General features: G+C 36.0%; 38 protein-coding genes and 6 pseudogenes (1 of these 44 cut by a window edge). 22 read left to right on the top strand and 22 right to left on the bottom strand.

The window, feature by feature from the left end:
* Positions 1 to 852, bottom strand: partial view of an RNA-guided endonuclease InsQ/TnpB family protein gene (locus tag F6K40_RS09085; protein WP_293134406.1) — the 5' portion only. It extends 219 nt beyond the left edge of the window; the window shows 852 of its 1,071 coding nt (coding positions 1–852); the start codon lies at positions 850 to 852; its stop codon lies beyond the left edge, outside the window.
* A gap of 144 nt (positions 853 to 996) precedes the next feature.
* Between F6K40_RS09085 and F6K40_RS09080 the strand changes: the two genes are divergently transcribed.
* The 3 genes from F6K40_RS09080 (at position 997) to F6K40_RS09070 (ending at position 4,040) form a co-directional block, all read left to right on the top strand.
* The gene (locus F6K40_RS09080; protein ID WP_365670769.1) at positions 997 to 1,443 is read left to right on the top strand and encodes a sensor histidine kinase; all 447 of its coding nucleotides are present in this window, start codon (positions 997 to 999) and stop codon (positions 1,441 to 1,443) included.
* Positions 1,444 to 2,493: 1,050 nt separating this feature from the next.
* The gene (locus F6K40_RS09075) at positions 2,494 to 2,703 is read left to right on the top strand and encodes a hypothetical protein (protein WP_293134403.1); all 210 of its coding nucleotides are present in this window, start codon (positions 2,494 to 2,496) and stop codon (positions 2,701 to 2,703) included.
* Positions 2,704 to 3,095: 392 nt separating this feature from the next.
* Entirely contained in the window at positions 3,096 to 4,040 is a 945-nt protein-coding gene (locus F6K40_RS09070) for a hypothetical protein (RefSeq protein WP_293134400.1), read from the top strand.
* A gap of 150 nt (positions 4,041 to 4,190) precedes the next feature.
* Here the strand turns inward: F6K40_RS09070 and F6K40_RS09065 are convergent, their stop codons facing one another.
* Positions 4,191 to 4,934: an isochorismatase family protein gene (locus tag F6K40_RS09065; protein WP_293134397.1), complete on the bottom strand. Its 744-nt coding sequence runs from the start codon at positions 4,932 to 4,934 to the stop codon at positions 4,191 to 4,193.
* A 455-nt stretch (positions 4,935 to 5,389) separates the two neighbouring features.
* Between F6K40_RS09065 and F6K40_RS09060 the strand changes: the two are divergent.
* Positions 5,390 to 6,025, top strand: a pseudogene (locus F6K40_RS09060) (IS1 family transposase).
* A 1,026-nt stretch (positions 6,026 to 7,051) separates the two neighbouring features.
* A complete protein-coding gene (locus F6K40_RS09055) occupies positions 7,052 to 13,093 on the top strand; it encodes a phytase (RefSeq protein ID WP_293134394.1) in 6,042 nt (2,013 codons plus the stop codon).
* A gap of 1,704 nt (positions 13,094 to 14,797) precedes the next feature.
* On the opposite strand, the gene F6K40_RS09050 is transcribed toward F6K40_RS09055, so the two are convergent.
* On the bottom strand, positions 14,798 to 15,586 hold the full coding sequence (locus F6K40_RS09050) for a DUF4058 family protein (protein ID WP_293134391.1): 789 nt from the start codon (positions 15,584 to 15,586) through the stop codon (positions 14,798 to 14,800).
* A 370-nt stretch (positions 15,587 to 15,956) separates the two neighbouring features.
* Here F6K40_RS09050 and F6K40_RS09045 point away from each other — a divergent pair, with 370 nt between their 5' ends.
* Positions 15,957 to 17,993, top strand: a complete 2,037-nt coding sequence (locus tag F6K40_RS09045; protein ID WP_293134388.1) for a pentapeptide repeat-containing protein — start codon at positions 15,957 to 15,959, stop codon at positions 17,991 to 17,993.
* Positions 17,994 to 18,086: 93 nt separating this feature from the next.
* On the opposite strand, the gene F6K40_RS09040 is transcribed toward F6K40_RS09045, so the two are convergent.
* From F6K40_RS09040 to ffh, 13 genes and pseudogenes are all read right to left on the bottom strand, one after another.
* Positions 18,087 to 18,422 carry a XisI protein gene (locus tag F6K40_RS09040; protein ID WP_293134385.1) on the bottom strand — a complete coding sequence of 112 codons (336 nt, stop codon included), beginning with the start codon at positions 18,420 to 18,422 and terminating at the stop codon, positions 18,087 to 18,089.
* Positions 18,410 to 18,826 (bottom strand): XisH family protein, encoded by a 417-nt coding sequence (locus F6K40_RS09035; protein WP_293134382.1) that lies wholly within the window; start codon positions 18,824 to 18,826, stop codon positions 18,410 to 18,412. Before F6K40_RS09035 ends, F6K40_RS09040 begins: the two co-directional genes overlap by 13 nt.
* Positions 18,827 to 18,882: 56 nt before the next feature.
* Complete coding sequence (locus F6K40_RS09030; protein ID WP_293134379.1) at positions 18,883 to 19,218, bottom strand: XisI protein; 336 nt, start codon at positions 19,216 to 19,218, stop codon at positions 18,883 to 18,885.
* A gap of 293 nt (positions 19,219 to 19,511) precedes the next feature.
* Positions 19,512 to 20,657, bottom strand: coding sequence for an RNA-guided endonuclease InsQ/TnpB family protein (locus F6K40_RS09020; RefSeq protein ID WP_293134376.1), 1,146 nt, complete (start codon positions 20,655 to 20,657; stop codon positions 19,512 to 19,514).
* 59 nt (positions 20,658 to 20,716) lie between these two features.
* Positions 20,717 to 20,935 (bottom strand): annotated as a pseudogene (locus F6K40_RS09015) (ChuX/HutX family heme-like substrate-binding protein); the annotation flags it as partial.
* Between the two features lie 117 nt (positions 20,936 to 21,052).
* Positions 21,053 to 22,006: a PhoH family protein gene (locus tag F6K40_RS09010; RefSeq protein WP_293134373.1), complete on the bottom strand. Its 954-nt coding sequence runs from the start codon at positions 22,004 to 22,006 to the stop codon at positions 21,053 to 21,055.
* A 230-nt stretch (positions 22,007 to 22,236) separates the two neighbouring features.
* The gene (locus tag F6K40_RS09005) at positions 22,237 to 22,722 is read right to left on the bottom strand and encodes a KH domain-containing protein (protein ID WP_375340556.1); all 486 of its coding nucleotides are present in this window, start codon (positions 22,720 to 22,722) and stop codon (positions 22,237 to 22,239) included.
* An 85-nt stretch (positions 22,723 to 22,807) separates the two neighbouring features.
* A pseudogene (rpsP, locus tag F6K40_RS09000) lies at positions 22,808 to 23,077 on the bottom strand (30S ribosomal protein S16); the annotation flags it as partial.
* A gap of 230 nt (positions 23,078 to 23,307) precedes the next feature.
* Positions 23,308 to 24,453 (bottom strand): RNA-guided endonuclease InsQ/TnpB family protein, encoded by a 1,146-nt coding sequence (locus F6K40_RS08995; protein WP_293134370.1) that lies wholly within the window; start codon positions 24,451 to 24,453, stop codon positions 23,308 to 23,310.
* Positions 24,454 to 24,577: 124 nt separating this feature from the next.
* Positions 24,578 to 24,721: a zinc ribbon domain-containing protein gene (locus F6K40_RS41560; RefSeq protein ID WP_483143765.1), complete on the bottom strand. Its 144-nt coding sequence runs from the start codon at positions 24,719 to 24,721 to the stop codon at positions 24,578 to 24,580.
* Positions 24,664 to 24,933, bottom strand: coding sequence for a transposase (locus F6K40_RS08990; RefSeq protein WP_293134367.1), 270 nt, complete (start codon positions 24,931 to 24,933; stop codon positions 24,664 to 24,666). Before F6K40_RS08990 ends, F6K40_RS41560 begins: the two co-directional genes overlap by 58 nt.
* A 42-nt stretch (positions 24,934 to 24,975) precedes the next feature.
* Positions 24,976 to 25,626 (bottom strand): RNA-guided endonuclease InsQ/TnpB family protein, encoded by a 651-nt coding sequence (locus F6K40_RS08985; RefSeq protein WP_293134364.1) that lies wholly within the window; start codon positions 25,624 to 25,626, stop codon positions 24,976 to 24,978.
* A 5-nt stretch (positions 25,627 to 25,631) separates the two neighbouring features.
* Positions 25,632 to 27,098 carry a signal recognition particle protein gene (gene ffh, locus F6K40_RS08980; protein ID WP_293134361.1) on the bottom strand — a complete coding sequence of 489 codons (1,467 nt, stop codon included), beginning with the start codon at positions 27,096 to 27,098 and terminating at the stop codon, positions 25,632 to 25,634.
* Positions 27,099 to 29,605: 2,507 nt separating this feature from the next.
* Between ffh and F6K40_RS08975 the strand changes: the two genes are divergently transcribed.
* The 12 genes and pseudogenes from F6K40_RS08975 to iscB all read left to right on the top strand — a co-directional run bounded on the left by F6K40_RS08975 (position 29,606) and on the right by iscB (position 45,604).
* Positions 29,606 to 30,718 carry an ATP-binding protein gene (locus F6K40_RS08975; protein ID WP_293134358.1) on the top strand — a complete coding sequence of 371 codons (1,113 nt, stop codon included), beginning with the start codon at positions 29,606 to 29,608 and terminating at the stop codon, positions 30,716 to 30,718.
* Positions 30,719 to 31,729: 1,011 nt separating this feature from the next.
* Positions 31,730 to 34,180: an ATP-dependent helicase gene (locus F6K40_RS08970; protein WP_293134355.1), complete on the top strand. Its 2,451-nt coding sequence runs from the start codon at positions 31,730 to 31,732 to the stop codon at positions 34,178 to 34,180.
* A complete protein-coding gene (locus F6K40_RS08965) occupies positions 34,158 to 34,295 on the top strand; it encodes a hypothetical protein (protein ID WP_293134352.1) in 138 nt (45 codons plus the stop codon). Before F6K40_RS08970 ends, F6K40_RS08965 begins: the two co-directional genes overlap by 23 nt.
* The gene (locus F6K40_RS08960; RefSeq protein WP_293134349.1) at positions 34,292 to 34,453 is read left to right on the top strand and encodes a hypothetical protein; all 162 of its coding nucleotides are present in this window, start codon (positions 34,292 to 34,294) and stop codon (positions 34,451 to 34,453) included. The genes F6K40_RS08965 and F6K40_RS08960 overlap by 4 nt, the downstream gene beginning before the upstream one ends.
* Before the next feature lie 1,492 nt (positions 34,454 to 35,945).
* A pseudogene (locus F6K40_RS08955) lies at positions 35,946 to 36,260 on the top strand (aspartyl protease); the annotation flags it as partial.
* Between the two features lie 415 nt (positions 36,261 to 36,675).
* Entirely contained in the window at positions 36,676 to 38,100 is a 1,425-nt protein-coding gene (locus F6K40_RS08950; protein WP_293134346.1) for a hypothetical protein, read from the top strand.
* A gap of 247 nt (positions 38,101 to 38,347) precedes the next feature.
* Positions 38,348 to 38,914: a Uma2 family endonuclease gene (locus tag F6K40_RS08945; protein WP_293134343.1), complete on the top strand. Its 567-nt coding sequence runs from the start codon at positions 38,348 to 38,350 to the stop codon at positions 38,912 to 38,914.
* 190 nt (positions 38,915 to 39,104) lie between these two features.
* A complete protein-coding gene (locus tag F6K40_RS08940) occupies positions 39,105 to 39,251 on the top strand; it encodes a hypothetical protein (RefSeq protein WP_293134340.1) in 147 nt (48 codons plus the stop codon).
* A 107-nt stretch (positions 39,252 to 39,358) separates the two neighbouring features.
* Positions 39,359 to 39,508 (top strand): hypothetical protein, encoded by a 150-nt coding sequence (locus F6K40_RS08935; RefSeq protein ID WP_293134337.1) that lies wholly within the window; start codon positions 39,359 to 39,361, stop codon positions 39,506 to 39,508.
* A gap of 173 nt (positions 39,509 to 39,681) precedes the next feature.
* Positions 39,682 to 41,361, top strand: a complete 1,680-nt coding sequence (locus F6K40_RS08930; RefSeq protein ID WP_293134334.1) for a hypothetical protein — start codon at positions 39,682 to 39,684, stop codon at positions 41,359 to 41,361.
* 27 nt (positions 41,362 to 41,388) lie between these two features.
* Positions 41,389 to 42,654, top strand: a complete 1,266-nt coding sequence (locus F6K40_RS40715) for an SUMF1/EgtB/PvdO family nonheme iron enzyme (RefSeq protein ID WP_365670753.1) — start codon at positions 41,389 to 41,391, stop codon at positions 42,652 to 42,654.
* Between the two features lie 1,645 nt (positions 42,655 to 44,299).
* Positions 44,300 to 45,604: an RNA-guided endonuclease IscB gene (gene iscB / locus F6K40_RS08915; RefSeq protein ID WP_293134331.1), complete on the top strand. Its 1,305-nt coding sequence runs from the start codon at positions 44,300 to 44,302 to the stop codon at positions 45,602 to 45,604.
* A 212-nt stretch (positions 45,605 to 45,816) separates the two neighbouring features.
* Here iscB and F6K40_RS08910 read toward each other — a convergent pair whose 3' ends face one another.
* Positions 45,817 to 46,992: an RRXRR domain-containing protein gene (locus tag F6K40_RS08910; protein WP_293134328.1), complete on the bottom strand. Its 1,176-nt coding sequence runs from the start codon at positions 46,990 to 46,992 to the stop codon at positions 45,817 to 45,819.
* Here F6K40_RS08910 and F6K40_RS08905 point away from each other — a divergent pair.
* Entirely contained in the window at positions 46,991 to 47,146 is a 156-nt protein-coding gene (locus F6K40_RS08905) for a hypothetical protein (protein WP_293134325.1), read from the top strand. The genes F6K40_RS08910 and F6K40_RS08905 overlap by 2 nt on opposite strands.
* Positions 47,147 to 47,783: 637 nt before the next feature.
* A complete protein-coding gene (locus F6K40_RS08900) occupies positions 47,784 to 48,218 on the top strand; it encodes a hypothetical protein (RefSeq protein ID WP_293134322.1) in 435 nt (144 codons plus the stop codon).
* Between the two features lie 740 nt (positions 48,219 to 48,958).
* Here the strand turns inward: F6K40_RS08900 and F6K40_RS08895 are convergent.
* Both F6K40_RS08895 and F6K40_RS08890 read right to left on the bottom strand, forming a co-directional pair.
* Entirely contained in the window at positions 48,959 to 50,536 is a 1,578-nt protein-coding gene (locus F6K40_RS08895; protein ID WP_293134409.1) for an NAD(P)H-quinone oxidoreductase subunit N, read from the bottom strand.
* A gap of 599 nt (positions 50,537 to 51,135) precedes the next feature.
* The gene (locus F6K40_RS08890; protein WP_293134320.1) at positions 51,136 to 51,279 is read right to left on the bottom strand and encodes a hypothetical protein; all 144 of its coding nucleotides are present in this window, start codon (positions 51,277 to 51,279) and stop codon (positions 51,136 to 51,138) included.
* Positions 51,280 to 51,674: 395 nt separating this feature from the next.
* On the opposite strand from F6K40_RS08890, the gene pirA reads away from it, so the two are divergent.
* Positions 51,675 to 51,839 (top strand): arginine synthesis PII-interacting regulator PirA, encoded by a 165-nt coding sequence (pirA, locus tag F6K40_RS08885; protein WP_293134418.1) that lies wholly within the window; start codon positions 51,675 to 51,677, stop codon positions 51,837 to 51,839.
* A gap of 312 nt (positions 51,840 to 52,151) precedes the next feature.
* Here pirA and F6K40_RS08880 read toward each other — a convergent pair.
* From F6K40_RS08880 to rpiA, 3 genes and pseudogenes are all read right to left on the bottom strand, one after another.
* A pseudogene (locus F6K40_RS08880) lies at positions 52,152 to 52,529 on the bottom strand (ribose-5-phosphate isomerase A); the annotation flags it as partial.
* 190 nt (positions 52,530 to 52,719) lie between these two features.
* A complete protein-coding gene (gene ltrA / locus F6K40_RS08875) occupies positions 52,720 to 54,459 on the bottom strand; it encodes a group II intron reverse transcriptase/maturase (RefSeq protein WP_365670747.1) in 1,740 nt (579 codons plus the stop codon).
* Positions 54,460 to 55,170: 711 nt separating this feature from the next.
* Positions 55,171 to 55,506, bottom strand: a pseudogene (gene rpiA / locus F6K40_RS08870) (ribose 5-phosphate isomerase A); the annotation flags it as partial.
* An 893-nt stretch (positions 55,507 to 56,399) separates the two neighbouring features.
* Here rpiA and F6K40_RS08865 point away from each other — a divergent pair.
* Positions 56,400 to 57,671 (top strand): tetratricopeptide repeat protein (locus F6K40_RS08865; protein ID WP_293134317.1); only part of this gene is annotated, 1,272 nt, incomplete at its 3' end.

The raw sequence follows: 57,671 nt of genomic DNA, 5'->3' as shown, positions 1-57,671 counted from the left end.
AAAGCCACAGTCTGCTATCGCGCTTGCTAGTTTATGATTTTTGAGCATTCCACTTACATTCAAATCTTCTATTACTATGGTGCTGTGGTTCTTAGCTAGCCATGTTGTTAGTTTATGAAGTGTGTCAGCCCTGATGTCAGCTACTTTTTTATGAGCTTTTGCTAGTTTTTTTACTGCTTTAGATCGATTTTTGGAACCAGGTTCTTTTTTCTTGACACGCCGTTGATAACAAGTTAATCGTTTTTTAGCTTGTTTGTATGGTTTGACGCTGGCAAATACCGTTCCATCACTACAAGTTGCTAGAGCACTTATGCCCACATCTACACCGATAACATCTCGTTGTTTTGGAGTTGAATTTTCTGGCTCCAAATCATATTTAAAGCTGATATACCAATCACCTGCTCTTTTAGATATTGTGACATTTTTTATTCGTACTGATGGTAATATTTCATAAGTTTTTACTATTCCTATTCTGGGTAGCTTTATATAATTTCCTTGAAGAATCTGAATACTGCCTTCCAAATAAAAACTGTCTTTTTTCCCTTTTTTCTTAAATTTGGGAAATCCACTTTGAGGAATGCTTAAAAAGTTTTTAAATGCCCTTTCTAAGTCTCTTAAGGCTTGTTGAGGGGCACACTTTGATACTTCATAATACCAAGGATTTTGGCTTTTCACTTGAGCAACTAAACGTTTATGCAAAGTGACAGCACTAGGACGTTTCTTGGTTGATTTGTACTCAGTTATACAAGTGGCTAACCCCCAGTTATAAGCATGACGAGCTACACCTGCGTGTTTGGCAAGTATTGTTTTTTGGTAATTGTTAACTTTTAACTTGGTTTTGATTGATTGCATTTGAACACGCACACCATGAAAAAAAGTATTTGTTTGATTGTGAGAATAATCTTAATGTATGATAGCAGCGAATCAGCAGATTTTCAATATTTCTTAATATTTGTTCAACTTTGTCCAATTATTTGGCTTCAGTAGTTAGCCCTATTGATTTTACAAAATCGTCTCCAACAAAATTTAGCTATTCAGGTGGTAAAAAATTACAGCGATCTACCTCTCATAGAATGTTATCCAGGACAACTAAATCAAGTATTTATGAATATTTTAGCCAATGCTATTGATGCTTTGGAAAGCAGTAAGCGTGAAAATCAACCAAGACAAATCACGATTCATACATCACGAGTCGATGATCAATGGGTAAAAATTGCGATCGCTGATAATGGTTGTGGAATTTCACCTTCAATTCAAAACCAAGTATTTAATCCCTTTTTTACGACAAAACCTGTTGGTAAAGGAACAGGTATGGGAATGGCAATTAGTTACCAAGTTATTACAGAAAAACATGGTGGTAAATTAACTTTTTCTTCAACAGTAGGAACAGGTACAGAATTTACAATACAAATTCCCATTCAACAACAAGCTTTCAGCAATTAATAATTAATAATTAATAATTAATAATTATTAAAAAAAGGAGATTGACTAAAAGGAAAATTTGTAATTTTATCCCCTATCCAAGGCCAGACTTCAAACCTAAATTGTCCAATTATTAATTATTCGGCGATCGCTATGAAATTTTCAGAATGTATCCTTCAACAATTAATAATTAATAATGAATAATTAATAATTACCTCTCCTTGAAAAGAAGAGGATTGACTAAAAGGAAAATTTTTATTTATTATCCCCTTAAAAGGGGAGGCTTTAAACCAAAATTTTTCGGTAAAAATGCTAAGAATAGACTGCTAAGAATAGACAAAGAAAGCAAAATTAGGCATTGGTGAATTAGGGTATGATTTTCCTGTTTAGGTAGTAAGGATTAGTTCCTTCGCAGCCATAATGTAAGCAAATAAAAAAAACTTAGTGCCAGATGGGACTATCAAAAAGGCATAAGCCTTCCAAAAACACGCAAAAACAGAGGCCATACGATGATAAAAGCAGGAACAAAACTAATCGAAGCGATGGACTTGGAGGATATATCAAGTTCGGAGGGAGTAGTAGAGACAAATTTTATGTTAAATCAAAAGGACATAATAAATTCGATAGCTCTATTACTAAAGGGAGACCATCCTCTAATACAAAAAAATACAGCAAGCTAAAAGTAAGCCATTAACTTATTACCCAACAAAAGTTTTCCTCTAAATCAAAAAGATACAGTAAATCTGGAGAAAATAGCAAACCTTTTTCCCAACCTAAACCTTCCCCTAATAATTCATTTTATCAAGGAGAAAAAAAAGTTACTCATATACCAATCCATTTAATTGAAATCTACAAAGCGGGTATAGCTTTTCTTGTTATATCATGTCCGGATAATTAGTGATAAAAAACTTTCTCTTCTTTATAGCTTAAAATTCCCTCCTCTTCCCTCCTGACTCCTGACTCCTGACTCCTGACTCCTCCATTTTTATTTATAACTATTCAACCGGACATGATATTAGTTGTTTGGTCGCTGCTTTTCTTTGGATTATCAATGCGGAAAAAGCATTGGTTGTGATGTTATTCATTGTAGCAGTTTTGTTGACAATGGCATTTTTATCTAAGTCAAATGAATCCTCCTATATCAAAAAAGCCGTACTATTTTTGGTTACAGCTACGGTCCTTATCAAAGTTTTAGCTTTCTCTCACGAAGATGTTATTAGGATAAATTCAAACCCAGTAATTAATCTTATTCGGGAAGTTACCAAGGTAGTTTTTGATTAACAAATTTCTAGCAGATAAATAACTCTCAACTATTCAAAAATACACATCTCCAAAAATGACAGCTAAACCCTTAAAAAAAAGGTAAAAAATGAATTTATGGGGAGATTTAATATCAATTAAGTACAATCTATTTCATTGGATAATTTTGTTAATATGTCATAGCACAATAATAGTAATCAGAATAAATATAAGCATTTGCTAGTATTTGATACGCCAGCGCTCCTGTCTGCAAAAAAAGACAATCCCGAACAAGACTGGATTCATAATCAAGAGCTGGGTGAATGCTATGTACCGGGTGGTACTTTTGAATAATTGTTTGAAAAATCAAGAAAGGGTGATGTTAAAGCCAAAAAATTTATCGAATTTAAAAAAAATGGCGTAGTTACCAGATTTTGCAATCGGAAGATAACAAGAATATCCCTATACCTGATGTAAATCAGAGAGACATAAAAATTCTTGCGAGTGCTTTTAATTTGGCAATTGAAAATAATAACTGTGTGGTTGTTCTCATTACTTATGATGAAATGAAAAAGGTACTTATAAACCAAAAGCAAGTTGAAAATTTGTTGCCCAATTTTTGCGCTATTCCTGCTGGCGCTCTTGCCTGGTGGTATCACAATGGACGCCCGAAAAACAGGTTGCCTGATGAAGTGTGGGATGCGCAACAAAGAATCAGATTTTCACAAAAAGCTTCTCCGCAAAGTATATCTCCTAGCACTACGAAATCCCCACCAAAATCTATAGGTGGCAAGAATAATTACCGAAAAATTGAACCACATAAAGGCGAGTATCATCCAGTACAGAGAACACCTATAAAGCCAAATGATAGAAACCAAAAGCATCTTCCATCGGGTAAAGGTAATTTCAAGGAAGTAGGTTATCGAAATACCCCAATCAATAAGTCTCTAGATCCTAATATTTTTATTTTTGGTATTGTCGGGGTTTTGATTACAGGGATACTTCTGCTCCTAGTTATTGGGAACTTTAGCCGGCAAAAATCTGTTCCCCAAACCCAAATTGGAAACCTTCGAGCTAATCAAACTCCACCCACCCTGATTGCAGAAGCTCGGGCTAGTATAATTCGCTTCCAAAACAGCAAGGATTCCTCAGATTTAACTAAACCTATGTACACACTTCAAGAATTGAAAGATAAACAAGGGGGTTATTTAGACGCAGATGGAGAACAAACCTTGAGCCGACTAAAACACAAGTATGCTATAGAAGTTTTGGCTTCATCAGGTCAATTAGTAGAAGCAGCTAAAATTTTAAGACAAATTCCCCCAACTTACGATCAATATCCAGAAGTTAGAAGTTGGCTGAACCAAAACAATCTTTAGGAGACAAGCGATACTTAATTTAGGGTTTACTGAAAACGCCAATAGGACTTACACAGAAACCGAGTTTTTCAACAAAGCTTGGTGCTTTGAGAGACAATAATCAAGCAAGAAACCTGGTTTCTTGCTTGGTTTGCGTAATTTATGACCAATTTAAAATCCAATGCTAGAAGCAATGATGGCACCGCGTTGACTCATTGTATATAATCCGGTGTGATGAGCTATTTTCTGTGGATGAATAGCAGTTTTTGGTAAACCATACTCGGCAACCATTTCTGCTGTTAGGTTATAGGTAGCACAACCTCGATCGTATACAACCACGTCTTTTAAACTTGGCACTAAATTATGATTGCGAACTGAGAGCATAGTCAGAACAAAATCCATTACACAGATATCAGTGCAAATTCCTACCACAATCAGAGTTTCAAGTTGACGATCGCTTACCCAGTCCAAGAATACATTATCTTGAGTCTGGATGTTAATAGAACCGATAAATCCATTGATGCAATCTTTGGGAACCAATGTTGCTAGGGGGTTATTGTATAACCATTGCAGTTCTGGCACGAGTTCTTCTTCTCCAGTTCCCTTTTCGCAATGAGCTGGATAAGGGGGTTCTGGTTTTCCTGGTTCGTGGGTATCAAGGAATGCTATTACTGGCAAACCTCGCTCTACAAAAGTTTGAGCTAGGCGATCGCTTTCGGAGACCATTGTTGAGATTTGTTCGTTTGGTTCTACTGGTGCAAGGGCACCAAAACCAAGGGTGCAAAAGCCATTTACTACATCCACAATGACTAATCCGGTGGGGCGATCGGCAATAATATAAGGTTGTGGAGCGATTGGTAAGGCAGTTTCAATTTCTGCTAAAGTTAAATCCAGTTTGGTTAAAGTTTTAGACATAAAAAAATTCTAGTTATCTAGTTACGAGTGAGTACAAATTTTCGTAGTCAGTAGTCGTAAAGGCGAATGGCCATTCGCCTCTACAATAGTCAGTAGTTAAAACACTTTTTTTCCTTACTATTTTATCAAAGAGGGAACACTTAACTGGGGGGAGTAATTGATAATTTATGGATAAGAATTGACTTGATTTTTCATTTTTGGAGAAGTCTATTCTAGTACATAAATCATTAATTATTTCCCCCTACTTTCTACTCCCTTTTTAGTAGTCAGTAGTCGTAGAGGCGAAGAGCGAATCGCCCGTACAGTAGTCAGTAGTTAAAACAGTTTTTTCCTTACTATCAAGTAAAAATTTTGGCGTTGCATCATTGCGGGATGATTTATAATGAAAGATAAAATTTTACCTGAGCGTTGGTGGAGCCTAGCGGCAGCTATATCGCTAAATAGAAAAGATGAAAATTAACTGTCCTAAATGTACATCAAATAATATTAGAAAAAATGGGCATAGGCGAGGCAAGCAAAATTATCAATTGTTTTGAGTGTGGTCGTCAATTCGTAGAATTTTATTCTCAAGTAGGTTATTCTCAAGAAGTCAAAGAAAATTGTTTAACTATGTATGTAAATGGCAATGGTTTTAGAGCAATTGAGAGAATAACCAAAGTTAATCATAATACAGTTATACGTTGGGTAAGGCAGACAGGAAAAAAGCTATTAGAAAAGAATAATGAATATGTAATACCATTAGTTGGGCAATTAGATGAGTTACAAACATTTATCGGAAGGAAAAAAGATAAAATCTGGGTATGGACAGCAGTAGATAAAGATTATTCGTCTATTTTAGAGTGGAATATAGGAGATAGAAGTGCAGAAACATTTGAAAAATTGTGGAAAAATATCAAACACTGGAACTGTTACTTTTGGATAACAGATGGATATAAAGTTTACCCAAAATTTATTCCAGATGGCGATCAAATTATCAGCAAAATATCCATGACTAGAGTAGAAGGTGAAAATAGTAGATTGAGACATCCTAAAAGCAAGATTACATCGAAAAACTTTTTGCTATTCTAAATAATCAAGAAATGTTGCTTTGATCAATAAAGTTATTGATTTATTACTTAAAAGGGAAAAGCTTTAAAAGTGCAAACTTGCGCGTGATATTTGGGTTTTAGGTATTCAGCGATCGCCTGTAATTTTAGAATATTTTAAACTTATGAAAAAATTGCGTATCATCCCGCAATGATGCAACGCCAAAATTTTAGTAGTCAGTAGTTAAAACAGTTTTTTCCTGACTGAATAATTATTAATTATTCAGCTTTATTAGCCTCCCCTTTTAAGGAAAAAAAAAGCGGTCGAGGGATGGCGAGGTCTCCTCGCCATATCCAATCGACCAAGAGAAGAAAGAATATTTCCTTATTTTCAATTCCCTCGCTGTTTTAACCAGAGGTAATTATCCATTATCAATTAATGAATATCAATCTTACTACAATCCGAATTTCCTACCTTATTTCTCCCTACTCTCTACTTCCTATTTTAGTTATAAACAAATAATTATATTATAAAGTGGAAATATAATTTTGTTAAAACTTAATAAAAATATAATCTTTAGACCTCTCCGGAAAAGAGGGAACAGGGAATATATAACAGGCAATATATAACAGGCAATAGTGAGAAGTAATTGATAATTTCTGGATAAGAATTGATTCTATTTTTAATTTTCGGAGAGGTCTTTTATTTGACTAGGAAGTTATAAAATCTCATTACTACTATCAATCTTGGTGGAGTTGCCTCTGGAGGAAGGATAAAATATACAGCGGTTTTCCTGAACAGTAGACCACAATAGGGACGTTCCATGGAACTGAGTTGTTGTTGTCTGTTGAAAACCCTCACTTTTTGCAGCTCACGAGAGCAAAAAACTGGTACTTTCTCTAATTAAAAATGCCTTAAATCCTTACTGTATAAGTTTTTTAGATTTAATCAGCAAACCCTAATTATCCATTATCCATTAATGAAATTGTACCAGTAAACAAAACTTAACCTAAACATAAGCAAAACTCAACCTAAAATCTTTAAAATACTATTACTGTTATAACTGCAACTAATTAAAGGATTTCTAATTTATGCCCAATCAAGTTCGCTTTGCCACTTTCAATGCATCTCTTAACCGTGACGAAGCAGGTCAATTAATTCAAGACCTTTCCACAACAGAAAACGAACAAGCGCAGACAGTTGCAGAAATTATTCAAAGAGTTAATCCTGATGTTTTATTAGTTAATGAATTTGACTTTGATGCACAAGGAATAGCTGCCGATCTATTCCGAGATAACTATTTAGAAATAAGTCAAAATGGAGTAGATCCTGTAGAATATCCCTTCGTATATTTTGCTCCTTCAAATACAGGAGTTGCTTCTGGTTTTGACCTAGATAATAATGGGGAAATAGTGACAACTCCAGGTGCAGATGGTTATGGAAATGATGCCCTTGGTTTTGGTAATTTTCCTGGTCAATTTGGAATGGTTTTATATTCAAAATATCCCATTGTGGAAGAGGGAATTAGAACTTTCCAAAATTTTCTGTGGCGAGATATGCCAGGAGCATTATTGCCAGATAATTTCGATACACCTGAACCTAATGATTTCTATTCTCAAGCAGAATTAGATTTATTTCGTCTTTCTTCTAAAAGTCATTGGGATGTTCCTATAGAAGTTAATGGGGAAATAATTCATGTTTTAGCTAGTCATCCTACTCCTCCAGTTTTTGATGGGGATGAAGATAGAAATGGTAGAAGAAATCACGATGAAATTAGATTTTGGGGAGATTATATTACTCCCGGAGCGGGAGATTATATTTATGATGATTCTGGAAATGTGGGAGGTTTAAATCCTGGTAATTCTTTTGTAATTATGGGAGACCAAAATGCCGATCCGGTTGATGGAGATAGTTTCAATAATGCGATTAATCAATTATTAGAAAATCCTCTGGTAAATACTTCAATAACTCCTGGTAGTGCAGGGGGGGTTGAGGCTACAAATCGTCAAGGTGGAGAAAGTGCAAATCAGTTAGGAAATCCTGCTTTTGATACAGCAGATTTTAATGATGCACCTGGTAGTTCTGGAAATTTACGAGTTGATTATGTTTTGCCTTCAATAGATCAAGAAATAGTTAATACTGCTGTTTTTTGGCCGACACAAAATGACCCTTTATTTCCATTAGTAGGAGACTTTCCTTTTCCTAGTTCAGACCATCGTTTAGTTTGGGCAGATATTACTGATGAAAGTCGTAAAACTGTAACTAATATTGAATTTATTGGTGATGTAGAATTTCCAACTGGATTTAATTTTGCAGGTACACAAGTAGGCGGTCTTTCTGGTATTAGTTATGATAAAGATTCAGGAATTTATTACTCTATTTCTGACGATCGGAGTGAAAATAATGCTGCCCGTTTTTATACTGTTGATATTGATTTGAGTGACGGTAATCTTGATGATGGAGATGTTGCATTTACAAATTTGACTTTCTTAAGTGAGAATGGAGTATTGTTTGGTCAAAATACTATCGATCCAGAAGGAATTGTTTTTAATGGTGAAAATTTATTTATCTCTTCAGAAGGCAATGTTAATGATGGTATTGCTCCATTTGTGAATGAGTTTTCTCTGGCAGGACAACAATTAAATCAGTTACCAATTCCAGATAAATTTTTACCAGATCAAAATATTCCTAAAGGTATCAGAAATAATCTGGCTTTTGAGAGTTTAACAATTAGTCCTAACGAACGTTTTCTCTACACGGCAACTGAAAATTCTTTAGTGCAAGATGGTGAAATTTCTACTCTGGAAAATGAGGGTACTTCTCGGATTATTAAATATGATTTAGCAACAGGGCAACCTGTCAAAGAATTTCTCTATTTTGTTGACTCTATTCCTGATGCTCCAGTACCAGCAGATGGTTTTGCTGATAATGGTTTAGTAGAATTACTTGCCTTAGATAATAGCGATACTTTACTAGCTTTAGAAAGGTCTTTTGCTTCAGGAGTTGGTAATAATATTCGTCTCTATGAAGTGCAATTACAAAATACAACAAATATTCAAGGAGTTAACAGTTTAATTAATCCTAACGATCCGAATCTAGAGTTATTTGATGTTGATGCTGTAGCCGAAAAACGACTATTACTAGATTTTGCCGAATTAGGCATTAGATTAGATAATGATGAAGGTATGACATTCGGACCGGTTTTACCAGATGGGTCTCAATCTTTAGTGGTAGTTAGTGATAATAATTTTAACGATTCTCAAACAACTCAATTTTTAGGTTTCTCCCTAGATATTGATAGTATTCCTGTTGTTAATCCTACTAATGAAACGCCAAATTTAATCAGGACTGAAACTGGTGCTGATGCAGACGATCCGGCAATTTATGTAGATCCAAATAACCCCGACCAAAGTTTAGTTATTAGCACATTAAAAGATGCTGGTTTAGCAGTTTACGATCTAAACGGTCAACTTTTACAAACAATTTCTCCGACAACTCCAGGAGATGTTCGCTACAACAATGTAGATATTGTTTATGACTTCCAAATCGGAAATCAAACAGTTGATTTAGCAGTAGCAACTGACCGAGCAAATGATACTTTAGCAATTTGGAATATTGACCCTCAAACTCGTCAACTTATTAATATTACTGATGGTAGTCTAAGCAACCCTGCAACCTCAATTTTTGGTATAGATGATGGGGAACAAACTGCTTATGGATTGGCAACTTATACTAATCCTAATACCGGACAAACTTATGCTTTTGTTAGTCAAGCAGATAGTAATCAAATTGCTCAGATAGAGTTACTACCCAATGCTAATGGAACAGTAACTGCATTTGGAATACGTCTTCTAACTGTACCAATTCCAGAAGGTCAAGAACTGGAAGATGCACAAGTAGAAGGAATGGTTGTAGACCAAGAATTAGGAGTTCTTTATGTTGGTCAAGAAAACTTCGGAATTTGGAAATTTGATGCAGCAGTTGATGGTAGTACCGAAGGAATTTTAGTTGATGAAGTTGGTGAAAATATACAGGCAGATGTAGAAGGTTTAACTATTTATTATGCTGATAATGGTAATGGTTATTTATTAGCTTCTAGTCAGGGAGATAATACTTTTGCTGTTTATGAACGGGAAGGAGATAATGAATTTATTGGTAACTTCTCTATAGGAGATTTTGCCAATATTGATGGTGCGGAAGAATCTGATGGTGCTGATGTAATTAATGTGCCTTTAGGTGAGAATTTTCCTAATGGTTTATTAGTAGTTCAAGACGGTTCAAATGAACCAGAAGTAATTCAACAAGATCCAGAAGATGGAGAAATTCAAAACTTCAATACCAACTTTAAATTTATACCTTGGGAAAATGTTGCTAATGCTTTTGAAGAACCTCTAGAAATTGACCGTTTTAGTTATAATCCTCGGCAAATTTCAAACAGTTTAATTAATGGCATTGCTAGTGGCGATACTACCCAAACTTCAACAGTGTTATGGGCAAATAGTAATTCCCCCGGACAAATAACATTTGAAATTGCTACAAATCCCGACTTTAGTAACATTATTCGCACAGTTACTGCCAACCAGACAAATGTTCCAACTAAAGTCGAAATCACAGACTTAAATCCTGGTACGGAATATTATTATCGAGTCAGCGATCCAGCAGGTTCCACAGAAATAGGAGAATTTGAAACAGCAGCACAATTAGGAACTCAAAATGGGTTAAAATTTGGAGTCTCCGGAGACTGGCGAGGCGAACTTGCTCCCTATCCTGCCATTGCCAATGCTGATGAAGCAGACTTAGACTTCTTCGTTCTACATGGGGATACAGTCTATGCCGATATTCCTTCGCCAGCAGTACCAAAACCACAAGCAGAAACTTTAGCAGAATTTCAAGCTAAACATCAGGAAGTATATGGCGATCGCTTCGGCGAAAATACTTGGGCAGACCTCCGAGCTAACACATCAATTTTGGCGACGATAGATGACCATGAAGTTACCAACGACTTCTCCGGTGGTGCCCCGGCAAGTTCCGATGCTCGCTTCCCTGAAACAACAGGGTTAATTAACGATACTCAACTCTATGAAAACGGTTTGCAGGCATTCCAAGAATTCAATCCTTTGCGAGATGAATTTTATGGAAATACAGGAGAAGAGCGCACCACAAACGAACGAAAATTATATCGTTTTAATACTTATGGCAATGATGCTGCCAACATAGTATTAGATGCTCGTTCCTTCCGAGACCAAGAATTACCAGCAGCAGGAGCAACCGCAGAAGAAATAGGAGCATTCCTGGCAGCTTCTTTCGATCCTAACCGCACAATGTTAGGAGAAGTGCAAGTAGAAGACCTGAAAAATGACCTACTTCAAGCACAGAATAATGCCATTACCTGGAAATTTGTCATGGTGCCCGAACCAATTCAAAATTTAGGAACCGCAGCAGCAAGCGATCGCTTTGAAGGTTACGCCGCTGAACGGACAGAAATCCTCAAATTTATCAATGATAATAATATTGATAACGTCGTATTCGTGGCAGCAGATATTCACGGTACCGTCGTTAACAACCTAACTTATCAAGAAGGTTTTGGTGGAGAACAAATTGCTACCAATGCTTTTGAAATAACTACTGGTTCCGTTGCATTTGACCCTCCATTCGGTCCTAGTGTGATTGAAACTGCTGCTGCATTAGACGCTTTAAGTCCTGAACAACTAGCTTTGTACAACAGTTTGCCAATTACAAGCGACGGTGACAGTGAAGTTGATGACAGAGATGATTTTCTCAAACAACTTATCAATTCACAAATATCCCCCCTTGGTTACGATCCTGTTGGTCTGAACGATAATTTAGCCATAGCAGACGGTCAAATTGATGCCACTCTAATTCAAGGTGACTACATTGCAACTCAGACCTTTGGTTGGACAGAATTTGAAATCGATCCTAATACCCAACAGTTGCGCGTTGTTACTTATGGTATACAACCCTACACAGAGGAAGAATTATTAACCAACCCAGAAGCAATTATTAACCGGGAACCACAGGTAGTCAGTGCATTTGTAGTTAATCCCATCATCAGTTTACCAACAGTCAGCATTGACATTGAACCCGAAATTGTTAGCGAGAACCAAGACCAATACACCTTAACTTTCAATCTCAATAAAATTGCTCCACCAGAAGGTTTACGGGTGGTTTGGTCAGAAACAGATTCTGATAATGCTTTTGGAGATATCGAATCTACTCCTCAATTAAGCAATGCTTCCAACCTAGAATCTCTCGATCCAGTTGGGGGTGAACTCGCCCGTTCTGCGATTACAATTAACCCTGGGGAAAGTACCGCGACTGTTACTTGGACGACTATTCCTGATGACGATCCTGAAGGTGATGAAATTACAACCTTTCAGTTGGTGGAAACAGAGAACTATATTGTTGATCCCCAGAACCAAATGGATGTCATCCTTATTGACGATATTGCTCTACCTATTGACGAAGATCGGTCTCTCGAAGGTGGTTCCGAAGCAGATAATATTATAGGTGGTACTGGTAACGATAATATTTTTGGCTTCGAGGGTGCCGATACCTTAGAAGGTAATAGTGGTAATGACAATATCGTTGGGGATGAAGGTAATGACCTGCTCTTTGGGGAAAATGGTGATGATACTTTAGATGGTGGTGGGGGTAATGACTTCCTCTTTGGTCAAAATGACGACGATGAACTAAATGGTGGTACGGGAAGCGATCGTCTGAATGGTGGTCCGGGAAGCGATCGTCTTAATGGCGGTCTCGGAAATGACATCCTCACTGGTGGAGCAGGTATCGATAATTTCATCTTTGCTACAAATCAAGAATTTGGTTTTAATGATGGCGTTGACGAAATTACTGATTTTGTTGTTGGTCAAGATCAAATTGTTTTGGATCGAACTACATTTACAGCGATTAACAATGTCATAGAATTTGCCACTGTCACCAGTAATATTGATGCTGCAATTTCTGACGCTCTAATTGTCTACAATACAGAAAGCGGTCAGTTATTCTACAATTCTAATGGTAGTGGTAATGGTTTTGGTGATGGTCGTCAGTTTGCAACTTTGAGTAATCAGGTATTGCTTGGAGTTGATGACTTTGTTATTACAGAGTAAAATATCCCCCCCTACCCCCCTTTGAAAGGGGGGAAGAATTTGGAAGTTTAGTAGGGTGCGTATTTACGGCTTAAATTCAGACTATGAAATGGATTCAGGAATCGTCACGCACCATTTGAGCTTTGTCGGTTGAGGTTTTAGAGGTCAGCACACACGGATTATGCCACGGATATACGGATAGATTTTGAAATAGATAGGCGGTGCGTTACATTTCATTTTTCCTGACGGAATGCTCCGCAAACATGTCACGCAGTGAAACGCACCCTACTTGACTTTATTGATTAATGGAATATTTAACTCAAACCTCTTAGTTTTTTTAGATAAATCACTTAGCGCTCGCCTGCCTGAATTTTGATGGATGGAATATTTAACTGAAACTCAAGCGTCTTAGTTATTAGATTTTAGATAACTTAGCGCTCGCCTGCCTGAATTTTGATGGATGGAATATTTAACTGAAACTCAAACGTCTTAGTTATTAGATTTTAGATAAAGTAGCGCTCGCCTGGCTAAATTTTGATGGATGAAATATTTAACTAAAACTCCAACGTCTTAGTTATTAGATTTTAGATAAAGTAGCGCTCGCCTGCTGAAATTTTGATGGATGAAATATTTAACTAAAACTCCAACGTCTTAGTTATTAGATTTTAGATAACTTAGCGCTCGCCTGCCTGAATTTTGATGGATGAAATATTTAACTAAAACTCCAACGTCTTAGTTATTAGATTTTAGATAACTTAGCGATCGCCTGGCTCAATTTTGATTGATGGAATATTTAACTAAAACTCAAACGTCTTAGTTATTAGATTTTAGATCGGGTAGGGAGCGCCTCTCTAAATTTTGAGCAATGGAATATTAAACTCAAACGTCTTAGTTTTTTGAGAAAGGTAGCGATCGCCTCTCTAAATTTTGAGCAATGGAATATTAAACTCAAACGTTTTAGTTTTTTGAGAAAGGTAGCGATCGCCTGGCTCAATTTTGATTGATGGAATATTTAACTAAAACTCCAACGTCTGAGTTATTAGATTTTAGATCCGGTAGGGAGCGCCTGCGGAAATTTTGATTGATGAAATATTTAACTAAAACTCCAACGTCTGAGTTATTAGATTTTAGATCCGGTAGGGAGCGCCTGCGGAAATTTTGATTGATGAAATATTTAACTGAAACTCCAACGTCTGAGTTATTAGATTTTAGATCGGGTAGGGAGCGCCTGCGGAAATTTTGATTGATGAAATATTTAACTGAAACTCCAACGTCTGAGTTATTAGATTTTAGATCGGGTAGGGAGCGCCTGCGGAAATTTTGATTGATGAAATATTTAACTGAAACTCAGACGTCTGAGTTATTAGATTTTAGATCGGGTAGGGAGCGCTTGCCTCAATTTTGATTAATGAAATATTGAACTGAAACTCAAACGTCTTAGTTATTAGATTTTAGATCGGGTAGGGAGCGCCTGCCTCAATTTTGATTAATGAAATATTGAACTGAAACTCAAACGTCTTAGTTATTAGATTTTAGATAAGGTTAGTTATTAGATTTTAGATAAGGTGGCGAGCGCTTGGTTCAATTTTGATCAATGGAATATTTAACTCAAACGTCTGAGTTTTTTTAGATAAATCACTTAGCAACTTAGTAGGGTGCGTTGATATCTGTTGTTGAAAATCACAATTTATCCCAGAAACCGGGTTTCTTTGTGTAAGTCCTAATCTATTTTAATCCTTGTTTTTTCAAGATATTTTCAGCCCAAATTGCATTATTTTTTGATAAAGCAGGAACAATTTTTTGTTGGTAATCAATTATTAAATCATACCGTCCTTGGTCATAAACTTGATGTAAAATACTTTGTAAATCTAGAGTAATATTTGCATCTTCTGGAAGTAGAGGTAAAGTAAAAACAGGAATCATATCTTTAAGTTTAAAAGCATAAAGTTCTGCTTGAGGACGTTGATCATTCGGACTAACTAAAATGCAATAGTCATAGTCTATCTTCTGATTTAAAGTAATCATTGAATTACCTTGACGTAGCAAATCTATTTCTACAAAATTTGTGTAGCTATTTAAAATATCCAGACGTTTTTTTTCATATTTTCTCCTACCCTGTCCTGGATTTTTATTGATAGGTGAAAGAATTTCAATGACCGTAATAACTTCTCCAGTGCCAACTTTCCTAACTTCTAAATATCCTTGTTTAATTGTTTCTGGCAGAGAAAGTTCGATGGTTAAAGGTTGAATAGAAGGGGTTGCAACAGCTACATTAGACTCAGGAGATTTGATAGTATTTTCAGAACTTTTGGCAATGATATTATCGGGAATACCAATAAGTGTAGATTTTTCTCCAGTGGTTTCATAGATTCGCACTTCTACCGCAACGACATATTTAGGCGCTAATTTTTGGTTTAATAAGCGAGCAATTTCAGTAATTAGCCAGTGATGTATACTTGACCAATAGGCGGAATTTTCTAAATAAGGATTTACTCCAGGCAAGGGTGATGGCATATTCAATAATTAACAATTAATAATTAATAATTACCTCTTATTTAATAGAGGGATTGGTTAAACGGAAATTTTTTTCTTTTTTGGTATCTTTTGAGGAAGTTAAGGTTTGGAACCTCTCAGTTGAGGTTTGAAACCTCTCGTTTGGCCTTTGAAACCTCTCAGTTGAGGTTAGAAACGTCTCGTTTGGCCTTTGAAACCTCTCGGTTGAGGTTAGAAACGTCTCATTTGGCCTTTGAAACCTCTCAGTTGAGGTTAGCAACCTCTAAAATCTTACTTTTGACTTTTAACTTTAATGTATAGGCTAGAATAGGAAAAAATTTTGGTGCATCGACATAAGTGGCCTTAAATTCTCCATTTTCCAGAAATACTAATGATGAGAGCGCGTGAGATATTGCAGGAATATGAAAAAGGTAGACGAGATTTCCGAGGGGTGAGTCTTCGGGGTCTATCTTTTAAGAGAAAAGATTTGTCTGGAGCAGATTTTAGTGGCGCGGATATTCGAGGTACTAATTTTCGTTGGACAAATCTAACGGGAGCTAAGTTTTGTGGAGCTAAGGCAGGGTTACAGAAGCGTTGGGTGGTGGTTTTACTGGTTGGTGCGTTTATTTTCCTGGTAATGTCATCTGTGTTGGTTTTACTAATTTCAACTGTTGTATTACTAATATTAGACCCAGATAGTCTAAGAGATCAAGTTATCGGTTGGTTATACTTCATTCCACTTGTTATATTTTGGATAATGATTATTCGTAATGGAATAATCAGCATCACCGTCACCTTTAACTTGGCTATAGCCTCCATAGCATTCTTCCCCTTGTCTGGAACAGTTGCCTTAGCCTTCGCCTCCACCTTCGCCACCGCCTTGGCCATGTCCGTAGGGTTTGCCGGAGCCTTTGCCCTGGTCGGATACTTTGGAGTTGCGGTCGCCTTCGCCCTAGTCGAATACTTCGCCTTTGCCCTATACCTTGGCTCTGCCGAAGCAAACCCAGAAGTTGGAGTTGTACCCCTCACCTTTGCCTTCGCCCTCGCTCAACTCCAAATACTGTTAACCGCTTACATTGCTTATCAAGCGATCAAAGGAAATGAAAAATATGCTCTAATTCATGCCGCAACTATTACCTTTGCTGCCATAGGTGGAACTTCTTTCAGAGATACAGATTTAACTGATACTGACTTCACTAATGCTACTCTCAAAAGTACGGATTTTAGAGCAGCTAACATAATCCATACTTGCTGGAAAAACACTATAAAACTAGACCGCATACGACCAGGGGAAACCTATTTAAAAGATGCAAGAGTCAGAGAGTTAGTTAGAGCAGGAAAAGGGCAAGATAAAAACTTTGATCGCCTCGACTTCAGAGGTATTAATTTAAAGGAAGCCAACCTACAAGATGCTAGCTTTATCGGCACAGACTTAAACCGCGCCAACCTACAAAATGCTAATTTCTCCAGAGCTAAATTAGTTCAAACTTTACTAGAAAGAGCAGATTTAACCAGAGCAACTTTAACAGGAGCTTGTGTAGAAGATTGGGGAATTAGTAATACTACTAAACTAATTGATATTAATTGCGATTATATTTTTCTGAAATATCCTGATCGTGAACGTCGCCCTGCCGATCCAGAAAAATATTTTGAACCTGGTGAATTTGCTAAATTAGCTCAGAAAATTCCCAATACCGTCGATTTAATTTTCAAAGATGGTATTGACTGGGAGACTTTTCTGAAAACTTTTCAAGAACTGCGAGTAGAAAGTGAAACAGGAGAATTACCAGTCATCCAAACAATAGAAAATAAAGGCGACGGTGCTTTTGTGATTCGCGTCAAAGTTTCTGAGAAAACTGACGAAGCAGAATATGAGCGTAAATTCTGGCAAGAATATAAACCAATGTTAGAATTAAAAGATAGAGAGATAAAACTTTTATCTGAACAAAAAGATTTTTATTCAGAAGAAATCAAAAATATACGCAAAGAAAATACAAAATTAATAGGAGTTGTTGAAACAATGGCAGAAAAAGAAGGTGGTAAATTTGACTTGCGCGGTTCAAAATTTGGAGGAGGTTTTGCTGGTAAAGACCAAAAATATGGAGGAGGTTTTGCTGGTAGAGATCAAACAGGTGGAACTTTCTACGATTATTCCACTAACCCCGAAACAAAACAAAATCTGGCTGAAGTTGCCCAAGAAATTCAGCAGTTACTTAAACAATTAGAGCAGTCAAACCCTACTGAAACCACAGCAAGTCAAATGACAGTTGCTACTCAAGCTATTGAAATTGTAGAAAATAACCCCACATTAAAACAGCGAGTAATAGGAGTATTAAAATCAGCAGGAACAGAAGCATTAAAAGAAGCTATTGATAATCCAATTGCTAATGTTTTAGTCGCAGCTTTTCAAGGTTGGATTGAACCATAAAATCAGTTATTAATTATTAGTTATTAACTAGCGATCGCTTCACCTATTAATTCTGTAAATAATTAGCGATCGCTCAACATTAGTAACCTACTATTATTTAACCGCAAATTCAGTATAAGGACGAATATCTTCTGGTTTAAACCCCAGTACAATTTGCTCTTTAGAAATGCCAGCTTCCATTAAATCCGTAGCAATACCTTCCTCTATTCCATCTCTTTGTATCCAGATTTTATTATCTATAACTTGCAAATGAACCAAACAACCATGTACTCTTTCTCTATTTTCCCATCCCTCTAAAAGAATCAGATAATTATCAGAATCTTGATCAATAATTAGTAATCGATTCACTGCACCTGTTGCATAACGTAAATTAGCATAATAACTTAGAGATTCAATAATAACTTGTCTAATGTTGTCTAAATTATCCACCTTAATATTACCTCCTCAAATTCATCGAAAACTAATAATTTAAGTCGTTGATTTTCTAATAAAACTTCACCAATAGGGTCTTCAAAAACATCAACATAAGCTTCTTGATGAATAGCTAAATATAAAGTTATTTCTGGTTGTGTTCTTGCTAATAAATCATAGTAAAGAATATATTTACCTAACCCTTTCTCTAAATCATCTATAACAGATTTACCAACAAAACTTTTAACTTCAACAGCAATTTTTTGACTATCTTTTTCAGCAGCAATCAGTTTTTCTGCCCCTAAATCGACATATAAATCTCTTTTTCCCCAACGAATAATTAGGGGGTCATTGGTAACAATCCAGTCATCTTTTTCTAGGGCAGTTCTCACAGTATTATGATAAATATCTTTAGCTGGCATTTCAATAATTACCGAAATAATTAATAATTAAACAATTTCCTTCTACCTTTCTTTCTCTAAGCAATACCATAACCAGTGTAAGGACGTTTGTAAGCTGGATGTAATCCCAGTACAATATCCTCTTGAGCAACACCCATTTCCATTAATTCTTGACCAACATCAACATCAGTAGCGTTGTGCTGAAGCCAAATTTTTCCATCTTTAATATCAAAATGTAAAACGGTATAGTAAATTCGTTCTAAATCTTTCCAACCTACCCGCATCAGTTGATAATGATTTCGTATTGGGTCAAAAAATAGTTGATTTTCTGCCTCATTGTTTAGAAATTTAGATTGAGCATACTTTTCTAACAAAGTTTGAATACAGCAGCGATAACTCTCTAACTTATCCATTGCACAATTTCCTCCGCGATCGCTTCATCTGAGTCAACCACAAAGTAGGGACATTCGCATTTTTGTTATGCAACGCCCCTACAGGGTTATCATTTTTTTTGTTGTATGCAACGCCAAAAAATTAACTCAAGATTCCAAACTTTCCATTGGCACAGGTTCCCAAACCTCACCATATTTCTCCTTCAACTCTTGCCAAGCTTCCACCTGCCCAACTTCATACTCTCCAGGTTTTCCGTTCTTAGAAACCTATGATTATCTACATAAATCTATGATCTTCTTGCTGATAATCTGTTCTATTCCTGCTTCAACCTGGCAACGTCGGCGTTATCCAGTCCGCAAGCTGTCACGGTCGAACTGACCGCCCTAGCTAAATTTAACGCTGCATTCAAATCTCGATCACAGCTAAAATTGCAGTGTTCGCACTTAAACACTCTTTCTGACAAAGACAGAGACTCTTTAACAGTTCCACACCTACTGCAAGTTTTAGAACTGGGAAACCATCTATCAACGATGATTAGCTCAGAACCATACAAGTCACACTTATATTCTAACTGTCTTCTAAACTCATAAAACCCCATATCAGCAACAGCCTTAGCTAGCTTGTGATTAGCCATCATGCCTGATACATTTAGGTCTTCTATTACTATCTGGCTGTGGTTTTTAGCCAAATAAGTAGTTAGTTTATGCAATGTATCTTTCCTAATGTCAGCTACCTTTGTGTGTAGTCTCGCTATTTTTAGCTGTGCTTTTTTCCAGTTATTAGAAAACTTGACTTTATGTCGATTCAAGTATTGCAACCTAGAAAGTTTAGCTTCTAACTTTCTATAGGATTTAGCTCCTGGAAATACTTCACCAGTTGAGAGTGTAGCTAGTGATTTCACACCCAAATCAACACCAACTACGTCAACTGATTTCTCAGTGACTTGAGGTTCTGTTTCTATCTTGAAGCCAATGAACCAACGATCAGCTTTTTTAGTTATAGTTACAGATTTAGGAGTAACATGATCTGGCAAGATTTCAAAAGTTTTTATCCATCCAATTCTTGGTAATTTTATGTGATTAAAGCCGACCGTAATTGAGCCATCTAGAGTAAAACTATCATCCCTACCTTTTTTCTTGAATTTAGGTTGACCAGAAACTTTGGTGAAACAGCGTTTCCAAGCAACGGACAAATACCTCAAAGCATATTGAGGCGCTGTTTTAGAAACCTCGTAGTACCAATAGTTTTTAGGTTTAACCATTGCTACTAAAAGTTTATGCAGGTCGATTGCAGTAGGAAAAAATAGTTTACTTTTAGGATTATTGAAATTGTGATTAAGGATGTTCCTAGTCAACCATAATCCCCAATTCCAAGCGTGACGAGCCACGCCAGCGTGTTTAGCTAGCAGCGTTTTTTGCTGGTTTGTGGGTTGTAATTCAGTTTTGAATCCTAGTAACATACAACAGATAATCCCAGATTTTTATAGATAATACCAGATTTTAGCCAACAGTTACAAGCCCCAGTTTCAAACTTTACCTGTTTAATCAGATCCATATTCAGATGAAACTCAAAAAGATCAGCGTGCATATTAGCATATTTACCTTTAGGAAGTTCAGCATAAAATAACTTTTGAATTTTGCCCCTAACTTCCAATACCGCAGCACTACTTGTCACAATTAAACGTAAAGTTCCAAGTTGTTCACAAGCTTCTAAAAAATCTTTCAAATTAGTAGTCATAGATAAAATTTTGATTATTTATTTTTCGGCCTTGTTGATTTTAGATATTTCTTCTTTTTAAGACATAGAAAAAGCTCCTTTATAACTCCTGACTCCTGACTCCTGACTCCTAAAAACCTATTTTTCATAATCTTCATAAGCAGCAACTATTTTCTGCACCAAAGGATGTCGTACCACATCTGCCTGAGATAGTTCACAAATAGAAATACCTTCAACATTCCGTAAAATCTTCATCGCAACAGATAATCCCGACTTTTGACTAAGAGGTAAATCTGTTTGAGTAATATCCCCCGTCACTATCATTTTTGAACGGAAACCCAAACGAGTTAATACCATTTTCATCTGAGCAGGAGTAGTATTTTGAGCCTCATCAAGAATCACAAAAGAATTATTCAAAGTCCTACCTCTCATATAAGCTAAAGGTGCAACTTCAATAACTCCCTTTTCCATCAAAGTATTCACTTTTTCTGGTTCAATTAATTCATAAAGAGCATCATATAAAGGTCGCAAATAGGGATTAATTTTTTGTTGCAAATCTCCTGGTAAAAATCCTAACTTTTCTCCTGCCTCCACAGCAGGTCTCGTTAAAATTAACCGTTCATATTGATTGTCTAAAAGCGCTTGAACTGCTATAATAGCACCCAAAAACGTTTTACCAGTCCCCGCAGGTCCAACACAAAAAGTCATATCATGGCTACGAATAGCCTGGACATATTTTCTTTGGCGAAAAGTTTTAGCCCTAATTTCTAGTCCCCGGCGGGTTTTGGCCAGAACATCTTGTTGGAGTTGTTCCAGGTCATCTTGACGGTTTGTCTCAATAGCATGGCGAGCAGTAAGAATTTCTACCCCAGTGATAGTTTTGCCATGCTTCCAGAGGCTTTCTAAAGAATATACGATTTTCTGGCATCGCTCAATTTGACTTGCAGTGCCAGTTATCAATAATTCTTGTCCCCGTAGTACAATATTTGCCCCTGTGTGCTTTGCCAATAATTTGATATTTTCTTCCTGATATCCAGAAAGAGCGATCGCGCTATCCACACTAGGCAATTCTATTTTTACCGCCTCTGTCATGCCAGCATATTTCTCAGATCCATCATCATTCTTGAATTGTTGGAATTAGCTAATCTACAGTAAGTCATAACAAAACTGACCTAGAAATTAGGTCTCGATCTAGGATAGGAGATCGAAAAAAATCAACTTTAGTATTTTAAGCCTCTCTTCAGATAGAGGTACTGATAACTCATAACTGAAATGCCACCACTATTCCTGATCGAGATTAGTGGTGGCATTAGTAATGATTTTTATGTCATTCCTTGTCCATTTCTTTTAAAAATTGGACTTGGAGTTGTACCACGATGACGAGATAGTCTGTGTCTATTTTCAGGGACGCGACTACTTGGTATAATCCTTCTATCGTATACTCCCTCTTCTTGATTACTTGGATAATCGGAATAATAAGAGTGTTGTATATCTGGCTGGTCTTCGTAGATTTCCAAATGTACAGATTGATCTGCTGCTTGAGCTACTGCTGCTAACACAGTACGAATCGCTTGGATATTACGTCCTCCACGACCATAGACTCGCCCTTTTTCCGGTTCATCAAAAGCCAGACGAATCCATGCCTTTGCTTGCCGGGGGTTAACTTCACAATCCACTCGTAAAGACTCTGGTGACTCTAGAAATGGCTCAATTAGACACCTAACTATTTCAGCATAATCAGGATTCACTGACTGGCGGTTGTTCCTCAGACTCGTTAATTGTTGCTGTTGCAGTTGACTCACTGTCACTGGTTTCGTTGATTTCAGTATTGGCAGTTGCTTGGATCGGTTCAGTATTGGTAATGGCTTCTGTTGATTCTGCATGGGAAACTGATACATTTGCTTGGGTGTTAACTCCGATTCTGGATGATTCAAGGACATTGGCTTTCTTCAATATGTTACGCACTGTATCTGTTGGTTGGGCACCTTGTTCAAGGCGTTTTGTAATTGCTGGCACATCTAATCTTGTTTCATCTGTTCTGGGGTTATAAAAGCCGAGTTCTTCTAATGGACGGCCGTCACGACGGGAGTTACTATTCATTGCTACTATCCGGTAGCTAGTCTCCCGTTTTTTTCCATATCGCTTTAATCGTAATTTGATCATTTCGAGTTATTATACTCCTCTTTGGAATTATAAGCTATTATTTCATCGTCATCTAGGAACATTGTCGATATTTCTTTTGACATCCTCATCCTGCCTCAAGGCGAGGAGATTCTCATCCATTCAAATCAAACAAACGCACATTGTTTAAGTTTGAACTCAGAGCGGGTTGACCGTTCTTAGAAACATAAGATTATCTATATAAACATAAGATTTTCTATAAACAATCTGTTCTATTCCTGCTTCAAACTGGCAACGTCGGCGTTATCCAGTCCACAGGCTGTCACGGACGAACTGCCCGCCATAGCTAAATTTAATGCTGCATTCAAGTCTCGGTCGCAACTAAAATTGCAGTATTCGCAATTGAAAACGCGCTCTGATAACAAGAGAGACTCTTTAACAGTTCCACACTTAGAGCAAGTTTTAGAGCTAGGAAACCATCTATCTACAATGATGAGTTCAGAACCATATAACTCACACTTATAACCTAACTGTCTACGAAACTCATAAAAACCCATATCAGCAACAGCCTTAGCTAGCTTGTGATTAGCCATCATCCCTGATACATTTAAGTCTTCTATTACTATCTGGCTGTGATTTTTAGCCAAGTAAGTAGTAAGTTTATGCAATGTATCTTTTCTGATGTTAGCTATCCTGTTATGCAATTGAGTTATTTTGAGTTGAGCTTTCTTCCAATTATTAGAGAACTTAGTTTTATGTCGGTTTAAATATTGCAACCGAGAGAGTTTTGCTTCAAGCTTTCGGTAAGACTTAGCACCAACAAAAACTTCACCAGTTGATAATGTGGCTATTGCTTTTACTCCTAAATCTACACCAACAACATCTACTGATTTATGTGTAATTTGAGGTTCTTTCTCTATCTTGAAACTAACAAACCATCTGTTTGCTTTCCTGCTAATAGTTACAGACTTGAAATTAACATGATCTGGTAAAATTTCAGAAGTTTTAATCCATCCAATTCTCGGTAATTTTATCTGATTAAAACCGACTGTAATTGAACCATCTAAAGTGAAACTATCGTTTCTGCCTTTTTTCTTAAATTTAGGTTGACCAGACACTTTGCTAAAGCAGCGTTTCCAAGCAACGGACAAATACCTCAAAGCATATTGAGGTGCAGTTTTAGAAACCTCGTAGTACCAGAAGTTTTTCGGTTTAACCATTGCTACTAGAAGTTTATGCAAGTCAATAGCAGTAGGAAATTTAAGTTTACTTTCAGGATTAGTGGAATTGTGATTAAGGATATTTCTAGTCAGCCATAAACCCCAATTCCAGGCGTGACGGGCTACACCAGCGTGTTTAGCTAATAAGGTTTTTTGTTTATTATTTGGATGTAGTTCAGTTTTGAATCCAAGTAGCATAAAACAGATAATCCCAGATTTTTATATATAATACCAGATTTTAGCCAACAGTTACAAACCCCCCGGCAACTAATATATTTATTGCTCCGTTTAGGTCTCTATCATACATACTTTGCACAAAAATTTAGGCATTGCCATTCTCTAATTTACCACCACGGAAACCACAGTTTGAGCAAGTTTGATTTGTAGGTTCCCAACGACTAATTACTATTAGATCGCGACCATATTTTCTGCTTTTCCTTCTAGAAATATTCTCAATGTTTTCCAATCTAAATCAGAAATAGCTCTAGATAATTTAGGGTTAGAAACCATTCCAGAAATATTCAAATCCTCTAAAACAATTGTTTGGTTTTCACGAATTATTTCAGTAGATAATTTATGCAGAAAATCTGTTCTTGTATCTTTCAGTTTGGCATGAAATTTAGCTATTTTTAGTCTAGCTTTTTCATAGCGTTTTGACCCTCTAGTTTTCTTAGACAAAGACTTACTTAACTTTCGTTAGCGCAGCTCCTCTGAAAGAGGCTACTTATTAATCTTTTTCTTTAACGGTTTTGGGACCTCTACCTTTTTACCATTGCTGAATGTAGCAAAAGTTTTAATACTTAAATCTATTCCAACTAAGTTATCAGTTTTTGCTAAAGTTTCAGAATTTATTTCTACTACAAAACTTAAAAAATATCTATTAGCTGAATCTTTAATTACTGTTACTGAACTAGGCTCGGTAGGTAATTTTTTAGACCAAATTATTTTGATTTTTCCAACTTTAGCTAAATATACTTTATGAGGTTCAATTTTAAAACCTCCTTCCCTAAATCTAGCAGATTGCCTTGATTTTTTGGTCTTCAATCTAGGAGGTTTAACTGCTTTTCCTTTTCTCTTACCTTCACAACTATTGAAAAAATTTTGATAAGCTTGATGTAAATCATTCAACGATTGCTCTAATGGAATATTAGAAACCTCTGACAACCATTCTCTATGCTTGGTGTTTTTAGATTGAGTAATGAACTGTTTTTGTAGTTCTCCATTACTAGGTTTTTTTTCACCTTGTCTATATAACTCGTTGCAATATCCTAGACTATCATTCCAAACTGTTCTTGCACAACCAAATAATTTGGCTAAAGCTGTTTTTTGAATATTGTTCGGATATATTCTATACTTGTATCTTGCTTTCATATCTTTTAAAGCTGCCCGAACCCCTTTTTCTTTTTCTGCTTCTTTTTCTTTTTACCACTACCCATACCTTGCTGGTTACGCCAACCTGGGGGTGTTTTACCTCCTAGCATACCGGGCATACCCATACCAGGCATTTCCATACCAGGCATACCGGGCATCCCCATTCCTGGCATTCCGCCTTGGCCCATTTGCTGCATCAGCGATCGCATTCTTTGGAAGTCACTCACCAGTTTACTAACATCTTTTTCAGCATAACCTGAACCACCTGCAATACGTCGTCGTCGGGAAGGAGATTTTGCTAAAAGTTCTGGGTTTTGGCGCTCTTGGCGTGTCATAGAATTAATCATAGACTCACACCGTTTTAGCTGAGTTTCTCCCTGCTGCAACTGATCATCACTTATTTTATTCATTCCTGGAATTAATTTCATAATTCCTCCCAAGGAACCCATATTTTTCATCAGTCGCGTTTGCTTCAGGAAGTCAGTAAAGTCAAACTTAGCTGAGAGAATTTTCTCTTGCATTTTTTCAGCATCAGCTATGTCAAAATCTTCACTAGCCTTTTCTACCAGGGTCAGTACATCTCCCATCCCCAGAATCCGAGAAGCCATTCTTTCTGGGTAGAAAGGTTGCAGAGCTTCTACTTTTTCTCCCACCCCTACAAATTTTATCGGTTGACCAGAAATTCGACGGACTGATAAAGCCGCCCCACCTCTTGTATCCCCGTCCATTTTTGTTAGGATAGCCCCTGTTATCCCAATTTGATCGTTGAAGGTACGGGTCAATGTTGCTGCCTCTTGACCTGTCATTGCGTCTACTACTAGCAAGGTCTCCTGAGGCTTAACTGCTGCTTTAATTCTAGCTAGTTCGGCCATCATATCTTCGTCTATCTGTAGCCGACCTGCTGTATCTATAATTACTGTATCTATACCATCTGCTTTGGCCTGTTCTACCCCTTTTTGAGCAATTTCTACAGGATCTATATCTGTGCCTAATTCAAATACTGATACATCTATCTGTTTACCCAGGGTAACTAACTGGTCAATAGCAGCGGGTCTATATATATCAGTAGCTACTAGCAAAGCACTCCGGTTCTGCTTCCGTAAATGTAGGGCCAATTTGGCTGAGGCGGTGGTTTTTCCTGTTCCCTGTAAACCTGCCATTAGCACAATAGTTGGCGGTTGGTCAACTTTTGCTAAGGGAGTGTTGCTTTCTCCCATTACCTGCACTAGCTCATCATGGACTATTTTGATGAACTGTTGGTCTGGTCTTACTCCTGTTAATACATTTGCTCCTTCGGCCTTTGTGCTAACCTCAGCTATAAAGTCTTTGACAACTTGTAAGTTTACATCGGCCTCTAATAGGGCACGACGTACTTCTCGCAGGGCATCTTGGATATTGGAGTCTGTAATTTTGTCTTGACCCCTTAGTTTTTTCCAGGCAACTTCTAAGCGGTCAGCAAGGGCTTCAAACATAAAGCAATTTCAGCTATCTGGTAGTAATTTTTATTATATATCATTTGACTATTTTTTGTATTTTTCTCCTAATTTTTTTTAATGTTTATCTTTCATTTGGCAATTCCTAGCTTTGTCGTCTCACTTATCTGCTTTTGCTCTTTTATGTATTGCTCATCCCCAACTTTAACAATATCTGCTTTGATTCATACCTTTTTCTCGTTTCCACAGGGGGTTAATATCTATCCATAGCCTATTTTATGCTCAAATACTTAAGATAATTTACATTTTAGTGTTTTTTCTGCCCATCAAATTTTCTATTTTTTTTTTAGATTGAGGGAAATAATTAAGTTTTTTAGGAGGTATTCTATTCTTAAAATTTGTACTTTAAATTTTCTTTCTTCGTATTTTTTTTATCAAAAAATAAATCTAAGTTGAGTTTTTTTATAACTATAAATCGGTGTAGTCTTGATCGTACTTATTACTTTTAGCAATAATTTTCTCATCTAGATTTTTGATCTATATTATCTATATAATAAATTGTAACTTTTTTCACTTCAATTTATTCAATAATTGAGCCAAACCCTTGATTATACTGGTAGAGTAATCTGCATATAGTTATGGAGTATTGCTACCTTTCCCTCTAACTCTAGTGGAAGCTTGATAGTTTTTAGCTTACTGATATCTGGAACAATGTCAATTATTTGGTACTGGTAAAAAAGTAGTTATTTTTTTTATGTGCCTCCCTATTATAGAAAGTATACACTGAGCAATATAACTACTTTGACTTAAGTATTACTGATATTAACACAAGCACAGTAATTTGTAAACTTAAGATATACTAATTGGATTGAATAATTTTATATCAGTTCGAGTGAATATTGCTACAGTTACGGAACAACGATTACTGGGGACAGGGAAAGAGAAGTATTTTAGCACTTAACAATTAACAATTAATAATTACCGAAATAATTAATAATTAAACAATTAAATAATTATCTAATTATTTCGGTAAAACTACTTTTATTTATGAAATATGAAATAATGTATTAATAAGTAGATTGTTTTCTGTAGAAAAAGCCGCTCCAAGACTTACACATAACTCGTCTATAATGCCCAAGTTTTATGTTAAGAAAGATGTTTATAAAGCAGATCCCAAAAAGGGAGAGGATTGACTAAGAGGAAAAGGAAAAAAAATTATTTCTTAAGGGGAGATTGGATCTGGTTAGGTAACTTATCTATCCCTCAACCACTTTTACCCTTAAAAGGAGGAAACTTTCCAGGTGAATTATTTAATTAATAATTATTAATTATTCGGTAAAAAAGGTTTGATTTTTACAATTGGTAGGAGGTCTAAAGTATTGGCTTATATGCAAGAATCACAGGTTCATAAGTAACTACTTTGTTTGAATTTGGTATTACAGAACTACATTTGTTAGTAACAACAATTACTGGAATTTATAGTAAATATTTAGCAAATTAGTAGTATGAGGACATGCTTTCGTAATTTGCTGTGGCCAGAATTTATTTCTACTATTGAAAATTCCCCCTTACTGTTAATCATTTAGGTCTAATAGAAGTCAGGAGCTAATTAAGAAGACGCAAAAATAACTCAGTATGTAATGAAACATCAAGTTGCTCAAAAATCTCTTCCCTTCAACATACCTGTCCTTTGTATGTAACTAACCCAAGGTTTGTCTCCCCTAACTACCTTGTGATCAAAATAATTTTTAACGTTGACCTAGTTAAGCTAAATTATTTGTATACTTACTGCTCAGATATATTCTCTATTTTGAAAATTCATGTAATACCAAGCTTTAAAAAAGAATGTTACGAATAATAAGGGCAAGACTAAAGAATTTACATATAGATTTTCTTTTGATAAATTCGATAATTTATGAACTAAGAACGATATCAAAGTTATTCATTCTGACTCCTGTACGGGCGATTTCCTACGGAATGCTGCGCAAACGCGAATTGCCTCTACTACTTAGGGACAAGGTTGACTAAAAGGTTTAGGGAGAGGATTGAACAAGAAGGAAAAAATTTATTTTTTTCCCCTTGAAAGGGGGAGGCTAATAAAGCTGAATTATTTAATTATTAATTATTCGGTAATGGCGATTTTCACTCCGACTCAACAATCCTACGTCCTAGTTATGGGGGATTTTAACTAGAGCTATAAAAACTGACAACTCAATGGACTCAAGTTGATAGCTAGTTAATAATTTTTCTAAGTTCGATCTATCTTTTTGTAGCATACTATTCTTTGATTTATCTATAATTTCTAGCCCCAAAATTTTGTTGTGTAATAAAACTAACAATTTTTGACACCAGAAATTTTTTATGGTAGATTAATTTATCAAAATAATTGGGTCTAAAACCCCGCCTTGCTCGGCGAAATATTTTTGGAGCGGGACTCAAATCCTCGTTACAAAAATAACTTCTGACTTCTGACTTCTGACTTCTAACTTTGTTAACATCACTAATACTACTCAACCTAAAAATATACCATAATATTCCACCACCAAATGAAACTAGAATCACATGAGTTTATTCGCTATTTTGAACCAGAGCAAGCTGCACAAATTTCCCAGATTGCTATTATTAAAAAATTTAATCCTCAAGAGATTATTTTTGAAGAAGGTGATCAATCAGATGCTTTATTCTTAGTTCTAGAAGGTGAAGTTCAAGTTAGTAAAAAAAGCGGTGGAGGTAATAATTATGTTGTGATTACATCAGTTGAATCAGATGGTTATTTTGGCGAATTAGGAATTATAGATAAACAGCCAAGGAGTGGTAGGGTAGTTGCATCTAAGGAAACAATTGTGGCTACAATTTCTTATGATTCCATAATAGATATATTAGCCAATACAAAAGGGGATGTTGTTTTAAAAATATTAAGTATTTTACCTCAAAGATTGCGGAACGTGACGACTGAATATGTCAATCAATTAGCTTATAAAGAAAAAATGACTTTGATTGGAGAAATGCTCAACACTATTATTCACGATTTTAGAAGTCCTTTTACTGGTATTCAATTATCAAGTTCAATGTTAAAAGAACTCCATCCCGATCCAGAAAGTCAAGAGTGGTGTGATTTAATTTCAATGCAAGTTCAGAGAATGTTAAATATGGCAGAAGAAGTGCTTGCTTTTTCTCAGGGAAATACAAAATTATATTGTCAGCCAATTGATATAGCAAATCTATTACAAAATTTTGCTAAATTAAATCAGGTTTATGTTGATTCTGCTTTTGTAAAATTGATAGTTTCTGTTGAAGAGGGTTTGATTATAAATGCTGATGAAAACAAAATAAACCGCGCTCTACAAAATTTGTTAGCTAATGCTTTAGAAGCTATCAATCAATATGAAGGCAAGATAGAAATTAAAGCTAAGAGAAAAGAGCGATGGGTTGAAATTATATTTTCGGATAATGGATCTGGTATTCCTAAAGAAATTCAGGATAATTTATTTGAAGCTTTTGTAAGTTATGGAAAACAGGGTGGTATAGGGTTAGGAACTGCGATTGTGAAAACAATTATTGATGCTCATTCTGGAGAGATTTTTTTTGAATCAACTCCAGGTAAAGGCACAACTTTTTACCTTCGTTTTCCCCTAGCGACAACAATAATTAATAATTAATAATTAATAATTATTAATTGATAATTGATAATTGATAATTGATATAGCAATCCTATTTTATTCGTTTCAAAAATCTTGCCACTTTTTGGTATGGAGGTTTGGAAGCAATGGTTAATGGGTAATTGATAAGCAATGTAGACAAAATTAATTACCGAATAATCATTAATTATTTAGGTTAAAAGCTTCCCCTTTCAAGCTATGCTTTATAAACATCTTTCTTAACATAAAGCTTGACAAAATTCACATTATGTATAAGCCTTGAAAAAGCTCTTGTTGGAGAAAAAGCGTATTAAAAAATACATTCTGGTGCGCTCATTTAAGTAGTTTTACTTGGTTACTATGACTCTTTCTCCCTTCTCCCATCTTCCCCACAAGCTTTTCAGGAGCTCCTTATCAGGGATAGCCTTTCAAGGCAAGGTATATTTATTGTCACGCTTAGAAAAAAGGAGGAGAGGGTGGGGAATGTGGGAAGTGTGGGAAGTGTGGGAAGTGTGGCAAGTATGGCAAGTGTGGCAAGTGTGGCAAGTGCAGGACTCAAAAAATATAGGGTTGTAAATATTCTCTGACGACAATGAATTAGCCCTGCCTTTTCAAGGGGAAAAAAAGGGGGCGAGGGATGGCGAGGTTTCCCACTCTTACAGAGCTGCTGCCTCTTGCCTCCTTCAGAGGAACTTCCCTAACAAAGGAGTTTTCCGATAGGAAAGCTTTGCGTCAGGAAAAACGCCAGATCCAATCTCCCCTTGAGAAAAGTGCTAGGATATTTCCTTATATTCAATTCCCTTACAGTTTTAACTAGAGGTAATTATCCATTAATAAAACATCTATACAAGCTGAATTTTTTTCCTGCTAAAGATTCCAGAGAATTAGAATAGGTAAATAATTTTTTTTAGGTACTTAATTGATAATTGATATACTGACAGCTAATAGCTGATGTTGAATGCTTATTTGTGAATAAATAAACACTAATATTTATTGCTAAATCTTGAATTTTAACTGGCGATTTAAAATAAGGTGACTGACGATTTTGACGATAATTTTACACCTCCATCTGCTGATATTAAAACTAATTCTACAGACACAGAAAATAGCTTATCTATAGTAGCTTTAAGAAAACAAACAATTCAAAAAATTCGTTTCAATTTGCGGCCAGGACAACAACAAATGGCTGATTGGCAAGGGGGGCCTTTGGGAGTATCGGCAGTTCCTGGAGCAGGAAAATCTTATGGTTTGGCAACAGCAGCAGCTTTAGCGATCGCTCGTTATCAATTACATAGTTACTATCAATTAATTGTTGTTACTTTTACTCGTTCGGCAGCTATTAATATTAGGGTTAAAATTCGCAAATGTTTAGAGGAATTATCTTTGCCTAAGGGCAGTTTTGAAGGCAGTTTTGTTGTTCATACTTTGCACGGTTTGGCTTTAAGCATTGCCCTACGTCATCCTGAATTATCTGGGTTGGATTTAGAAAATTCTAATTTGATTTTGCCTACTCCTAGTAATAAGATAACTCGCAGTTGTGTAGAAAATTGGATTGCGAATAATCCGAGACATTATCAATTTTTAATTGAAGGAAGTCAGTTTGATGGAGAGGAAACGGAACGTTTAAGAAGGCAGTCTGTTTTACGGACTGAAGTATTACCTCAATTGGCTTGGAAAGCTATTCAACAAGCTAAAAGTTCTGGTCTTAAACCTGAAGATTTATGGCAACTACGAGAGAGAGAAAATGATAATTATCAAGTTTTGACTATTGCTGCTAGTTTATATCAAAAATATCAGGAAATATTGAGGGAACGTCAATTAATTGACTACGATGAAATGATTTTGGCAGCTTTACGAGTATTGCAAAATGAAGGTGCTAGAAAAATGTGGCAAAAGCAAGTATTTGCTGTGTTTGAAGATGAAGCTCAAGATTCTACACCTTTGCAAACTAAGTTATTAGAAATACTTGCTACATCCACAGAAAATAATGATAGTAATTTAGATTTTCATTCTCTTACTCAAGAGCAAAAGTTATCAAAATTAAGCTATCTAAATTTGATGCGTGTGGGAGACCCGAATCAAGCAATTAATTCTACATTTACTCCAGCAGATCCAATAGATTTTCGGCGGTTTTGTGAAGACTGCGAAGAGTTAGAAAAATTGGCAGTTATGCAACAAGCTGGTCGTAGTTGTCAGATAATTATTGATGCAGCTAATTTTGTGTTGAAGTGGGTAAATAATTCAAAATTAGCCGGAAAAGAAAAACCATTTAGAGACCAAAATATTCATCCTGTAGAAGTTAAAGAATCGGGAAATAATAATAATCCTGTAAAAGCTAAAGAATCAGAGAATAATAATAATCCACCAGCTACTGGTAATGGTTTGGAAATATATGAACCTAGAGATATTTATCAAACACTTGAATTAATGGGTAAACGGATAATTAATTTGTTTAAAGAAAATCCTGAAGGTAAGTTTGCTGTATTAGTAAGGGAAAATAAACAAGGAAAATTTATTGCAGATACTTTTAGTAATCCTGGAAAGTATGGAGTCGAAATTGATTTAGAAAAATATGGTATTAAAATACATGACGTTTCTCAAGGCGCACGTCACTCTCAAATTCCGGCAGAAATATTAGCATTAATACAATTTATTGACCGCCCTCATTCTCCAGATTATTTAAAATCTGCTTTGAAAGTTTTGGGCGATCGTCGCTTAATTCCGCAGGAAGATTATAATTCTTTTGCTTCTCAATTAGAGCAATTTCTTTACCCTGGTCCTCTCGATCCATATCAATCAGAAAAGGTGCGTAAATGTCGTGATTTTTGTCGTAGTTTGCTCAGAGCAAAATCTGAATTACCTTTATTTCAGTTAATTTCTTTTCTAGCTTTGGCATTAAATTATGAACAATCAGATTTGGCAACTGCTGATAAGTTAGCTGAAAGAGTTGCTAAACAAATTGCTGGTAATAGTTCGATGAATGCGATGTTAGAAGTGTTAAGTGAAATTGTAAATTCTGAGAGATTTGAATCTGTAGAGGTGGAGGAAAATGCAGAGGAATATTATACTCGTCCTCAGCAACTTACTATTATTACTATGCACAAATCTAAGGGGTTAGATTGGGATTTTGTCTTTCTACCTTTTTTGCATGAAAATATAATTCCTGGTAATTTACGAGTTTTACCCCAGGCTAATTTTTTGGGAGATTTTGACTTAGCTGAAGTGGCGAGGGCACAAATTCGCGCGAGTTTGCAAGGGGAAGATTTACCAGATATTTCTAAAGCTTGGGAAGAGGCAGGATATTTAAAAATGGCTGAAGAATTTCGGTTATTATATGTGGCAATGACTAGGGCAAAAAGGTTGTTGTGGATGTCTGCGGCAAAGTTAGCTCCTTTTACTTGGAATAAACCGGAAAATTTACAAGCGCAAAAACCAAGTCCTGTTTTGTCTGCTTTAAAAGATGAGTTTAGAAAGAGGAAGTAAGCTCACACGGATAGCTCACACGGATTATGGCACGGATACACGGATTATGACACGGATAGCTCACACGGATTATGGCACGGATACACGGATTATGGCACGGATACACGGATTATGACATGGATAGCTCACACGGATTATGGCACGGATACACGGATTATGACACGGATAGCTCACACGGATTATGGCACGGATACACGGATTATGACACGGATAGCTCACACGGATTATGGCACGGATAGCTCACACGGATTATGGCACGGATATACGGATTAAGATATATGGATTACCCCCGCATACCACAAAACAGCTAGTTTATCAAACTGCCATAACAGTAAGGGAGAAAAATTAGTCTTTCATGGCAGAAAAAATCAACAAAATTTCCTTTGAAAACAACGATACAATTAGGGTTTCACGCCTCAAAATTCAATTAAGCAATAACTCTCCTTTGGATTTTTCATCCTTTTAGACTATCACAGAACCGAACCAAAAAGCTGAAAATATTGAAACCTCGTTAAATAAATCGGGCAAAATTTCCCCTGATTTGTCATTAAACCCTGATAATATTTAAAATTTTCAAACTAAATACTACAAACCTATAACCAAAACTTAGAAGTATAGCGTTGGCGGAGCCTAGCGGCAGCTATATCGCCTTTGAGACAAACATCTCAATTTTACATTCTATGAAGCACCCCACTAGAAGAGATGGGTAGTCAAAATTTCTGACTATTACTTATAGAGCTAGAGTTAATTCATTCTTTGAAGCACCCAACCAGAAGGGATGGGTAGTCAAAATTTCCGACTATCTCCTAAAAAAACGACCCTTCAAAAAAGCGATCGCCTATGCTTACAACTATCAAAATTAAGCATTTTATGAAGCATCACACTAGAAGAGATGGGTAGTCAAAATTTCTGACTATTACTTATAGAGCCAGAATTAATTCATTCTATGAAGCACTCAACCATAAGGGATGGGTAGTCAAAATTTCCGACTATCTCCTAAAAAAACGACCCTTCAAAAAAAACCGATCGCCTATGCTTACAACTATCAAAATTAAGCATTTTATGAAGCATCCCACTAGAAGAGATGGGTAGTCAAAATTTCTGACTATTACTTATAGAGCCAGAATTAATTCATTCTTTGAAGCACCCAACCAGAAGGGATGGGTAGTCAAAATTTCCGACTATCTCCCAAAAAAACGACCCTTCAAAAAAGCGATCGCCTATACTTACAACTATCAAAATTAAGCATTCTCCTATATCACTCTCAAAAAAGCATTGCCTTTGAGACAACCATCCCAATACAACATTCTCTGAAGCACTCCCAAAAAAAACGGCGTGTCTAAAAAACCGATTACTTCCCAAACCAGCAACTAATCATTCTCTCAAGACTGCCAAAAAAGCATCAACTCTGACTCGTCCTTACCACAAAACGGTAAATCTATCAAACTGCTATAACAGCAAGGGAGAAAAATTAGTCTTTCATGGCAGAAAAAATCAACAAAATTTCCTCTTTAAACAACGATACAGTTAGGGTTTCACGCCTCAAAATTTAATTAAGCAATAACTCTCCTTTGGATTATTCATCCTTTCAGACTATCACAGAGCCGAACCAAAAAGCTGAAAATATTGAAACCTCGTTAAATAAATCGGGCAAAATTTCCTCGAATTTATCATCAACCCCTGACAATATTTAAAATTTTTAAACCAAAAATCACAAACCTATAATAAAAACTTAGACTGACAAAGTACGTTCTATTTTTTTAGGAATGTTTTGGTAGATAGGGGAGCTACAACTCTTTGTTTACTACCAGAAGCGATCGCTCAGTTAAGATTAGAAATTCTCAAAGAAGTAGATGTAATGAATGCTACTGGTGTTAGTAAAGCACGCATTTTTCAAGATACTAAAATTTCTCTACTTGGAAGGGAAGGAACTTTTGAATGTTTAGAACTTCCTGGAGGTAACGACCCTTTATTAGGAGTATTGCCACTAGAAGCATTAAGTATTGAACTTGATTTGCAAAATCAACAATTAAAAGTTTTATCTACTAGCTCTAATCAAACTTATCTCACAATTTTTTAGAGTGTTTTAGGCACTAGCCGTAACGCACCATGATTAATTTAAAAATCATGTAAAAAATTGATTATCAAACCCCATGATTAATTAAAAATTATCTAAAAAAATGGCGCGTTACACTTTGCTAAAACATCCAGCGACACTACTATTCATTTGCAAAGAGTGAAGATTTTTATTCAATTTATCCTACTCTTTATTCCCTATTTTATGTTTTCTTTCCCCCTAAAAAAACGAATTTTATACCTTACCAGCATGGGAATCGCTATAATAAAAATTATAATTTAACGACAAAATCAAAATAAGCAATTCATTTGATAATCTGGCAAATCAAGATAACAGTCTGAGCGACAATTCTGGTTTACTTAATAACGATGATTTATCTTCAAATTCGGATGCCATAAATCAAGACTTAAACCAGAATTTGACCGATGGTTTCCATCAGCAAGAGCAGTTCGACTATCAAAATTTAAGTATGGGTTTAGGAGAAAATTCCGACTTTTCTCAAAATAATTTTTCATTGGATAATTTGGCAAATCAAGAAAGGGTTATTAGTGACAATTCTGCTTTACTTAATAATGATAATTTTTCCTCAAGTTCGGATGACATAAATCAAGACTTAAACCAGAATTTGACCGATGGTTTCCATCAGCAAGAGCAGTTCGACTATCAAAATTTAAGTATGGGTTTAGGGGAAAATTCCGACTTTTCTCAAAATAATTTTTCATTGGATAATTTGGCAAATCAAGAAAGGGTTATTAGTGACAATTCTGCTTTACTTAATAATGATAATTTTTCCTCAAGTTCGGATGACATAAATCAAGACTTAAACCAGAATTTGACCGATGGTTTCCATCAGCAAGAGCAGTTCGACTATCAAAATTTAAGTATGGGTTTAGGGGAAAATTCCGACTTTTCTCAAAATAATTTTTCATTGGATAATTTGGCAAATCAAGAAAGGGTTATTAGTGACAATTCTGGTTTACTTAATAATGATAATTTTTCCTCAAGTTCGGATGCCATAAATCAAGATTTAAAGCAGAATTTGACCGATGGTTTCCATCAGCAAGAGCAATTCAACTATCAAAATTCAAGTATGGATTTAGGGGAAAATCCACACTTAGCTCAAAATAATTTTTTATTCGATAATTTGGCAAATCAAGATAACAGTCTGAGTGACAATTCTGGTTTACTTAATAATGATAATTTTTCCTCAAGTTCGGATGAGATAAATCAAGACTTAAGCCAGAATTTGACTGATGGTTTCCATCAGCAAGAGCAATTCGACTATCAAAATTCAAGTATGGGTTTAGGGGAAAATTCAGACTTTTCTCAAAATCACTTTTCATCCGATAATTTCCATCAGCAGCAGCAATTTGAACATCAAAATTTTGGTACAGATTTTTCTGGAGTAAATTCTGAATCTCCATTGCCAGAAATTTCTAATTTTCAGCATGAGCAAAATAATTTAAGTTTAAATTCTCATACTTTTGAAAGTCAAAATATTAGTTTATCTAGTCATCGTTTGGAATTTGATTCATCCTCCGATCAATATCCTTACACAACTATAAATAATTCAGGTGATATTTACTTACATACAACTAACAATCATAATGGTTATTGTGCAGGTCATGTAAAAGGTCGTGAAGTTTATAATTCTGGTTATAATTATCTAGGATATGCAGGTACAGATGGTAAGGTTTATGATAATCATAATCATGCTGTTGGTTGGGTAGGTAGTAATGGCAATGTTTATAATAATGGAGGCATTAAAGTTCATCATACAAATCTAGGAGTAGTTGGTGGTGCTGCCTATTTATTATGTTCCTATTATGGTGGCGTAAATTAATTTTTGGGAAGGTTATTTCAGTTATCAGTTATCAGTACCTCCGACTGAAGCATTGGGATTGAAATACGGAATATTATTTTTTCTTGGTTGATTGAATATAGGGAGGAAACTTCGCCATTCCATCCTACGGACTGCTCCACAAATGACCGCTTTTTATCCCCTTAAAAGAGGAGGCGACAAACCCAAATTTTTTGGTCAATTGCGGGCAAGATGCCCGCACTACAAACATTAAATAACTGATAAATGAATGATTGAAACTAAACTAAAATTTTACACTTTTGCTGAATATTTGGAATACCAAGATGGTACGGATAATAAATATGAATTAGTTAATGGAGAACTCATATCTTTGATACCTGCTAGTGGAATTCATGCTTTGATTTTGACTTTTTTGTTTAAGGAATTTTATCGAGAAATTATCAGGATAAATGCTCCTTGGCAGGTAATGCCAGGAAATGTGGGAGTTAGAACTACTATTAATAAATCTCGCATTCCTGACTTAACTATTATTACTGCTGAACAAACGGAATTACTTAAAAATATGACTACTGCTATTTTAGATTCTGCTCCTATTTTAGTAGTAGAAATTGTTAGTCCTGGTAATAGGGATGATGATTATCGGTTTAAGCTATCGGAATATGCTGTGACAGAAATTCCTGAGTATTGGATAGTTGATTTTGAGGCACAAAAAATATCTGTTCTTAGTTTGGTAAATGGGTTTTATGAAGTGGAGGAATTTAAGAATGAGGATCTAATTATTTCTGGTACTTTTTCTGAGTTAAAATTAACGGTAAATCAGATTTTATCGGTTTAAGCGGATGATAAAGATCGCCAAGGATTTCAATCCTTGGCTAATAGCTTAAGTCATCTAAAGATGACTATATTATCTGTACTGTCTTTTTGTATTTTGGTTAATTAATGCAGCCTGATATAACATTAGAAAAGTAATTTATTAGAGACTGAGATTGTTTCGGGGGTATTTTAAATAATCATCAGAAATTCTGGTGGAACATCCCCTTAGTAATGACAATTTTACTGTGATGGGGAGGAACGACAATTACATTTTTATGACGAGTCAGGAATTTCTAGAGATTGGTGCGGGGGTGTGGGAAATAATCATCAGAAATTCTGGTGGAACATCCCCTTCGTAATGACAATTTTACTGTGATGGGAAGGAACGACAATTACATTTTTATGGAGAGTCAGGAATTTCTAGAGATTGCTTCGAGGGTGTGGGAAATAATCATCAGAAATTCTGGTGGAACATCCCCTTCGTAATGACAATTTTACTGTGATGGAGAGGAACGACAATTACATTTTTATGGAGAGTCAGAAATTTCTAGAGATTGGTGCGGGGGTGTGGGAAATAATCATCAGAAATTCTGGTGGAACATCCCCCTCGCAATGACATATAACGAATGACGTATAATGTAGGTTGGGTTGAGGAATAAAATCCAACATTTAGATTAGATGGCAATCTTATCTAATGACAGATAATTTAGGTTGAGTTGATAAAGGAAACCTAACTTTTCTTAAACTTTTTGAGCATAGGAAAAATTTCAAATTAGAAGGAAAAAAATTATGGTTTTACATTTACTTCCCGCAGTTGTTAGCGGAGGTGTTATGGCATGGAATGGAATAGTAAATGCTTTTAATGGTGCCTCTGGTAGAACAATGCAAAAAAATTTAGAAGGGCAACGACTAACTCATCAAAAAGAATTACAAGAAAAACAAATAGCTGCTCAACTTCAGCTTGAATATATGCGTACTACGTCTCAGATTAAGTTGCAGCAGAATAATCAAGCGTTTCAACTAGACTTACAACAAAATAATCAAGCGTTTCAGGCAGAGATAGAACATCAACGTTTTGCTGCTCAAGCAAAGTTACAACGAAATAATCAAGCATTTCAAAGAGAGTTAGAAACTCAACGTTTTGCTCATCAACAAGAATTACAAGAAAGACAAATCTCTGCACAATTTGACCTGGAAACTTATCGTCAAAAGTTCCAAGCTAAAATCGTCGCATACCAATGCCAAGAAAATCGGAAACTTCAAGAATTTATCAAAGCAGTAGATATGCAAATAGCTAAAAGTAATCAAGAGTTTCAAGCATGGCTATTTCAACAACAAAAACAACTACAAATAGAACTTGCTCAATATAACCGAGAAACTCAATTTTTTATCGCAGCATATCAACGAGAAGCTGCCCTAGAAATGAAAGAATTAGAAAACTGGCCGATCAAAAATTCTGTCCGGCAAATGCTCGAATCTCATCTCGGCAGAAATCCTGTTCCCATACAAATAATACCCGCACCTCCAAAAATAAACTATGACCGTTTTGAACATCTAAATAAAACTTCTAAATCAGGATTTCCTGAAGTAGAAAAACGTCTTTCCCAACACTTGCGAAATTTTCTTGAAAAATACTATCCTCTAGAAAACGAACAACGACCTACAAAACTAATAGACTACGGTTGGGAGAGTAGTCGTTTTGCTGGAGGTAGCGCGGTTACAACTATATTTAGTCGCTTAAAATCTGAACCAATAATATTACTGGAATCTGAAGTAGATGGAGATTTGATTAATATCCGAGTTGCTTATTGGAGTGGCGGAGAAGAAATTTATCCTTTCTACAAAACTATAATTTCTCATTTGCATTATCCGAAAGTTCTCTATGAATTTGCTATTCAACGTGCCTTACATTGGGAAACGAATGTTAAACAAAAACTCTTGGCGAAAGGCATGAGTGAACAAGAAATAAATCAAGAATATGGAGGTGATAATCTTTTAAATTTGCAGATTTACAGAAAGTCTGAGCAAGACAAATTAGCTGGAATAGAATTTGAACGTCACTACAAAACTAATAGCGAAGACTTTGGCAAATTCTCGGCTTTGTTAGGAGCATATCATAATATTATTGCTGCCCTATTTACTGACATCCATTACTTAATTCACACTAACTTATTGCCGAGGTTGCCAGAATTATTGCCGGAGTTAGAAACGGAATTTTCTGTAGATAAACGTCTGGCAGATGACCTGTTTCAAATGGTAGTTGAAAGTTATATTGGCAGTCTCAGAGCTATGGCAAAAGACCGTTCGGAATTAGTACCTGAATTTGCTGCGGATATTGCCTTTGGTTTGACTGGTTTATCTAATTCTTCTTTTGCAGAACAAATGTTAGATTTTGCCTTGGAGTCTTGGCTAAATTCTCGTTATCTTTCTGTGGAGAATGGCAAGGAAAAGTTTGATATGGTGGCTTAAAATTTACTGCCTCTGGATCGGGAATTTGTGATTAAGGTTAATCGCTGTTTGGTTGGTTTGGGTAAGGAGAAAAAGTTGAGTGTCATAAATTCTTGTTATCATCGGGCAATTAAGAAATTTAATCTGAAAAAATATCAGGAGGCGATTATTGATTTTGGCTACGTTATTGATTTGAATTCTGAATTTGTCGATGGTTATTATCGGCGAGGTTTGACTTATATTCGGTTGGAAAGATACCGAGAAGCGGTTGAAGATTTGAGTATGGTTATAGGGTTAGATGCTACTCACGCTCAGGCATATAATTGTCGGGGTTATGCCTACTTTAAATTAGGAGAATATCAGCAGGCGGTTGATGATTATAACCGGGCAATAAATTTGGGTTTGAATGAGGCGGTGAAAAATCGAGATGTTGCTCTGGGTGTTTGGCAGGAAATTCAACGTCAAGAGGAGGCAAAAAGGCAGGAAGAAAGGGAAAGGCAAGAAGAGGAAAAAAGGCGGCGGGAGTTGCAAGGGGAACTCTTTACTTTTGAGGTAGTTACTGTTAACAACTCTGGGAAAATTATTAATCGTGTCGAGGGAAGTGCTAGGCAAAAAATCGCAGACTTGGGTAATGGAATTAAATTAGAAATGGTTTATATTCCTGGGGGAAGTTTTCTCATGGGTTCGCCAGAAAATGAGGCGCAAAAAGAAAGTGATGAAAGTCCGCAACATCAAGTTACTCTCCAACCTTTTTATATGAGTAAATATCCTATTACTCAAAACCAGTACCAAGCCATTATGGGAAATAACCCTTCTAAATTTCAAGGAGGAAGTCGCCCAGTAGAAAATGTAAGCTGGCATAACGCCACAGAGTTTTGTGGAAAGCTATCTGAGAAAACTGGGAAAATTTACACTTTGCCTAGTGAGAGTCAGTGGGAATATGCTTGTCGTGCCGGGACGACTACTCCTTTCTATTTTGGAGAAACTATAACGTCTGAGTTAGTTAACTATGAAAATCAAATAGGACAAACAACAGATGTAGGAAGTTTTCCTCCCAATACCTTTGGTTTATACGATATCCACGGGAATGTCTGGGAATGGTGTCTAGATGTTTGGCACGGTGATTATAATGGAGCGCCTACCGACGGAAGTGCTTGGGAAACTGCGGGAGATAATAGTAAGCGACTGCTCCGTGGCGGTTCCTGGGGCAACAATTCTAGGAATTGCCGTTGTGCTAGGCGTAACAACAACCTTCTGAGCTTCCACCTCTTCTATGTGGGTTTTCGGATTGTCTCGTCTGTCTCTCGTTCCTAGGATTCTTCCACTTTATTCTTTTCCCCTTTTCCCTTGGGGGCGGGTTCATCTGATTCAATGTTGAGACTAATTAACTTAACGTGGAACCCGCCCCTACGATATTTTCCCACTTGTCATGGCAAGGAATGTTTGTGAAGCATTCCATCGGAAAGCCATCCCAAAATTCTAGAGATTGCTTTTGGTAGTAGTGGAAAATTATGGTGGTCTATTGTAATTATTTTGGTCAAGGCAACAGTCGGAGCATCTTGCTCCCTTGCTAGGGGTTTTTCATCAAATTCTGGAGATTGCTTCGGGGGTATTTTTGGTAGAGCGTGAGAAATAATGGTGAAATATTCCCCCTCGCAATGACAGTAAAGTTTTCATTGCGAGGGGATGGGAAAAAACTTAGCTTTGGGTTTTCTATATTAATGCCCCGAAGCAATCTCTATCCAAACTGACACCTGACTTTAAAGTAGGTTGGGTTGAGGAACGAAACCCAGCATTAGCCACTTAAATATATATATAGATATAAACTTCTTACTTTCGCTTACCACAAAACAGACAATCTATCAAACTACCATAACGGGAAGGGAGAAAAATTAGTCATTCATGGCATAAAAAATCAACAAAATTTCCTCTCAAAACAACGATATAATGAGCATTTCCAGCTTTAAAATCTAATTAAGCAATAACAATCCTTTGGATAATACTCTCTTTGAGAATATCACAAAATTGAGGAAAAAAGCTGAAAATATTGAAACCTCGTTAACCAAATCAGGCAAAATTTTCCCTGATTTGTTATCAACCTCTGACAAAATTTTAAATTTTCAAACTAAAAACCACAAACCTATAACAAAAACTTAGAAGTATAGCGTTGGCGGAGCCTAGCGGCAGCTATATCGCCTCTCAGAAAACCAGGCAATAATCATTTTATGAAGCACTCCAAAAAAGTATCGCCTCTCAGACAACAATCAAAATCAAACATTCTCTGAAGCACTCCAAAAAAACGGCGCGTCGAAAAAAGCATCGCTTTCCAGACAACCAGTAAAAGTAGGTTGGGTTGAGGAACGAAACCCAACATTAGCCACTTCTATATATGATAGATATAAACTTCTTACTTTCGCTTACCACAAAACAGACAATCTATCAAACTGCCATAACAGGAAGGGAGAAAAATTAGTGTATCGGTCTAGTAGAGTGCGTTTCCCTGCGGGACATGAAAATGAAGTATAACACATCGTTTATTCTAGCCTATTGCACTGTTTCAGCTAAAATAGTGCATTAGATTTGTCATTGTAGCTAGAGAAAGTTATTTCTTAAAAATTTGCTATTATAACATTGAAGATGAAACATTCCACTACTGGACTTACTACTCAACGATGGGTTACAGCGCAATATAATATCTAACACCTTTGAAAAACCTAGGCAATCCTAGACATTTTTAGGAATTGTCTCTCAAAGGTTGCAGATCAAGTCTTAACTGACTACGTTGGCAGGTCACGACCACCATAAGTGAACTCCAGCTTATGTGTTGGTCGCTCTAAATTAAGGACAGCGTTTAATAGCGCCAATCGGAAGTAGGTTTGATACCGATAGTGTTTAGAGCATGAATAAGCCTGGCCAACATGATCGAGGAACACTTTACTGAACAGGAATAGACACCACAATGTCTAATACCAATTACGTTTTCGTCATAGATACAAACAAAAAACCATTGCAACCTTGCAAGCCTTCTGTTGCTCGTAGGTTGTTAAATTCGGGTCTAGCTGCTGTCTGGCGACGCTTTCCGTTTACTTTGATTCTCAAAAAAGCTGTTGAAACAGTTGCAAAAACAACTTTAACCCTCAAGATTGACCCAGGCTCAAAATTTACAGGGATGGCTTTATTAGAAGGAAACAAGGTGATATGGATGCTAGAAATCCAACATCGAGGTTCCCTAATCTCAGAAAAACTCTCCAAGCGTTCTCAAAGAAGGAGAGCTAGAAGGACAAAAAACCTCAGATACCGTAAACCAGGATTACCTAACAAAAAGAAGCCCACTGGTTGGTTAGCGCCCTCTCTAATCCACAGAGTTGAAACTACTATGACTTGGGTCAAACGATTAATTAAGTTTTGTCCGATTGAGTCAATCTCAATGGAACTGGTTCGCTTTGATACTCAATTGATACAAAATCCAGAAATTTCTGGTACTGAGTATCAACAAGGAGAATTGGCGGGTTATGAATTGAGAGAGTATCTACTGGAAAAATGGCATCGAAAATGTGCTTATTGTGGAAAAACAGACACACCTCTGCAGGTTGAACATATCTACCCAAAGTCAAAAGGAGGTTCAGACCGCGCTAGCAACCTAACTTTAGCCTGTACCAAGTGCAATCAAGCAAAAGGTAATCAAGATGTCAAAGATTTTTTGTCTGGTCAACCCGAGTTATTAAAGCGAATAGGCAATCAAGCCAAAGCACCTTTAAAAGATGCAGCAGCAGTTAACTCTACTAAGTGGAAATTGTTTAACACTCTCAAAACAATGGGATTAGAAGTTGAGACAGCTAGTGGAGGTCGGACTAAATTTAACCGCATCAAACAGGAACTACCAAAAGCGCACTGCATAGATGCAGCTTGTGTAGGTGTTGTTGACAAGTTAAATTTCCAAACCAGACAGGCAATATTAGCAATTTGCAAGGGCCAAGGGGGTAGGCAAAAAGCTGCGGTAAATAAATACGGCTATCCCATAAGATACAACCCACTCAAACCAATCAAAGGTTGGAATAGTGGAGATTTAGCATTGAATATTGAAACTGGACAAGTTGGTAGAGTTAATCCTCGATCAAAATCGAATAGTTTTAACTTTACAGTACCAGGACAAAAAGCAAAAAGTGTTCATGTGAGCAAATTAAAGGTTGTACATAAAAAAGACGGTTATACCTATACATTTTGTCCACATTTGTGCATAAATGTCGAAGAAAATGCTGTCTAAAACTTAACAGTTCAACCGTAGTTTGTAGTAAGCGCAATTTCCCACCCTACTAAACTGACTTTGACCTTTATTAATAAAAGTTAAAATTTATTTTTTTGGAGGTAAACATCAAGAGAAGTAGTTGAGAGCCTTTTCTCCACGTCTTTTTTGCATCGTGGAGAAAAGGCGTTTCATGTCGCGTAGCGAAACTCAGGTTTTAACCTGAGTGCAAGTTAAACAACGCAAAGTTTATTAGACCGACGAATTAGTTTAACTTTCTTGGGAGAAAATTGTCCTATTCGCTTCCAATTTACATCGTAAACGCTGATATTTTTGGCTTTGGCATCAGCAAAACCCCCAACCCATCCAATGTAAGTTTTTCCAGCTTTTTCTGCAATTACTTTATCGCCATAACGAACGTAAAAAGGAGTAATTGTCCCTCCTTTGCGCTTGTGGATACCGCCTTTTTCTGCATTATCAAAGTGCAAGGCACGGCGGAAATAAGCAGGTCTAGTTATTACTCTAAAAACAGATTGAGTTATGTTAACAGAGCCTTTCCAGGTATAGATATCTTTATTCATTCTTGGGATTATTCCAAATCGAATAAATTCAGTTGCAGCCAAAGCTATACCATCTACTGCATGGGATTCGGGGGTTTGAGCTTTTTTATCTTGGATTTTGGTCAACCCTAAATACTTGCGAATTTGACTTGTTCCATTACCGTTTTTTTGCCAGCCATAGATAGTTTTAACTGGTGCAATAGATTTAAGCTTTTCTACACAAAAATATTGCCCCGCCATCACAGGAGAAAATCCTTTACCAGAGCGCGCTCCTTTTCTACCACTGGTTAAATCTACATCAGCTTTAACCAGTTCATAAACAATTTTGCTAATAGGGAAAACTTTAGAAAGTTCAGTAATCACTCTAATTTCCATTTCCCTAGATGCTCGAATAGATGGAGATAATTTACCTTTTTTGGTGCGATTATCAAATCGCTTTTGCCGATGGGCACGTTGGTTAAAAGGTACTTTTCGGTTAATTCTTCGCCCCCGTCGCGCCCGACGTTGTAATGCTCGACCTCTGACATTTTTAATTATTTTGCCTTGTTTAATAACAGCAGAGCCAAGCCGTTCTTTTACACGGTCAAACGGCAAAACCAAATGTGCAGTATAGAGAGTTAACTTTGCAGACTGAACCGCAATTCCTGCATATTTTTTCCCAGGGTCGCAACCAACTGTGATTTTTTGAGTTTCACGACCTGATGGTTCGGCAACTAATCGGACATAATACAAACCTGCATCGTTCCAATGTTCAGTTGCCTTTCCTTGTTTTACCCAACGACGTACCCGTGATGCCTTTGTCGGCATTGCAGGTGAGCCATCAGGATTTTGAACTGGTACTCTAATCATGGAGATAATCCTATTAGAAATAGTTGTGAGTCCCGTCTACTACCAAAAACGTTGTGTCCTGCAATTACGCAGTGCTTCCACCCAAGGAAACCAACAAATAGTCCAGGCTAGGGAAATACCTAGAGGTGTTATCGTTTTTGGCTTATTAGTCTAGCCAACTCTTAGTTAGACGTTGGGCCGTCCAAGCTGCGTGGCTTCAGCCCGCAGAAGTTGATAATATCACCTAGCTTAATTTCACAAAAAATAGGGGATTATCTCAATAATACATCTAAAAAGATAAGCCTTAACAAAATACTAAATAAAGTCTTATAAATTGATAGTATCTGCAATAGGAAGTAGTAAAATTAACTGTAGGTTATATTACATTAAATATAAAAATTCTCTACCCAAAATTAGGTTGACAAAAAAGATAATATGTGGAAAAATTATTAAATATTTTAACTTTCAAGAGGAAGGGGATCTACGAATTATTGATTAAATAAGTTATTTTACTGACTTCAATTAATTTTTCCCCGGATTAAGAAGTGTAAAAGAAGTAGAAGGAGTTATACTTAGCTAAAAAACTTATCTAAGTATTAATTACTATCAACTAGAAATGTTTTTCTCTTTGAAAATTATCCCATAATATACCTATGATTTTTAGAGTGATTTTAATCACATTAAAATCCGATAAGGGGTCACATACTCTAGAGGAAAAATAGAACATCATAGGAATAGGTAAGAGAAGTGAAGCCAAAGGATAACTTTTCTCTCCATTAAAACAATTAACTCTAATTTATTTTTGAAAAATTATGTACAGCCCTCTAATTAAAAAAGTTATAGCTAAAGCTTGTAATATTAGTATTGACGAATGTGTAGAAGTTCAGAGATTAAAACTAGAAGTTCAAAGATTAACTCAGGAAAATCAAGAACTAACAGTACAAGCACAACAATATCAACAAGAAAATCAAGAACTACAAAAAAAACTAACCCAACTAAGGATGCAGTTAGCAACTCTTTCAGAAAACTCTTCTACTTTAACAACTCCATTATCTGCTAATTTAAAATCTTCAAAAGAATCATCAACCACCGTTGTTTTAGTTAATTCTCCGAGCGAACAACTAGAAGTAGATCGAGGTAAACCTGTAGAATTACTAAATCAATTACCTAACGGTATGTGGCATATTAAAGTCAACTCAGGAGTTCAAGTCATTGTGAAACCAGAAGAACTCAAAGTTTTAGCATAGTATTTATCACTTTCTATTAGTTGATACGATTATTTATCAACTTGTCAGTTAGTAAAAATTAAGGTGGTTATTCAAGGATAATTATATATAGCAATTCCCATACTGCTAAGGTACAAAATTCGTAATTTTTAGGGAATAGAGAAAAGGGATAGGGAATAGAATAGAAATAAAGATAGGTGTACCTTGTTAGTCTGAGAGACCCTATATCTCAGCAACTAAATTTTAAATTTAAATCCCATCCCTATTTATGGGCAAATAATTGAAAAAATGGGATGGGTAGTTTCAGTTATCAGTTATCAGTTATCAGTTATCAGTACCTCTGGATGAACCCAGGGCGTTGCTGATTGGTAATGATTTTTAGATTAAGTAAAACACGAAAAAAGTATATTTTACAATGTTACCTTCAGCTATTGACCATTACATTTCAGCAACACCAACCCAGAGGCTTAAAATAAGGAAATTAATTTTTCTCATCCCCTTAAAACCCTTAAAAGGAGAGGCAAGAGACCTGATTTTTTAGTAACTCGGAAATAAAGTCAGTAGTCAAAAGTTGTTCTTGTAAAGGCGCTTTTGAGAACCTTCCCGAAATATTTCCCCTTCAAAGGCGGGGTTTTCAACCCAATTATCCAAATTATTTTGATTAATAAAAAAGGTAGATAAAAAAGGTAAATAAAAAATGCTCGACTTAATTGAGTCGAACATTTCTCATCCTGAACTTCACTTCCTAAAAACCAATCAAACTAATTTTTTGCAGACAAAGAAACATCTACTTTATTTGCCACTGAATTAGTTTCAACAGTTTGAACTAAAGCCGAATGTAACATGGGAGTTTTAGCAATAGAATTATTAGCTAAAGTAAACAAAGGATTAGATAAAATTCCAGCTAAAGAAGTTGCCAAAACTGACACAATTAATCCTACTTGTAAAGGACGCATACCAGGAAGGTTCCAACGAATAGGAGGATAATTTTTGATAACATCCGACATCTCTTGTGGTTCTTTTACTACCATCATTTTTACCACACGAATGTAATAGTAAATAGAAGCCACACTGGTAATTAATCCTAACAAAACTAACCAATATAATCCAGCTTGCCAACCTGCCCAAAACAGGTAAATTTTACCGAAGAAACCTGCAAGTGGAGGAATACCACCTAAAGACAACAAACAAAGACTCAACCCCAATGTTAAAAGTGGGTCTTTTTGGTATAACCCTGCATATTCGCTAATTTGGTCTGTACCTGTACGTAGAGAAAATAGAATCACACAGGTAAAACCACCCAAGTTCATAAATAGGTAAATTAGCAGATAGAATATCATGCTAGCGTAACCAGCTTCAGTATTGGCCAAAAGACCAATCATTACAAAACCAGCTTGTCCAATAGATGAGTAAGCAAGTAGACGTTTCATGCTAGTTTGAGCAAGAGCAACTACATTACCCAATACCATACTCAGAATAGCTAAGGCCGTAAATACAAAATGCCACTGTTCCGAAACTAATGGGAAAGCTGTGACTAAAAGACGAATAGCTAGAGCAAAACCTGCTGCTTTAGAACCAACTGAAAGAAAGGCTACCACTGGAGTAGGAGAACCTTCATAAACATCTGGAGTCCATTGGTGAAAAGGAACGGCAGAAATTTTGAAAGAAATACCTGCAATAGCAAATACTAAGGCAATGACTAGAGCTAGGGAAACTCCACCACCAGAACCATTCGCCATACTAGAGGCGATCGCTGTTAACCGAGTTTCTCCACCAGACAAACCATAGAGTAGAGAAATGCCATAGAGAAAAACGGCGGAACTAGCAGCTCCAATGAGTAAATATTTTAATGCTGCTTCATTGGAACGAGGGTCACGTTTTGTATAACCTGTTAATAAATAAGAGGAGATACTCAGAGTTTCGAGAGAGACAAAAATCATTACTAACTCATCTGCTCCAGAAAGAAACATTGCCCCCAAAGTAGCAGTGAGTAGAATGCAAATAAATTCTCCTAGTGGAGTACCTGTTTGTTCTATATATGCAATCGACATCAATATAGTAGTAATTGCACATAGAGCAATAATGCCTCTAAATATAACACTAAGGGCATCAGCATTAAAGCCTCCTAAAAAGCCAATGGTATTTGTACTGTCCCATTGAGTATATAAGGCCACAATTGCTCCGAAGAGACCAAAAATGGCTGCATAAGGAGTCCATTTAGTAGAACTACGCCCCACTATTAGGTCTCCGACGAGAACTACCAGCAGGGTAATAATAACTATTCCTTCTGGAAGAATAGTGCCTGCATTAAGTTGGGCTGCAATGGTAGAGAAATCTATCATTTTAGATAATTTGAAATTTTCGTGTAATTAAGAATTTTGGCTAATTCATAATGCTTTACAGTAGAGGATTGTAACGTGTATCTAGAGATTTTTTGGTTTTTTATTAGGTAATGATCGTTAATCAGTGCCTGGCCAATTTTATTTTCTGGAGAAAAGCTATTGAATCTAGTGGAGTTTCTCAGAATTTTTCTTGAGGTGGAAAATGATGGGGAAATCTCTATGTATTGACTCTGAGAGGACAAGAGTCAGTCGGCGTTTTAAAAAATTTACTTGCTGCGATTATTTTACGTTGAATGTTGCCTATCTACTTGGCAAAGTGTCATTTCAGTTATTAGTTATCAGTATCTATAACTCCTGAAGTAATACTGGGAAATATTTGTGTTTTCTGGCGTTGCTGAACCTTGGGATAAATCTTTGTAGCTGGACTTTGGGAAAAAACAGGTTAAAAATAAGGTTAAACCCTTATACAGCAATATTTTTACCTGAGATTAGACGTTTTCTTGATATATCTAGGTTTTTCTGCGGAATGCGGAGCAAACAGCTATTTTAAGCAAGTTCAGGTATTTCCCTTGCCAATACTGGGTTTGAAGCCATTTTCAGTGTAAAAAATCCCAAAGTCCAATTACTTCATAAACTCTAAAACTATAATTCCAATGCACACTCCCCACACTCCTCACACCTCCCACACCTCCCACACCTCCCACACTCCCCACACTTCCCATATTTCCTTTCCAAATCATTTCTTAATAAAATTTAAACTAATTACTTTAGGTTGAATATAGGTATTTATAAAAATCTCCGATATTTGCTCAAAAATATTTCTTAATAATAGGCTTTTAATCAAGTAAACCCAGAATTTTAAAAGTACAAATTAAGATTCAAACTAGATAAAAACAATATAAATAAAGATTATTATACATTTGTAATGCTTTCTTATAGAGATAATTTTCCAGTTACTTTTTGTAGATTTTTTTTGATAATTTCTACAAATATAGGAAGTTTAGCGTATTTCAATATTATGTACTGTTTGGATATTCGCTGATAAAAATTGTTCGTTTTGAACACCTAAACTGGTTGATGTTTGCTATGCGTGCTAAATTAAAAATGTAAGCAATACAATAAAAGAGATAAAAAAATGTCCATAATGAACAGAAATACCCCAAAAAGCCTAGTTAAGTTGAACGAAGTTCATCGAGCCAATATAGAAAAAAGATTGGCTCATCGCCTGGAAGCAGCTAGAGCCAAAGGAAATCAAAACTTAGTAAAAATCTTGGAAGCAGAAAGACAATTACTAAACTAAAATCAGTACTCTTGAATATGAAATTTAGCTAATAGTAATTTTCCCTAATGTTTATTAGTTGCATTAAAACCCGGTCTCGTTTAGAGACCGGGTTTTATATATCAAGACTTAAATATCCTAGAATTGATGTTTTATTGTGGAGCTTGGCTTAATATTTTTATTTATAAGTATTAGACATCTCCAATAATAAAAACAGAAAATCAATGATCGTACAGAAATAATCAATTATTTCTCCCTACTCCCTCTTTGGGTGGAGATTTCTATATTCAGTTAGAGTCAAAGTTTAACTTCTGATTTCTGACTTATTACTTGTCACGAAATTTCCCTAACTATTGGTTGCCCATCCTGAATTTCTCCTACTAAAATTACATCTGCAACCCCTACAAATAAACCATTTTCCAAAACGCCAGGAATATTATTTAAACTTTTTTCTAGCTCGGCGGGATTATCAATAAAATCATATTTAACATCAACAACCAGATTACCTTCATCAGTCACTACAGGTCCAGCTTTCTTCACCCCCATCCGTAATTCTGGTTTACCCCCCAGTTTTTCGATCGCCCGCATCACAGGAGTTATTGCCATAGGTATAACTTCTACTGGCAATAAAAAGGTAGAACCCAATTTATCCACTAATTTAGAACTATCTACTACTACAATAAACTGTTCTGCTAAACAGTCCACAATTTTGTTAAACTAAGCCAGGCAAGTTACCCTACCCGACTCGTCTTCAGAACCGTGCGTGAGACTTTCACCTCACACGGCTCCTCTCCTAAACGTCCCTTGTCATGGGTACATCCTTGCCTTAATTAATAATTAATAATTAATAATTAATAATTAAAAACAAATTAATTGTTCATTATTAATTGTTCATTATTCATTATTGAAAGGCAGTTTTTGTATCGTGGCAATGTCGGTGCAACAATTGTTTATTCTTATATGTGTTGTCACCACCTTTAGACCTTGGTTTTATATGGTCAACTTCCATAAGGTCAGACGGACTAAAGGTTAGCCCACAAAATGCGCATTTATTCTTTTGCCGTTTTAACAGCATTGTGACTTCTTTCCTTACGCCTGGGTGTTTGCCGATTCTGCTACTCCAATAAGTCCAATCGCCATCATAAGGGGATTTAACACCTTTAACTTTTATGTGCCTAATAATAGGCACATCTGAGTGCAGGTTAAGTATATACTCGCCGTCATTAAGTACCCAATTTCTGGTTTCTTTGCAACGAGGGAAATACTTATCTTTAACCCATTCAGCAGATTTCTTTGGGTGTCTTCTACTTGCCCATCCCCATAGTCTTTTCAGTAAAAGCATATTCATTTTACTGAATATTTCTTTACTGACCACAGTTGAGAAATAGTTAGCCCATCCCCTAATTACCGGATTTAATTTAGCTATTAAAGCTTTAGTGGTAGAGGTTTTAAGCTTGTCACACATATCCGCCAGTTTCCGATAGTGAGTTTTTATACTCTTGGAGGATGGTTTAATCAACGTTTTAAACCCTTGTTCGGTTGACTTAACTTTAAATTGCCTAATTGTAAATCCTAAGAAGTCAAATCCTGGTTTATTCCCTTCGTACTCTTCCAAGGTGTGGACAATTTTGGTTTTTTCTGGTTTTAGTTCTAATCCTACCTGGTTTAACCATTCCTGTATCACAGCTTTTGCTTGTAGCACTACTTTGATGTCTTTGTGTAGGATAACAAAGTCATCAGCATAGCGTATTAAGGATAATGCTGTTTTATTATCTCGCTTTCTTCCTGGTAAAGATTCAGCAAGTTGATTTAAGCATTTTTCCATACCATGTAAGGCGATGTTTGCTAGTAAGGGTGATATCACCCCGGACTGTGGCGTTCCTCCCACAGTGTTTGAGAATTGTTTATTGTCAAATACCCCAGATTTTAACCATTGTTTGATTAATCGTCTGTAAGGTGATTGACCAATTTTTCCCAACAGTGCATCGTGGTTAATTCGGTCAAAACATTTGGATATGTCAGCATCTAATACATATTTTGGTTTATGGTTGATGCTTATATGGATTGCCTCTATGGCATCGTATGTTGACCGTCCTGGTCTAAAACCATAGCTATTAGGTTCAAAGTGTGCCTCCCACTCTGGTTCCATACCTAACTTCACCAAGGCTTGTAACGCTCGGTCGTACATTGTAGGAATGCCTAACGGGCGTTTTTCGTCTTTCCCTGGTTTTGGTATCCAGACTCTACGGGTCGGGCTTGCTTTGAGGTAACGTGAATTTAATAGACTTACCAAGTTAAATCTCTGCATAGAAGGAAGATTTTTAATACCATCTATTCCAGCAGTTTTCTTACCTTGATTATCCTGAGTCACACGCCTAACAGCTAGCAACCTAGCGTAATAACTTTTGGTCAGAAGTCTTTGGTATTTACGCATCTTGCGGATTTCGCCACGGCTGGATGCTCTGTAAATTAATTTTTGCAACTTAAATACAAATTTTTCTACCTTCTTCCAGTTAATATCTCTCCATTTAAGATTTGGATTGATACATACTGGGTCTGGTATATCGTTTGTATCCCATGCCACGCTTAAAAATGGTTTAGGGTTTCCTAAACGTCTTTTTAGTGTCTTAGCTTTATTCATCGCTAATTATTACTTTACATTACGTCTAACAGTGGGTACGTCAGCAATGAATAATGAATAATGAACAATGAATAATTATTAGAGTTTAGGAAAAACTAAGCAATTCAGATACTGAATATTTACTCTTATTCGTCCGCTCTTAATTATTAATTATTAATTATTAATTAGTATGCTTCTTACCCAATCCTACTCTCCCTAAGACCTACAACATGAGTGTAGATTGACCTTGAATGGCTTCCTAAGTTATCGACCTATATTCTTAGGTGTCTTAGAGAGGTTTCCTCGTTCCCTTATTCCTTTATTACGACTGATTTAGTGAGGCAAAATCTCCCGGAGGGTTCGGTATGATTGCTGACAATCTCCGCGAGATAAGATTGTCCATTGACCCCCTGACTTTCGTCCTACATCCCATAGCTACCTTTGGGATGGTTCCATATCACGAGAGTTTGATTACTTCCTGTTCGTCCACTTGTCAGCCTCTGCTTGCGGTATCGTTCCTAGGTAACTGGTATTTTCCCGCTTTTAGGCCAGCTTCGGAGATTGATGTTCAGTCTCTACTCCGTGGCCTATGCTGTTAACCCAACAACAGGGCAGATGGAATTTCACCACCAAGGCAATAAGAGTTATTCACAAGTCGAGGTTTTCCTCATGTATTGACTTGGAACGGCCATTTATACCTAGTCTCCTAGTTTAGTGGCCAACGAGTCGCACCTCTCGAGTATGAGCAGCTCCACCACCCTTAATCAGATTTTTCTGTGGGTCAACTTCATCGGCACCATCAATGGCAATATCCATGTGGTCAACTTCATCAAGAGTTGTTAATGGTACACCATATTTTTTAGCTAATACATTTGACTGGAAGGACGTGGGGATACCTTTAATATCTTTAAGTTGTCCACTTTGGAGACGTTCCCCCAAAAATTGAATCATGTAGGCAGCGGTTGAACCGGTGCCTAACCCTACTATCATTCCAGATTTTATTCGGTCAGCAGCAGCTTTACCGACTTGCTGTTTCATTAACTTAGTGGGGTCTTGTTCTGTTATCATACCTTCAATACTCCAGATCGAATTATCAGCATTATCTAACTTACCTATACTAATTGGTAGGTTAAAGTCAAGTATGCTTTTTTCTCTATTGCTACAAATACCATGATAATTGAATGGCTACAATTCAAGATTGAGGAGAATTTAAAAGCAGAATTTATCTAAAAGGATCGAGAAATTTGGACATCTTTTCTGGCTTTACAAATGGGTTTTTTAAAAAAAGAAGTATGGCTTGATAGGTACAGAGGTCATTTCAGTTATCAGTTATCAGTTATCAGTACCTCTGACTAAAGTATTGGGATTGAAATACTGAGTTGAATATTTTTTTCATCTCCTTAAAAGGGAAGGCTTTGAACTTTATTTTTTGGTAATGAAGTTATCATCATATGAATCTAAGTTTAGGGAAGCAGTTGGGATGGGAAATTACTCCTTGTTAGAGTCTAGAGAATATGAAGTTAACGCTACGTACCCACACGGCCCACATTTGCTTTCAGTGTAGAGTTTTAATGTTTTTAGAATTACAAAACCGTAAGCATTCATCCTGAAGCTATTAGCTATCAGCTATTATTTTTGGTATAGGTTTAAAGCTATATTAATTGAACTAGAATAAAATCTTACTACAAAAGTTGTTAAAATCTATATTTATCTAAAACTACCTCCCATTATTAAAAAGCTGAGAGCTGACCGCTAATAGCTGAATGCTTACACAAAACACAGCTCAAAATATCCTAAAAATTCTTTTTTTAGGGAATAGGGAATAGGGGGATAAAATTGTTGATTTCAGAACTTGAATTAATTTAATTAAAACTTTTGCAAGAGTTCTATTCTTATTACCAAAATCAACAAAAAATTAGGTGCAGTCTCAAGTATTACCGCTATCAGGGTTTGCAAAGAAAATGTTAGCTGAAAATTATTTCAATACAGCCAATCAATTGAAAGATTCTGGACAACTTTATACGGCGATGGTTGCTTATCAAAAAGCTTTGAGTATTAAATCAGATTATGTGGAAGCTTACAAGAAGTTAGCTGAAGTATATTTGATGCAAGGAAATTTTGATGCAGCGATTTCCGCTTGCCAAGAAGCAGTTAAAATTCAGCCAAATTTTGCTTCTGCTTATTTGACTTTAGGGAATATTTTTCAAAGTCAGAATTTATTTGAACAGGCAATTAATACTTATCATCAGGCGTTAAAAGTTCAGCCAAGTTTTGCAGAAGTTTATGCTAATCTTGGCAGTGTTTATTATAAACAGAGGAAGTTTAATTTAGCTATTTTAAATTATCAGAAAGCCTTGGAGATTAATCCAAAGTTGACATCTGTACAATTGATGTTAGGAAATGTATTTGCTTATATAGGGGAATTTGATCGAGCGGTTTATTGTTATCAAAAGTTGCTCCAAATTCAACCAGAAGCTCCTAAAGTTTATTTCAAGTTGGCAGAGGTATTTGCTCTGTATACAAATCTTGAATCTGCTCTTGATTATTATCAAAAATCTTTGTCTATTCAACCAAATTATCGGGAAGCTTTTGACAAATTATATAAGTTACTAAAACCAGAAACTACTGAGGAGGAATTGGAGGTATTATTCGCTAAATGGCAAAAATTCGCACGGGAGAATAATCAGAATATAAAGGAATACATTGATTCAGTAATTCCGCAAAAATCAACGAATTTTATAGAGAAGGAAAATTTTACAGGAGAACAAAATAGGGGAGCTATTATTTCTGATAGAGAATATGGGATTCAACCTGCTACTTTCAATTTGATTTCCGAGCAAAAAGTAGAGAGTTTTGAGAATGTTTCTGATAATTTACCTGACCCAGATTCAGGAGAAGTAAATCTGGAAAAAACAGATAAAGTTACAACTTTTGAATATCAAGAACCAGAGTTAGAATTTTCCCAAAAAATCTTAAATTTGCCAGCAGCAGATGGAGAAGATGAGATTCAATCTGCTACTTTCAATTTGGTTCCTAACCAAAAAGTCGAGAGTTTTGAGAATATTTCTGATAATTTACCTGACCCAGATTCAGGAGAAGAAAATCTGGAAAAAACAGATAAAGTTACAACTTTTGAATATCAAGAACCAGAGTTAGAATTTTCCCAAAAAATCTTAAATTTGCCAGCAGCAGATGGAGAAGATGAGATTCAATCTGCTACTTTCAATTTGGTT

The organism is Okeania sp. SIO3I5 (genome assembly GCF_010672085.1).
In the GTDB taxonomy this organism is placed as follows: Bacteria; Cyanobacteriota; Cyanobacteriia; order Cyanobacteriales; family Microcoleaceae; genus Trichodesmium.
Note: the sequence above shows the minus strand (reverse complement) of the source record. Positions and strands in the feature narration are given on the sequence as shown.

What these genes read in the sequence shown, in the direction of transcription:
- F6K40_RS09065 (WP_293134397.1), bottom strand. Translation starts at nt 4,934, where the DNA reads ATGTCTAAAACTTTAACCAAACTGGATTTAACTTTAGCAGAAATTGAA.
- F6K40_RS09055 (WP_293134394.1), top strand. Translation starts at nt 7,052, where the DNA reads ATGCCCAATCAAGTTCGCTTTGCCACTTTCAATGCATCTCTTAACCGT.
- F6K40_RS09050 (WP_293134391.1), bottom strand. Translation starts at nt 15,586, where the DNA reads ATGCCATCACCCTTGCCTGGAGTAAATCCTTATTTAGAAAATTCCGCC.
- F6K40_RS09045 (WP_293134388.1), top strand. Translation starts at nt 15,957, where the DNA reads ATGATGAGAGCGCGTGAGATATTGCAGGAATATGAAAAAGGTAGACGA.
- F6K40_RS09035 (WP_293134382.1), bottom strand. Translation starts at nt 18,826, where the DNA reads ATGCCAGCTAAAGATATTTATCATAATACTGTGAGAACTGCCCTAGAA.
- F6K40_RS09030 (WP_293134379.1), bottom strand. Translation starts at nt 19,218, where the DNA reads ATGGATAAGTTAGAGAGTTATCGCTGCTGTATTCAAACTTTGTTAGAA.
- F6K40_RS09020 (WP_293134376.1), bottom strand. Translation starts at nt 20,657, where the DNA reads ATGTTACTAGGATTCAAAACTGAATTACAACCCACAAACCAGCAAAAA.
- F6K40_RS09010 (WP_293134373.1), bottom strand. Translation starts at nt 22,006, where the DNA reads ATGACAGAGGCGGTAAAAATAGAATTGCCTAGTGTGGATAGCGCGATC.
- F6K40_RS08995 (WP_293134370.1), bottom strand. Translation starts at nt 24,453, where the DNA reads ATGCTACTTGGATTCAAAACTGAACTACATCCAAATAATAAACAAAAA.
- F6K40_RS08985 (WP_293134364.1), bottom strand. Translation starts at nt 25,626, where the DNA reads ATGAAAGCAAGATACAAGTATAGAATATATCCGAACAATATTCAAAAA.
- ffh (WP_293134361.1), bottom strand. Translation starts at nt 27,098, where the DNA reads ATGTTTGAAGCCCTTGCTGACCGCTTAGAAGTTGCCTGGAAAAAACTA.
- F6K40_RS08975 (WP_293134358.1), top strand. Translation starts at nt 29,606, where the DNA reads ATGAAACTAGAATCACATGAGTTTATTCGCTATTTTGAACCAGAGCAA.
- F6K40_RS08965 (WP_293134352.1), top strand. Translation starts at nt 34,158, where the DNA reads ATGAGTTTAGAAAGAGGAAGTAAGCTCACACGGATAGCTCACACGGAT.
- F6K40_RS08960 (WP_293134349.1), top strand. Translation starts at nt 34,292, where the DNA reads ATGACATGGATAGCTCACACGGATTATGGCACGGATACACGGATTATG.
- F6K40_RS08945 (WP_293134343.1), top strand. Translation starts at nt 38,348, where the DNA reads ATGATTGAAACTAAACTAAAATTTTACACTTTTGCTGAATATTTGGAA.
- F6K40_RS08930 (WP_293134334.1), top strand. Translation starts at nt 39,682, where the DNA reads ATGGTTTTACATTTACTTCCCGCAGTTGTTAGCGGAGGTGTTATGGCA.
- iscB (WP_293134331.1), top strand. Translation starts at nt 44,300, where the DNA reads ATGTCTAATACCAATTACGTTTTCGTCATAGATACAAACAAAAAACCA.
- F6K40_RS08905 (WP_293134325.1), top strand. Translation starts at nt 46,991, where the DNA reads ATGGAGATAATCCTATTAGAAATAGTTGTGAGTCCCGTCTACTACCAA.
- F6K40_RS08910 (WP_293134328.1), bottom strand. Translation starts at nt 46,992, where the DNA reads ATGATTAGAGTACCAGTTCAAAATCCTGATGGCTCACCTGCAATGCCG.
- F6K40_RS08900 (WP_293134322.1), top strand. Translation starts at nt 47,784, where the DNA reads ATGTACAGCCCTCTAATTAAAAAAGTTATAGCTAAAGCTTGTAATATT.
- F6K40_RS08890 (WP_293134320.1), bottom strand. Translation starts at nt 51,279, where the DNA reads ATGATTTGGAAAGGAAATATGGGAAGTGTGGGGAGTGTGGGAGGTGTG.
- pirA (WP_293134418.1), top strand. Translation starts at nt 51,675, where the DNA reads ATGTCCATAATGAACAGAAATACCCCAAAAAGCCTAGTTAAGTTGAAC.
- ltrA (WP_365670747.1), bottom strand. Translation starts at nt 54,459, where the DNA reads ATGAATAAAGCTAAGACACTAAAAAGACGTTTAGGAAACCCTAAACCA.